This is a genomic window from Bacillus sp. MHSD_36, from assembly GCF_030757775.1.
Taxonomy (GTDB): Bacteria; Bacillota; Bacilli; order Bacillales; family Bacillaceae_G; genus Bacillus_A.
Map to the genome: position 1 here is coordinate 1 of NZ_JAVBIS010000001.1, position 56,123 is coordinate 56,123.

A 56,123-nucleotide genomic window follows, 5' to 3' on the forward strand; every position below is an offset into this window, starting at 1 on the left:
GGTAGCACCAGTAGCGCCCGTGTTACCTCGAGGTCCGGTAGCGCCAGTAGCGCCCGTGTTACCTCGAGGTCCAGTGGCACCGGTAGCGCCAGTAGCACCTGCTGGCCCAGTAGGTCCAGTAGGTCCTTGAATGAATGAAGCAGAATTAACTAGAGCAGTTTGTAATGCTGCTATTAATTTAAGAAGCTCTTGAAGTGTGCAAGGGTCGATTCGGAATAATTTTGTAATGTATAGTAAATAATTAATTAGATTTTGAAGCTCGATGAATACCGCGCTTGCTACGAAAGTTGGATTTTTTAATATAGTTATTAAGTTTTTAATAATAGCTAACCCTTGTGCTTTCAGGGAGGAAGTAGCGTCTAGTGAACAGATAAATTTACTTAGTAGGTTCAATGTATCAATTAGATCTTCAATATTTTGAGGAGATGGATTTGCGAAAAGTTTTGGAATGATTTTTGTTAAATCAATAATGATTGCACGGAATGTTCTAAGTTGTGCCTTAGTAACTGGGATTGATGGAGTGTTTGGGATTCGTCCAGCGCTACTTGGAAAGCATGGTTTGGAGAATTTGTTCTGACTGTCGTTAAAATGAGACATTAAATCTCTCCTTTCTCATGAGGATATGAACGAAACTCATCATAGTAGATGCAAAAATTAGTTAAATGGTCATAGTAAAATCGTTTGTTTAAAGAAAAAATAGAAAAAACGCCTTAGGATAAGGCGTTTTTTCTATTTTCTGCGTATTGATAATATCGTTTGAGTGAAACTTTGGATTTGAAACCAGCTAGTTTTATAATTTCTGACTCGGGGGTTTCTTTTTTTATTAAGTTTAAAATATAGGTGTTACGAAAATGTTGTCCTGAGATTCCTTTTCGTAAATTAGCTCTAGATACTTCAAGGCGAATCATTTTTTGGATAGCGATTTCTGTTAATCCCTTTGGTGCATCATTTTCGTATACCCATCTGTATGTTCCGCGATTAAAATCAAATGCAATAAATAATGGATCATTACTATGGTATTTTGGACGAACGGGCTCTGGGATGCTTTTGTAATAAGTATACAGTTGTTTTTTGTCTTCGTTAGTTAATGTAATTGTTCTTTCTACCCCTGCGGTTGCTGGGATAGATAATGTATTCGTTTCAAAGTGGACGTGATTCATAGTTAATGCTGTAAGTTCCTGTAAGGATAATCCGTAGTCAATTAGTAAATTTAAAATAGCGATATTACGATCCATCAATAAAGGGCGTACAGGACGTTGTTTTTCTGAAAGTCCTTCTAATGAAGTGACTATATGTTTTAATCTTTTTTCTTCATCAGATGAAATGAAATCTTCATTCCGGAGTGTGCGGTCTGGTTGAATAGAAATTTCCATGTTCTTTAATGGGTTAGGGATGTTTAGAAAGTGATGCATTCTATTTAATACAATAAATACACGGTGCATCGTTTTCTCTGAGTAATGTCGATTCTTTTTTAAGTCGGAAAAGTAATCTTCGTAGTCTTTTGTACAAAGTGTAGCCCATATATTACTGGAAGGGAGCTTTTTGTTTTTTTCTAACCAATGTCCGAAATCTTCAATGTCATAAACATAACGTTTAATGGTTGAAGGTTTTCGGCCTTTATTCAATAAAAAAATAGAAAAGGCTTGTATTGTATCATGGAATTCCGTTGTCTCCATAGTCCCACCACCTTCATTATTTCTTATATTATAGCAAACTTTTCTGAAAATAGTCATTTGCAAGGGAGACGAGAATAATAATATTTGGTGAGTGGATAAAATGAGGTGATTGTATGGAACAATCGATGCGAAAGAAAAATAATAATCAAATTAACATTGTGTTAAATCATCGAAAAAAAATTTCTTTACCGGCCGCAGAAAATAAAACAGAAATTTCAAGTGAAACTACTACGAAACATGAGATGCTGCAAAGAATTGAAGAAGAGATGGGAAAGCTCGTTGGGATGGATGATATAAAGAAGATAATAAAAGAAATATACGCTTGGATTTATGTGAATAAAAAAAGACAAGAAATAGGATTGAAGTCTGAGAAACAAGTACTTCATATGTTATTTAAAGGGAATCCAGGTACAGGGAAGACAACTGTTGCTAGAATGATAGGGAAACTGTTATTTGAGATGAATATTCTATCAAAAGGGCACTTAGTTGAAGCTGAACGTGCGGATCTTGTAGGAGAGTACATCGGTCATACAGCTCAAAAGACAAGAGATTTAATAAAAAAAGCGATGGGAGGGATTTTGTTTATTGATGAGGCATATTCATTAGCCCGAGGAGGAGAAAAAGATTTTGGAAAAGAAGCAATTGATACGCTCGTAAAACATATGGAAGATAAACAACACGGGTTTGTATTGATTTTAGCCGGTTATTCAAGAGAAATGAATCATTTTCTTTCATTGAATCCAGGACTGCAATCCCGTTTTCCATTTATAATTGAGTTTGCGGATTACTCAGTAAATCAACTGTTAGAAATAGGGAAGAGGATGTATGAAGAACGTGAATATCAGTTATCGAAAGAGGCTGAATGGAAATTTAGAGATCATCTACATGCTGTAAAGTATTCGTCGCAAATTACATCGTTTAGTAATGGACGATATGTCCGGAATATTGTTGAAAAATCGATTCGTACACAAGCCATGCGGTTGTTGCAAGAGGATGCGTACGATAAATATGATTTGATTGGAATATCAAGTAGTGATTTGATGCTTGAAGAGGAGACGCACAGTACGTAAACTGTGCGTCTGTTTTTTCTGTATAAGTGCTTTTATTATTTTTTTGCTTTTTCTTGATAAGATTTATGGAAACGTTCCATTTTAGCGCTTTTTTCGTGTGCAGAATTAGGATCATGTCCAATTTGACCTACTGAGCTTTTTTGAGCCCCTTTATTCACATGGTTTGTCATTTGTGTTCACCTCGCTTTGAGAATTAGTATAAACATTATGTAAAGAAAAACTCATTAGAAAAGAAAAACCTCTTTACAATCTGTAAAGAGGTTGGATTGCTATTTATGCATTGAACGTTCGTTTGTGTCGATGCGTCTATGCGGTAAATGCCATTTGTAATGAATAGAAATCATGCGGAAGCAAACAATTAAAATGAATAAGGTGTATAGAGCCCAATCGCTAACAATAATGTGAGCGCCAATTAAGAAACCTGCCAGAATCGTCCAAAAAGCATATACATCAGCTCGAAGAACGAGAGGTTTTCTACGGGCTAAAAGATCGCGGATAATACCGCCGCCAATACCAGTTAAAACGGCTGCTACGATTGTAGCGCTAATTGGTAAATTTAATTTTTGAGCGTATAATGCCCCTTGTACGGCAAATGCTGATAAGCCAATAGCATCAGTGATATTTTCCCACTTTTTCCAGTGTCTAATTAATTTATTTGGAAAAAGAAAAATAATTGTCATTGATAAAAGTGCGATTTGGAATAACATGTCTTGTTGCCAAAACGCGACAATCGGATAACCGATTAATAAATTACGAAGGGCACCTCCCCCAAATGCGGTTGCCATTCCTAAAATATATACCCCGAAAATATCATAATCCTCTTCCATTGCAACGATGGCTCCGCTTAATGCGAAAGCGATTGTGCCTATGATGCTAAAAATCTCCCATGCCATGAATTTTCTCCCCCGCTAACTAGATGAAATGTGCTTCCTCTGCTATTATATTAGAAGGTTTAAATTTCGAAAAGGATGAGTGAACATATTTGATGGAAGAAAAAGAAAAAGTCATATTAGTGGGCTGTCAATTGCCGCAAGATGATGATGAAAAGTTTATGCATTCCATGAAAGAGCTTGCATCACTAGCGAAGACTGCACGAGCAGAGTTGTTAGTGTCTACAACGCAAAAACGACCGAAGTTTCATCCAGCGACTTATATAGGTAAAGGTAAATTAGAAGAGCTTACAATGTTAACTGAAGAATTAGAACCGGATGTTATCGTATTTAATAACGAATTAACGCCGAGTCAAATTCGGAATTTATCCTCAGTGTTAGATGCGAGGGTAATTGATCGAACACAACTCATATTAGATATTTTTGCGCAACGTGCGAAGTCGAGAGAAGGGAAGCTTCAAGTAGAATTAGCTCAGTTGCAATATACAATGCCGCGTCTTATGGGGCAAGGATTGTCTTTATCACGTCTTGGTGGTGGTATTGGAACGAGAGGGCCGGGTGAAACGAAACTTGAGACGGATCGTCGTCATATTCGATCACGGATTGATGAAATAAAGAAACAACTTGCAGTTGTTGTGGAACATCGAAAAAGATATCGTGAGAGAAGAAAAGATAATAAAGTTTTTCAAGTTTCGTTAATAGGATATACAAATGCGGGAAAATCTACGCTGTTTAATAGATTAACGGAAGCTGATACCTTTGAAGAAAACTTGTTGTTTGCAACGCTAGACCCGACAACAAGGAAGATGCCGTTACCCTCTGGTTATACAGTATTACTAACTGATACAGTTGGTTTTATACAAGATTTACCTACGTCATTAATTGCTGCTTTTCGTTCGACATTAGAAGAAGCGGGTGAAGCGGATGTTATTTTACATGTTGTGGATGCTGCAGATCCTAATTATATAGGGCATGAGAAAACAGTAAAACAATTATTGTCAGAACTCGAAATCAATCATATTCCTATTATTACGTTATATAATAAAAAAGATGAATTGCATCAAAACTTTATTCCGTTTCCGAAAAATGACTTCTTAATGACTAGTGCTTTTGAAGAAAATGATCTATTACATATAAAAGAAGCGATAGAAACGAAAATGAAGGAAGAAATGAATCGGTATCAAGTGGAAATTCCTCCGAGTGAAGGTAAGTTATTAACTCTATTAAAGACGGAGACGCTATTAACAAAAATGGAGTTTTTGGAAGATAAATTTGTATATGATTGCGCGGGGTATATTTTTGCTCATTCATCGCTTAATGCACAATTAAAGAGATTTTTAGTGGAAGAAGGAGAAAATAAAAATGTTTGATCGTTTGAAAAATGGAGAAAAAATTGCTCCAATCGTAAAAGAAGTAGAGAGCCAAATTACAGAAGTACATAAACGTGCGGATGAAGTAATTGAAAGTAATCAGTTTCGTGTGTTAGAAAGTTTTCGTAAACATAAAATTAGCGATTCACATTTTATTCCGACGACAGGTTACGGTTATGACGATATTGGTCGTGATACGTTAGAGAAAGTGTATGCGGATGTATTTGGATCGGAAGCTGGTCTTGTTCGTCCGCAAATTATTTCAGGTACTCACGCAATTTCAACAGCGCTATTCGGTATTTTACGTCCAGGAGATGAGTTATTGTACATCACGGGTAAGCCGTATGATACGTTAGAGGAAATTGTTGGTGTACGCGGAAAAGGTGTAGGATCATTCAAAGAATATAATATTGGTTATAATGCAGTTCCGCTTACTGAAGAGGGGTTTGTTGATTTTGGAGCTGTTGCAGCTGCTATTCATAGTAATACGAAGATGATTGGTATTCAGCGCTCGAAAGGTTATGCTACTCGTCCATCATTTACTATTTCTCAAATTAAAGAGATGATAGAGTTTGTCAAAGAAATTAAACCGGATGTTGTTGTATTTGTAGATAACTGTTATGGCGAGTTTATTGAAGAGCAAGAGCCATGTCATGTTGGTGCAGATTTAATGGCAGGTTCGCTTATTAAAAATCCAGGTGGTGGAATTGTTAAAACAGGTGGTTACATTGTTGGTAAAGAACAGTATGTTGAGGCGTGTGCATATCGTTTGACATCTCCAGGAATTGGTGCGGAAGCAGGGGCATCTTTATACAGTCTACAAGAAATGTATCAAGGGTTCTTCTTAGCACCACATGTAGCGGGACAAGCGCTAAAGGGTGCGATTTTTACGGCTGCATTTTTAGAAAAGTTAGGAATGAATACATCACCAGCATGGAATGCGCCAAGAACAGATTTAATTCAGTCTGTTCAATTTGATGATAAAGATCGTATGATTGCATTCTGCCAAGCGATTCAATATGCATCTCCGATTAATTCTCACTTTACTCCATATGCCAACTATATGCCGGGGTATGAAGATGATGTAATTATGGCTGCGGGAACGTTTATTCAAGGTGCAAGTATTGAATTGTCAGCTGATGGTCCAATTCGTCCGCCTTATGTTGCTTACGTACAAGGTGGGCTAACTTATTCGCATGTGAAGATTGCGATTTGTTCTGCAATTGATGCATTAATTGAAAAAGAATTATTAACAATTTCTTAAGGGGAAGCTGTCGAGTTCGACAGCTTTTTTCGCATGGAAGTAATGATTTATTTCATTAGAAAAAAGAATGAAAAAATTTATAAAAAAATCATGTAAGAAAAGCTAACATCTATTGACACTAAACATAACATGGTATAAAATGAGAAGCAGTTAAGGCGAAGGAGGAACTGAAACAATGAAAGAAGATAGACGTTCTGCTCCGCTGTTTCCTATTAGTATTGTTATGGATTTAACACAATTATCTGCACGTCAAATTCGCTACTATGAAGAGCATAATCTTGTTTCTCCAACCCGTACAAAGGGGAATCGTAGGTTATTTTCATTTAACGATGTAGATAAGTTGTTAGAGATTAAAGATTTATTAGATCAAGGCTTGAATATGGCTGGTATTAAACAAGTGTTACTAATGAAAGAAAATCAAACAGAAGCAGTGAAAGTAAAAGAAGAAACGAAGGAAATTTCAAAAACTGAGCTTCGCAAAATACTTCGAGACGAACTACAACATACAGGTAGATTTAATCGAACTTCATTGCGACAAGGTGACATTTCAAGGTTTTTTCACTAAAGACAACTGATTCTGAAGGTGTTTAGAGGGACTAAGGAGGAATTTATAATGGCTAGATACACAAGAGAAGATATTTTCCGTTTGGCGAAAGAAGAGAATGTAAAGTATATCCGCTTACAATTTACGGATCTTTTAGGAGTAATTAAGAACGTAGAAATTCCAGTGAGCCAATTAACAAAGGCTCTTGATAACAAAATGATGTTTGATGGATCTTCTATTGAAGGTTTCGTACGTATTGAAGAATCTGATATGTACTTATATCCAGATTTAGATACTTGGGTTATCTTCCCTTGGACAGCTGAAAAAGGTAAAGTAGCTCGATTAATCTGTGATATTTACAATGCAGATGGCACTCCATTTGAAGGAGATCCACGTAACAACTTGAAACGTGTATTAAAAGAGATGGAAGCTTTAGGATTCTCAGATTTCAATCTTGGACCAGAGCCAGAATTCTTCCTATTCAAAGTAGATGAAAAAGGAAATCCGACATTAGAATTAAACGATAACGGTGGATACTTCGACCTTGCGCCGATGGATCTAGGGGAAAACTGTCGTCGTGATATCGTTCTTGAACTTGAAGAAATGGGCTTTGAAATTGAAGCGTCTCACCATGAGGTTGCTCCAGGGCAACACGAAATTGATTTCAAATATGCAAATGCAATTCGCTCATGTGATGACATTCAAACATTCAAACTTGTTGTAAAAACAATTGCTCGTAAACACGGTTTACATGCAACGTTTATGCCAAAACCATTATACGGTGTGAACGGATCAGGTATGCACTGTAACTTATCACTATTCAAAAATGGTGAGAACGTATTCTTCGATCAAAACGGTGATTTACAATTAAGTGATGATGCTCGTCACTTCATCGCAGGTATTTTAAAACACGCACCAGCATTTACAGCGGTAGCAAACCCAACTGTAAACTCTTACAAGCGTTTAGTACCTGGATATGAAGCTCCTTGTTACGTAGCATGGTCTGCACAAAACCGTAGCCCATTAGTACGTATCCCTGCATCTCGTGGTATTAGTACACGCGTAGAAGTACGTAGTGTTGACCCAGCTGCAAACCCATATTTAGTAATGGCTACATTATTAGCAGCAGGTCTTGATGGAATTAAAAACAAATTAACTCCACCAGCTGCAGTAGACCGTAACATCTACGTAATGACAAAAGAAGAGCGCGAAGAAGCAGGTATCGTTGATTTACCAGCAACATTAGCGCAAGCTTTAGTTACATTACAATCAAATGAAGTAGTATGTGGTGCACTAGGTGACCATTTACTTGAGCACTTCATCGAAGCGAAGGAAATTGAGTGGGATATCTTCCGTACACAAGTTCACCAATGGGAACGCGACCAATATATGTCTCTTTACTAAGAGGCTCAAACCCTTGACACACAACGTGTTGAGGGTTTTTTTATTTTGTGGGTAAAACACTTTTATTTGAAAGAAGAGTAATTCACCCACAAAACACCCACAAAAAAATTAAAGTTACCCCAATACATTATTCATATAAGCTTCAAACCCCGAAATAGAATCTTTATTAATTTTGTCGCTAATATGAGAGTAAACGTTAGAAGTAATTTCTATACTCTTATGACCTAGCCTATCTTGAATGTATTTCATACTGGCACCAGACTCTAATAAAAGAACCGCGTGGGTGTGTCGTAATGAATGTATTTCTAATCTAGGTAAATTTGCTTTCTTAAGTATGCGTGAGAATGCATTGAATAATGTTGACTTCGGTAAGAACTTTCCATCGACTCTTGAAAAGACTAAATCTAATTCATGCTCATACGCATCTTGTAAAACAAGCTTATTAGCATTTTGCCACTTTTTATGTGCCAGCAGTTCATCGACTAATGATTTAGGAATCATGATAGTACGTTTAGAAGTAAATGTTTTTGTATCCCCGAATAATTCTTCTTTTGTTTTAGCTGTAAAATCCAATGTTTTAGAAATAGTAATAGTATGTTCTTTTAAATTTATGTCTTTCCATTGTAAAGCAGCAGCTTCACCTTTACGCATACCTGTATTCAGAAGCGCTTTGAAAAAGATGTAATAAATATAGTTGTATTGATAAGAAGTCTTTAAGAAAAGGGGAATGTCTTCACTTCGCATATATTTTAGCCCTTCTCTTTCTTTATTGTTCTTATTTGAAATAACTACTTCTTCACAAGGATTGTTCTCGATTTTTTTTAAGCTAACAGCTTTTTTCATAGCGTTGTTCATTGTGCCATGGATAATTTGAACAGTTCGCTTACTGTAACCCTGATCAGTTAAGGAATTAATAAATTTTTGATACATCATTGGTTTGAGTTCTTTTATGTTCATGTTTTGAAAGTAGGGGATGATATGCTTTTCGATGTTACGTTCATGCAAGATAAAGGTGTTTTTTCTTACATTGTCTTGCTTAAATAATTTTAACCAGTCTCTAAGGTAATGTTTTAAAGAAGTAGGAGTAATCTCAACTTCTAAACCGTTTAATAATTTCTTTTCTTCTTCAGCAGCCGCAAGTTGTGCTTCTTTTTTTGTCTTGAATCCACGTTTTGATTTCTCTTTGTATTTTTGAGTATAAGGGTCTTTAAATCTTACTCGGAATTCCCAAACATCTCCGAATTTTCTGAAGCTAGCCATTATAACATTCCCTCTTTCCTTATAATTGTGAAGTGGCTAGATTACTCATCCAACCACTTCACAGGAGTCTCTTTATAACCAGAAACTTCATATATTATTTCACCATCAACAACATGGATTTTTTCAACGATAGGGACCTTTTTAAATTTTTCTTGTTTGATGGTGCGTTTCTTTCGTTTTTCTCGTTCAGCATTTAAATCAATAATCAAAATATCTTACCTCCTTTAGTAAGGCTTATAAAATTCTAACAGTTCAACTGGAATGTCATTTTTGTATGCTATACATGCTTTTGTATCACCAGGTTGAATGGTCTTTTTATCAATTAACAAAAGCGCAGCAAACGTATTTGCTTCTATCTCTAATTTATCAACTGAAAAGAATGTATTCTTACGCAGAAAAGGTGTGTTTGCATGAGTATGTAGGATTGCATGTCCTAATTCATGTGCACAAACAGTTCTTTGCATGGATGGAGACAAATGATTATTAATAACAATGAAACGATTTCTTTTTTCATATTTATAAAACCCGTTTATTTCTTCGTGTAAATCCCAAGTTAGTACATTTATTTTTAAGTAATCTGCAAGCTCATAGGGGTTTGTCGTGTTGTATTTTGTGCAAAGTTGTTGGACTAGATCTCTTATGACGAATTTCAATGTTTTCCCTCCTAAGCTCGCATCAGTTATCGTCAGTACTACGATATTTCTTAGGAACGTATTTTTTATTGATTACTTTAGTTTGTTTCACGATGTACTCCATTGCATCTAATAAAGATTCTACGGCTTCTTCGCTCATAGGCTCACCAGAGAACATTAATCCGTCTTCACCTTGAAGATCTCTTTTTATTTCTTCCATTCTTTTTTCGATATCTTTTTCATCTTTAGTGGTTAAATGCATTTGATTTGTTCTTCCAAGTAAGAAATCAGTAGTTACATTAAAGTGATCAGCTACTTTTTGGAGTCTATCGGCTGAGGGATATGCTTTATCCCATTTTCTTATGGTCCCATTGCCGAATTCTAAGTCCTTTTCTAATGCGGATATGGATGTATCATGGTTTTTACAAAGATTTTTAATTGTGTTCACTAAGCTCATTCTAATCACCTTCCGTACTTACAGACGAAACAAAATAGACTGTAGACTAAAAAACGATTGACAATTAGTTTGTAGACTATTATTATTAGGTTGTAAGCTAATTTGTTAGCTAAAAAGAGTATAAAAATTGATTTGAGTTTTAAAAACTAATACTGAGGAAACTGTTTAGTTTTGTATTTGTATACCTTTTTATAATTATAATTTAGCACACAGACTAATTACGGTCAATAAATCAGCGAAAATATTCGCATTTTGAAAGGTGTGAACATCTAGATGAAGTATTCGAGTTTTGGAATTGAGGTTAGAAAAGTATTGTTAGAAAGAGATTTAACACTAACTGTATTAGCTTCTGAGCTAAAAATATCAGTTTCATATTTATCCGACATTTTAAAAGGGTCTAGAAAAGGGAAAAAACAAAAGAAAGCGATTGTTGAATTATTAGGACTAGACATGTGTGAGGAGGATTTAAAGTGATAGAACAAATAATGGTAGTAGATGAAAAAGAAGAATCGTTTGTAAAAGGTGATCAAGAAAGTCTGGTTTTTATTAAAGATAATAAAGTCGTTACAGATAGCTTAACCGTAGCTGAAGTGTTAAAAAAACAACATAAACATGTCTTAAGAGACATTAAGGTTCAGATGGAAAAGTTGGAAAGTGCAGGAGAAGGGGAATTTACTGAGTCCAACTTTGGGCTTAGCTTTTATAAAGATGTTACAGGACGAACTTTACAAAAAATCGACATGACAGAAGATGCTTTCACAATATTAATGTTTTCTTATAACACGATTGAAACGATGAAAATTAAAGTGAGGTTTATTGAAGAATTTAAAAGAATGAGAGCATTCATTGAGAATCAGTCAATTCTCCCTACTGATACATTTAGTCAAATCGAACTACTAGCTACAGGAACTAGTAACTTAAATAAAAGAGTTTCTTCTTTAGAGCAGGTAGTTGAAAAGCAATTAACTGTAGACTACGGACAACAAAGAGTAATTGAAAAAACGAAAGCAAAACGAATCTATTTTTTATGGGAGAACGGTCATGTAGATAGTGAAGTACATGATTCTACTCGCAAGCTATTCGGATTACTAGGGCGTAATTTGAAAGATGCATTCAATGTGAATAGTTACCGCGACATTTTGAAGAAGGATTTTGAGGAAGCATTGAATTTTATAAATGGTTGGAGGCCGATGATTTAAAAGCTTTTAGAAAACGCAAAATTGCGTTCTCAGGATTTCTTTGTAGAAAATAATTGCACTTTATAAACGTCTCAGAATCAATGGTTAAAAAATAAGGAGGGAATAATTATGTTTAATGTTCAAGTTGATGAAAATGTTGTGAAGGAATTATGTGTGGAAGAAATTCAAAAGAAGGTTAAAGAATACGATGCTGAGTTAGCCTTTTGGGATACTAAGGAGCTAAAAAAACGTGTATGTATGTCATGGAATACAATTCAGGATCAGTTCTTCTTTGACCCACGGTTCCCAAAATTTAAAGTGGGTAAGAAATGGTATTTCCCAGCAAAACAAGTACAAGCATTTTTAGTGGAATGGGCAGAGGAAAGGATGGATTAATGATGTTTACAATTGATTACAACAATGTAAAAGTATCTGATTATCTTAGACTACTAGCACAATATAAATTGCCAAATAAAAAGCAGCGTCGATTAATAGAGAATAGGTTTGTATGTCTAAATGCTCTTTTTAAAAAGGCTGGTGAATCTAGTGGGAATTGAAAATTTAGTGTTACCAGAGGATGCGGAGTTAGCGAAATCTTTACGTAATAAGAAGGAGAACTACATAAAGAATCAATTTTTGTTAACTCGTATTGCAAGTAAGAAAAACGTAGAGGGTAAAACGAAAGAATTCTATGAGGCTTGTAAAGAGTATGAGGCATGTGGAGAAAAGGCAAAAGAGTGTGATAAGCAATTAAAGGAATTGATATTTAAAAAGAAAGAAAATGATAGAGTTCAGCACGTTGTAGAGCGTATGCGAGAGGTTGGCATTAAAGAGGATGTTATTCAAAAGGTTTTGTATAAATAAAAAGAAACCCATGGCAGTGGGTTCCATTAAAAAACAAATCCAAAGTCAGTATATCACATGGGGTGATTACGTGGAAGAGACAATAGAAAATCAATTACTACAAAAGCAGGTTGAAAAAGCTGTAAGTAGCTTGAAACTTATATCCGCAAAGGAAGCAGATATCTGTAGAAAGTTAGATATAGATTATGTGATTACCGTATTAACGAATAAACCGTATGGCAGTATGCCATTTTAGGAGGCTATAAAACTATGAAACTCTACGAATTAACAAGTAACTTCAATCAATTACAGCAAATGATTGAAGACGGGGTAGATCCAGAGGTAATTAACGATACACTTCAATCAATCAGTGAAGCAATTGAAGATAAAGTACAAGGTGCAGCGTTATTGATTCGTAATATAGAAGCACAAGTTGAAGTAATTAAAGGAGAAGAAAATCGCTTGGCTGAACGTCGTAAGTCTTTTGAGAACAGCTGTAAAAATATTAAGGATTATTTATATCATCAGATGATTGCTGTGGATAAAAGACGTATTAAAGGTGCATTGATAACAGTAGGTATTCAAAAGAATCCAGCAAGTTTAGATATTGCAGAGGATGCAATTATTCCACCAGAATACATGATTCCGCAGAATCCGAAGGTAGATAAAAAAGCGCTATTATTAGCGATTAAGAATGGTATGAAGTGGGATGGTATTTCATTAAAACAAGGTGAGAGTGTGAGAATTCGATGAATGAGACTAAAAATTACTTTGCAGAATTAGCAGTTATTGACGTCAGTAAACATGTTGAGAAGAAGGGACGTTTTAGTTATCTAAGTTGGTCATGGGCTGTAGATCAACTTCTAAAGAAGTATCCTGATGCCACATGGCAAGTTGTTAGATTTGATGGATTACCTTATATGAAAACAGAAGTTGGGTACTTTGTAGAAGTTGAAGTAACGGTAAATAACATCACACGTTCGCAAATTCATCCTGTATTGGATAACTATAATAAACCAATCGCAAAACCTACATCATTCCAAATAAACACCTCGATTCAAAGGTGTCTAGCAAAAGCCATTGCACTACACGGATTAGGTTTATATATCTATTCGGGTGAAGATATTCCACAAGATGATGAACCAAAACAAGCAGCTAAGCAATTAGATAACGTTCCATTACAGGAGAAAGCTGGACAATCAGAAGTTGCAAATGAACAAAGAATAAAAGCTATTCATGTGCAAATTAGGGAGTTATCAGAAGTGTATAACATGCCATTTGAAGAAACAAAAAATACTGTAAAACAGTCATTAGGAATTCAATCTTTCAAAGGAATGACAGTGCAACAAGCATCTCAGTTACAAAAAACAATAACATCGTGGTTAAACGAAGCGAAAGAAAAGCAACAGCAAGCACAATAGGTGGGTGACCGAAATGAAAACGATAGTAAGAGATGGTTCAATGCCAATAGCTCTAAATAGGAGTTTAGGTACTCGGTATTTACGTGATAAAAGGTTATCTGAATTACTTAAGCGCTGTCGTCGTTTAGAGAATGAAGGGTTTGATTATTTATTTCCTATTCGAAAGGTATTAGAAACAATTAAACATAGAAATGATGAAAATCCTCACCTGTTTAAAGGATGCTTGGTTATGGATCGTGACCGTGGATTTTACTATGAGGTTGTTATGAGGAAGGTGAAGAGATGAGTAATTTATTAATTCATGAGGAACCATTACTTGTTCTTCCAGGACTAGCAAGCAGAATTGGTTTAAATGAGGCGATTTTTCTACAACAGATACATTATTGGCTAAATAGATCTAAGCATTTTTATGATGAAAGAAACTGGGTATATAACAGTGTGGCAGAATGGGTTAAACAATTTCCGTTTTGGAGTGAGAATACCATTAGACGTATTGTAAAGAATTTAGAAGATGAACAGCTTCTTGTTATAGGTAATTATAATCGAGCTAAGTTTGATAAGACGAAATGGTATTCCATTAATTATGAAAAACTCCGTTTGTTAGAATCCACAAACGATGTACCCAACTTGGGTAGACGGTCTACCCAAAATGGGCAAATGGATGTACCCAATTTGGGTAAACCAATACCAGAGACTAACACAGAGACTACATCAGAGATTAAAGAATATATAGTCGAGATAGTAAACTATCTCAACGACGTGTGTGGTAGTAGTTACCGTTTAACATCTAAGAAAACACAAACATTGATTAAAACTAGATTAGTAGAAGGATTCACTGTGGATAACTTCAAAACTGTGATTGATACAAAAGCTAAAGAATGGCTAAGAACTGAACAAGCAAAGTATCTAAGACCAGAAACGTTATTTGGTACAAAGTTTGAAGGCTATTTACAACAAGGAAAGGTGGAAGGAAAACATGGCTCTAGTAAAGGTAACAGATATAGCAAAGACCCTTTCGAAGAAGATGATCTTCCTTTCTGATACATGTGAGGTTTGCAAAAAAGAACGTAAACGTACTGTTCGATTCATGAAGATAAATGATGAAGTGGTTTGCCCAGTATGTAAGTTGGCAGAAGATAATCAAAAGCTAGAAGCTGAAATGAATGTATTCCGAGATGAGAAGGAACAGAGAAAACGTAAAAGTATGTTTTACGATAAGAGCTTGATTAAAGATGAAACAATTAAACTTGCTAGGTTCTCAACTTTTAAATCTGATTGTGAAGAGGATGAGAAAAATTTCACTCTAGCAAAACGAGCATTTGAGGATTATTTAAATGATGTGAGGTTTAATTTAATTCTAGTTGGAAAAGTAGGTGCAGGTAAAAGTCATCTTGCCTATTCAATTGCTCATGAAATGAATGAGAATAGCGCAGGAACTGTTCTTTATGTTTCTGTATCAGAACTATTTGACTATATACGTTCTACGTTCAGTGGGCAATCTGAGGAATCTGAGCATAGCATTGTTAATTTATTAATTAGTGCAGATTTATTGGTTATCGATGACTTAGGTGCGGAACTAGGAGATATGGATGCTGCTGATCCAAAGGCAACTGCATTCGTGAATCGTGTACTGTTTAAAGTCTTTGATGGAAGACAAGGAAAGAAAACAATCATTACAACAAATCTAACAGGTGAAGCTGTGATGAAAGCTTACGATGAGCGTATTACATCTCGTATGTTCAACACATACAGACATATTGAGTTTAAGTATACAAGAGATAAGCGAAAAAGAAAGTTACCTTTTTAAAGGGGAGACAGATTGATATGACTATTACTGTAATTCGTCCTGATGTCCATATTTCAAGCGTTAGTAGTTGGGGAGTGGTATTTACACCATCTCCGACAAACAGCGCTGAATGGTCATGTGAAGACTATAAAAATACTACGGGAAAACGGATTGAAGAAATGCTAAAGAAAGCGAAGGAGAAAGAATGAAAACATATACAGGATTTGAAGCGATTGAAAGAATGAAAACGAATTGGATTAAAGAAAAGAATGATTATTTTGCACACACATTAAAAAAGGGTAAACATGAGGTTTTGGGAATTAGTAGTCAGCGTATTGTACCATCTGCGATCGGTATGAATTTCTTTTTTGAAAACGAGTTTGTAGATTATGAAAAGCCATTGAATTTAGAGTGCGGTGAAATGTTTGTAATGGAAAGCTTAAATGGGAAATGGTATGGGGTCTTAAGAGAGGAGACTAAGGACAAATATTACTTAATTATGGGATTAAAAGTTGGTGAGTATCGTTTCTATGAAGATGGATGCTCCTTTAAAAAATATCAGGGACGTACATTCCGAAAGGCAACAGATAAAGAGTTAGAAGAATTTGAGCGCTTCATAATGTTTTATAAGAAGGACCGTAAAATGGACGAGTTTAAATTAGGTGACATTTGTGAACGAGAAGATGTCCTATATAAAGTAGTTGTTCAGACTGAGGATAACAAATTTGAGGGTGTTTTAGGTTGTGTAGCAATTAATGAAAAAGATACTCCAGTAAAATACTTTCCAGTGAAAAGTATGGAATTACAATTTTGTGTCGAGGACATGGTGGGGTAGTTTTGCATCAACACATCATAGATCAACTGATTGATAGAGGTATTTATAAATCCAAGGACGGGCTTCGAGATTTGTTCGAATGCTCGTTTGAGGAGTTAGTGGAAATGTTGGAGGGAGAAGAGTGAGTTTTAAAAAGGAAATGGCAATCATTTTAGTCAGCTGGCTTTTAATCGGTGTGACTATATTCTTACTAAAATACAAACTTGGAGTGAACTTATAATGATTCAGTTACACACAATTACATCTGAAGAGAAGAAACAAAACTTTGATATTACGGAACTATTTGAAATGCAAAAAGAACTGGATAAACGAATTGGATATAAAGGAAATGACAAAATGGATATGTTGTTTCGTGCATTACTGGTGGAAATCGGCGAAGCATGGAATGAAACCCGAGCGTTTAAGATGTGGAGTACAGGATTTGGAGTTCCTAAGAATGGACTATTAGAAGAGTTAATTGATGGTCTCCACTTTCTCATGAACATTGTCATTGAACTAGATAAATGTACATGGAGACATGAACTTATTCCATCATTCAGCATGCAATCCATTATGAGAAAAGATACAAGCAATGTGAATATGCTGTTTGAATGGTATATGCAAGATGTGTTGACTGCAAAAAGGGCATGGTGTCAGTACAGAGATTTAACCACAGCAATGGGACATTTAAGACGAGCGTTTGGCATCTTCTTTCGTATTTGCTATTTGTACGGATTTACTTATGAGGATGTTATTAATTCGTATAAGGAGAAGAATGCGGAAAACTTTGAGAGACAGGATAACGGATATTAATCAAATTTGAATTTTGTAGAAAAAGAGCAGCTAGCAAAAGCTAACTGCTCGGAAGACCAAACGTAGAGATTTTAATATTTACACTCTCATAATGAGATATTGACTCTTATTTCTAATTAAACTGGATCAGGCGGGTATCTTACAGCAGAAAAACCACGATTTCCGATTTGAACTGATGTTACAGTTTCACTAAATCCACCTATATTCGCAACAATACGATAGGGAACCGGATTTACTGGTAATATCGGGTCTCCAGGGGCGTCTACCCAAGTAAATGTGGAGTTAAATGGATATAGAAAATCACCAGTACTGCCGGATTCATAGTTGCCGGATACAAATGCCTCTGTTAACAACATATTATCGCGGAATAACTGATAGGTAATGGTATCTAAGTTAAAGAAACTATCTTGATCTCCCCCAATAGAAACATTAATATTTGTACCGATTGTTGCATTTAACAGGACCCTATCACCAGTATTTTCTATGGGGACAAAGACCTCCATGATTAGAAAGTTATTTGTATTTGCCGGTAATTCTATAAATTCAGGTTCTGGTGCAAGGGGAGTGAAAGAGAGGCTTGGTCCGGTCGGCCCTGTAGGCCCTGTAGGTCCTGTAGGCCCAGTTATGCCGGTGGGTCCTGTAATACCAGTGGGTCCGGTGTTGCCAGGAGGTCCAGTGAATCCAGTCGGCCCTGTATTCCCGGTGGGACCAGTTACACCAGTAAATCCTGTTGAACCAGTGAATCCAGTACTTCCAGTAGGTCCTGTAGGTCCTGTAGGCCCTGTTGCTCCGGTGAGACCAGTACTTCCGGTAGGTCCGGTGTTACCCGTAGCCCCAGTTGAACCAGTGGGACCTGTAGGGAAATGAAAAGGTTGCATAGGTGGAAGTGTCGGTCCAATTGAATCCGGATTTAATGCAGCGGAGGATAAAAACTCGTCCAATATAAATCACCTCTGAAAAATTCGTATTACTAATAGTAAATGCAATGATAGAGCAAAGTGAAATGGACAAGCGGTTGTATTTTATAAATTAAACAAAAACGCTATTTTAAAACAAAGGGGAATAGGATATGAAAATTCTAGATCTATGTTCTGGAATTGCAGGAATAAGCATGGCAGCGGATTGGGCTGGAATTGAAACAGCAGCCTTTTGCGAAATAGAAGAGTTCAATCAAAAAGTACTCAGAAAGAACTATCCTAACATTCCTATTTTCCCGGATTTATATAAACTTACGAAACAATTATTAATAGATGGAGGTGTAGACGTTGATTCAATTGGAGTTGTTTCAGCAGGATATCCCTGTCAGGGGGAAAGTCTTGTTGGGAAGCGAAGAGGTGCAGAAGACGAAAGATGGTTATGGCCAGAAGTCTTCCGACTCATTAGAGAACTCGGACCCACTTGGTTTGTTGGAGAAAATGTTGCTGGACACATCACAATGGGTTTGGACACCGTGCTCTCCGACTTGGAAGAAGAAAACTACTCGACAAGGACGTTCGTATTTCCGGCTGTCAGTGTCGGCGCGCCACATCAAAGATACCGGACATTTATTGTTGGCCACTCCAACAACAAGTCAAAATTACAAACCGATCCGAGAGTTGTGCCCTTCAGAAGCAAATGGGAAACATGGGAAAACACTACCGGGATCAATCGGAGAACACTTTCCAGAACATATTGGGAAGAAAATAAACCCGCAGTTTGTGGAATGGATGATGGGACTGCCACAAGATTGGACGAAGATAGATTGAGATTCCTGGGTAATGCAGTGGTCCCGCAACAGATCTATCCTATATTTGAGGCGATAGCTAAAATTGAAGGTTTATTATGAAAAACTTGTCTAACAAGGTTACAAATTCATTAAGAAATGGAGAATTTAAATATGGATGTAAAGCTACTAGCACATACGCAATTATCTGAGAAGTTTGTAAACTATTTGTCCCTTGTATCTGGTATTGGAGAGAAAGGCTTTGATCCTACCCATGGGCAAGTGGTAGCTTTATCGGCAATCCGTACGTGCTACTCGCCCAATAAACCTAGTAGGATCGTAGATTTAGAGGGAGAGAAGTATTTCAAGGGAAAAGCAACTGATGGAAAAGGTGGAAAAGAAGTAGATCGGCTCATTAGACATATTGTGGGTTCGGGGCATACTTCCACACTGGAGCATCTAACATATACTTTCGCAGTAGAAGGAGTTAGTAGAGCATTACTTACACAGTTAACACGTCACCGTGTAGGATTCAGTTACTCAGTCCAGTCTCAAAGATATGTACGTATGGGAAGTGATGATAAGATAGGTGGGTTTGATTATATAGTGCCTGAAACTGTTAAAGCTAAAGGAGAACAAGTAGTTAAAGCTTACAATCAGATGATGTACAAACTACAAAGTGATTATGATCTGCTTAGAACATTAGGAATTCCTGCTGAGGATGCTCGTAGCGTACTTCCAAACGCAGCTACAACTAATCTAGTATTAACAGTCAATTTACGGGGGCTTTTAGATTTCTACAATAAGCGTCGAAAAGGGAAAGGTGCTCAAGCTGAAATCGCAGAGTTGGCAGAGCAATTAAGGCAAGAAGTTGTAAAAGTTGAAAAGTGGGTAGACGAGTTTTTCGGAAGTGGAAAGTAACAGAAGTCTAGAAAGATTACAAATAAAAGAGCAGCTAGCAAAAGCTAACTGCTCATCTCCAGGGGAATTGGAGACTGGTGTATCTATAGTATTGACGGAATATTTATTTTAAATCCAATTTATTTAAACTAAATATTCCAACAGCTACAATGGCTGCACCTACTGCAGAACCTAGCCAGTCTCTCCAGCCTAATGTATTTAAAGGTGTATCTGTTAGATCCATAATTAAGAAGATAGCAAACATTAATCCACCGAATGCTAAGCATCCCCAAAATGTTTGTAAAGATTTAATTATCTTCTTTCTGAACTTGTTCATATAAAATCACCCTTACCAATACTTTGTATTTTTATAAATAAATTATTGCATGTATGAAAATTGAAAGTACAGAATATGCAATATTGCATATTGGAACTTAATGAAATAATCCTTTTAAAGAAATGGAGATTTATAAATGGGAAAAAGTCAAAGAGATAAAGGAATGAGACGAGAAAGAGAATTTGCTAGTTTGATAGGCGGTGCTCGTGTACCGCTCTCTGGTGCGATGGACGGGTATTCAAATGATGTGAAGGGTTTAGGTCTTGAATGGGAAGTAAAAGCGAGGAAAGAAGGATTCAAGACGTTATATAACTGGTTGGAGGATGAACGTGAACAACCAGATGCATTAGCAATAAAAGCGGATAGAAAACCGTGGTTAGTAGTTATACCGCTGGATACATTTTTGAAAATGGTGAAGGAGTGAGAGTATGTTGGATATTGCCCTACCTGTTCTTAACAAAGAGCAGACAAAAAAGAATGTGCTTCAAGCTTTGAAAAAGTATCATCTATTTTTATCAAGTATAGATGAAAGAGATATAGAGCGTGTACAAGATGGTAAGGTGATCGGCATGAGTAAAACAGTTTTAGAACGAATTAACTATATTCAAGAAATAAGAAAAGGCGTAGAGAGGCTAGATGAACGGGAAAAACAACTTATTGAGTTAGCTTATCTAGGGAAAGAGAAGCCTAGTTGGGTAAAGATGTGTAGGGTGTTGAATATGTCGCAGCCAGATTATTATAGGAAGAGAAATAAGGCTTTGTTTGAGCTTGCTTATAAGCTGGGAATAGAGGTAGAAGGATGAGAACCGCTTGTTGTAGCGGTTTCTTTATTTAGAATAGAATTATCCAGTATTTTCATTTTGTTGTATAATTGAATGATAAAAGCTATGAGAAGATATGAAAAATAGGGTGGTGTGGTAAGGGCTTTAAAATAGTAGTTGGAGCCTGTGTGAATATAGATAAATATGAAGTTAGTGAAAAATAAAAGGTTCGGGACTTGCACCAATGTTAGGCATTTAAATCTAGAGAATAATTCTAATAATTTTATAGAAACTAAAGGAGAATTAAATATTATATATGGAAAACAAGTTTAATAAATTGCTAATTGTATTGGGAATTATATTATTATCAATGGGGATATGGGTACTTACTAGTGCTCCGTATAGTGATTTAAATTTATATAATGTTATTATGATTTGTGTAGGAGGAGGCTTTTTGTGTCCTTTTGGGGCAATATTAATTATTCAATCATTTTTGCATATTAAGATTTTGAATTATATTTTTAAGGCTTTAACCTTACCATTAATGTTATTTATATATATATCATATTTTTACCAATTGTTGTTTATAGTACTAGGTTGTATTTTTGTATTTTTATTACTTCCTACTATGTGTATTGATTTGTTTTATACAATAGGTAGTATTTCAAAAGATACAAAAATGGCTCTTATTTACTTATCTCTAGTGATAGGATTTTCTTTGTTTGCATATGTAGGACAAAGTATAATAAGTAAGTTGCTTGATAAATTGTTAAATGCAAAAGTAGGGCATAATATTATTTTGAAAGCTTTTCAACCTTATATAATGAGAGTTATTGCATATATTTTATTAATTTGTGTATACATTTTAGTGAATTTTGAAGCATTTATGAAAGTGGGTATAGTGAATTGGGGCATATGGAATGATTTAAAGGTGATATTTAAAGAAGTATTACTGACTTTTGTTTCAATTGATACTTTGGCGCAATTAATTATTTCTAGAAATAAAAAATGATAAAGTGGGAAGGAAAAAGAAGTAGAAGGATTGCGTGAGAAATTTCAACCCTATAATCAATCAGGGTAAGCCATCTATATAGATAGTTGGCTTCTTTTTTGTATAGTAACTGAAGGAATAGTTTTAAGGAGAGAATGAAATGATGGAACAAGTTGTTAGGGAATATTTTTCAGCAAGTAAACTATACAAAGTAGAAATAATAAAACGAAAAGATGGTTTGTATACAACGGAAGTTTATAGGTGGATGGAGGATTGTGGATATGAGTTTTGGAGTTCTATGTCTAGAGGAGTGTCTTTAATTGATAGTGAGAAACATGCACAAGGGATAGCTATTGAGCAATTGAGGGCGTATTCGGGTGAGTCGGTTTTTACAATCACATAGATACCACTTTTGATAGAATAATTTATGCAATTAAAGCTATATAGAATTTTAAATAAAGGGAGGCTAGAGTTAGAGAACTTGTATGAGATGCGGTGCTATTTATTTTGTGATATTATTTTTTATAGGAAAAAATGTATATATATGTTTTATATTTCTAGTTAAGGAAGGTAAAATGAAATGGGCGAAAGAAATTGGACGGATAAAGATTGGAAATGGCTAATGGGTATCTTAATAGGCATTATTATCCTTATACTTTCATTATGGTTTGCTGATTACAAAGGAATCGAAGCGAATTTTTCAATTATGTCTAGTGCAGTCTCAATAGCACTGGGTTTAGTAGCTATTTATATTGCTCTGAAACAAGATAGTGATGCTCAAAGGTTGAATCAACAAATGAAGGATACTCTTAATATAATGGAGAATAAGATTGATAAGGTAGATCAAAAAGTTAACAAGTTAGATACATTAGATATTGAAAAAACTGTTGAAGAAAATATGGAGTTGTTTGTTGAACAGATTGCGGCAACGGTAGAGAAAAAATCTTCGGAAATATCAAAGAAAGATATTCAGCAAGTGTTTGAGGATGCGGCTCCATATGTTGCAAGGAATATTAGTAAACAATTAAATAGTGAAATAGACTATTCGATAAAACATTCGGATGCAATTCAAATTTCTGAAAAACATATGGAGAGAATAAAAGAAGTAGCTGATTTAATATTCAAGGAATATGGGGGTACTTATAGTGCGTTGGATTTAAATCAAGTCTATCAAAATATTTTGTATAAATACTCCATACATTCTCCTGAACTGATAAAAAGTGCACTAGAATATCTTTGTGAAGAAGATAAGGCTATACGTATTATGAAACAAGGTAAGGTTATATACCGCATTAATTAAACCGAAAAATAGTACACAAGTGTAATTTAATGAGTTGAAATAGAGTTCAAACCATCTATGTAAATAGATGGTTTTCATTTTGATAAAAAATAGATAAAAAATATTATGAATATCCCTGTATTATAAAAGTGTCATAAGAACTGCCACGGAAATGGTACTGTATGTTGTTTCTTGATTTATCTAAATTTCTCGGGCTAGGGCAATTAATTATAGTTTACTCACGAATAAACGTAAGTAAGGGTCCGACCAACGGGGGAGAGGGTTACACCTCTCTTTGAGCCGAGGATGTTCCTTCCGAATGTCCAATTGCTAACCATACTTTCCTCGGTTCAAAGAGGCGTGGGGCACCTCAACACTTTATTTCTCTCTTGAACTTTACCAAACAATTTAGAAGCATCAGCTACACTTACTGATTTGTGTCTATGAGGAACGGTTTTCCGTTTCTCTGACTGTATAAGTGGAAGACACTTGTGTAGTGAGAGAAGCGTAGAAATTAAATATGAAAGTAATAAAAGAACACTGTTATGTAGAGAAGTACAGTCTATATACGGTGTTCTTTTTGTTTATAAGGAGGGGATATATTATGCAGGATTTAATTAAGCAATATAACACGACTTTAAGACAATTGAGAGAAGTACAAAAGGAAGCTAAAGAGGAAGATGTAAAGATTCTAACGGATATGATTAGCGACATTACTTTTTCCTTAGAATGGATGAAAAAGGCGAGGAGACCGGGAAATCGTAGAGGGGTTGAAAGGTTGGCTGCATATCAAAGAGAAAGAGCATGTGATCCGTTACTGATGCAAAGATATTTCCGTAGCATGGATGATAACTTATATGAGTGGGACGGTCATCAGCAAGAACATGCAATTGGTGAATGGGATAAAATTAGATTGGAAGATGCATTATCATTGTTAACGGATCGGGAGAAAGAGGTGTACTTAATGTCTCGAGGATATTGTTTAACGTATAGAGAGATTGCTAGATACCTAGACATTACATGTAGTACGGTGCAATCTATGATAGAACGTGCTGAAAAGAAAATAGCAAGGCAGGTAAATGAGAGCCTCTTCTGCAATTGCGGATGAGGCTTTTAAATTAGAAGCATGAAGTTTAATTAAAGCATTATATAATAAATAAACAGTAAGATAGAGCCTTACTGTTTATTTATGCTTTTCTTTTAAATGTGCTATACCGTTATTTAGTGCTGATTGAAAAGTTGATTCCTCTTGAGGGTATTTATTAATAAATGTTTTGCAAATGTTTTCTATATATTCAATCGCATTTTGGAAACAATGAAATTGAATACATCCTATTTGTTTTTGGGAGTACTCAATATTATTATTAAGTTCTTTTATAATTTCTTCAATTTCTTGAACTTGATAATTATAATTAGTAAATAAATTTTGTATGAAAATTCCACGTTCGAGTACTAAGGTAGCTATTTCATAGCAATAACAACACCATGCTAAGTCATGAAGTTTACATATCATTAAGTTCATGTCAATTAATCTTTTAACATCTGGTGTTAATACTTCTAACTTATTACTAATTTGTAAATAATCTAATAAAAATTCTTCGCATAGTTTAATACGCTCTGAAATATAATAATCTTTCATCTCATGCGAATCCAATTTGAAATCAACATGTCTGAAATTTTCATATTTCATTACAAATCTTGGTGCAGCGTATTTTATATTTAATCCAAGGTGATCTATAATTTCTTTAAAAAGCTTATCTGGCTTTTCTTTAAATCCTCTTACATTTTCAGCTTGTATATATTTAATAACTTTAAAAACGATTGGAGAGAATAAAGTTTGATAGCATTCCTTTTGATATTTCTTTTCTTCTCTGATTTTTGTAAGATAATGAGATGCTAATTGTACTATAACTCCTGATATAGCGGTGACAAAAAAGCCAACAACTATGGCCCAGTCTGTTCCTGTAATCATATTTTAATACCTCGTTTATAAATATTAAAATGTAAGCCTAGTGCGAATAAAGTCCAGGCTTCACTATTATATTTTTCAAGATCTTTACGGGAATTAAAATTCGATATACAGGGATAAAGTGTAGGGTCAATTTCTTTAGGCTTAGGCTTAGTGGTCAATTTAATTCTCCTCCATTTAAAATTACTAATTGTAATCATTAATTATAATATAATGGTGTATATTTCCAAAGTAAATAACTTTCGTATCAGTTCTGATATTCTTATATAAAAAGATTAATTAGTAAATGGAATAGGAGGAGTCTGTAAAATGCAACCTTTTTTCTATAAGAAAACTTATCAATGGGATTTAATAAAGTCATTTAATAATAGGTATAATTCATCTGTACTTAGCCATGGTTTACGTCTATGCAACATTCTGTGACAATTAGAACAAACCATTATAATATCCTCAATTTTGGTCTTTTCTCCTTCTTTTAGTTGAGATACAGGGATTGTATGATGTCCCTCGATAAAATCTTTTCCTAATTCACCATATGTTTTATGAAAGTCAAAACCACAAATTTCACAGAAGAGTTTCCCACCATGCTGTTGCTTAAAACGTTCTTTTGCTCGTCTAATTACTTTATTATTACGTTCATAGGATAAATGAGTTTTAAGTATTTGTTTCCCTTCAGAAAATTCCTCCTCAGGATCGATGAAATCCCAATCATTATTGATATCGAAGTTTCTTAATCCCCAACATCCATTTCCTTTACCATTTACAGCATAAAATAAGTCCCGCTCCCCTTTATAAATATCGCATTCACTAGAATGATAATAGATGGTCTTTCTAATTTGTGCACCTATTGATTGTTCATGCTGATATTTACTTAGGTCTATTCTATTACGTTCCATAACTTTGGTTTTAATTTGACTTAGTGTTCCAGCTCCACCTAACTCCGTTAATATTTCTATGATTTCATTTAACCAAGGGTTTTTATTTGCCATAGGTATTCCTCCGAGAAAACTATATTTATTGTTAGTCTATCTTTTTAAAATTAGTATATCTAAATTTTTGCAATGGAAGCAATTGGTTTTATATAATTGTAGAAGGATTTACCAATGGATAATAGCGGGAGGATTCAAAAATGAATCAAAATACAATAAAGGAAATTCTTAAGTTTCGAGACGATAGAGACTGGAAGCAATTTCATAACTCGAAGGATTTGGCAATTTCTCTTTCTTTAGAGGCTAGCGAGTTATTGGAGAATTTTCAGTGGAAAAGTAGTGAAGATGCAATAGAACAAAATCTTGAAAATATCAAGGATGAACTAGCTGATGTATTAATTTATTCAATTTTATTGGCTGACCAAATGAATTTGGATATAGAAGAAGTAGTTAAAAATAAGCTAGAAAAAAATCAGAAAAAATATCCAGTTGAAAAGTCATTTGGATCGAATAAAAAATATAACGAACTATAGAAAACTATAGAAAACTAAATAAAACAGAAGAGGTGTAAGTGTATGTACAACGTAATACTACAACCTACAGGGAATAAAGTAGCTAAATTTAATTTTCAATCCACAATGCGTAATGGCATTGAATTTGAGAAAATTAAGCCTTTCTTACAACAAGAGGATGCTGATAAGTTATCCGAAATTTATAAAGGAAACTTAATCCGAGTTTGGGGGATAACTCCAAGTCCACAGAAAATAAAGCAATGGGAAAAGATTCAAAGAGGAGATATAACTCTCTTTTCAGCGAATAAGCAAATTTTTGCATCTGCTACCATCGCATATAAGGTACATAATTTAGAATTAGCAAAGCATCTGTGGGGAGAAACAGATAGTGGTGAAAGCTGGGAGTATATTTACTTCTTAGATGAAATAAAGCATCAAGCCATCAGTTTAAGTGTCTTTAATAGATTATTAGATTATGAAGAGGGTAATCTAATACAAGGTTTTAGAGTATTAGACCAAGAGAAAAGTAACATAATAATGAGTGCTTTTGATTTGTATAGTTCTTCTTATGCTCCAATTAGTACAAAGGAAGAAACAAAGAAAAATATCAAAGACATTATAGGTGATTTAGAACAAAGTGCTTCATTAGATAGTGAAATAAAAGGTAAGGCGAGAAAAGAGCAAGGGATATTACGTGGCTATCTGTTTAATGATAAGAAAACGTGTAACTGTGGAATTTGTGGGAAAGAGTATCCTATAGATTTACTTGTAGCTGCACATATTAAGAAAAGAGCATTTTGTAGCATAGAAGAAAGATTGGATATTGAAAATATAGCCATACCTATGTGTAAATTTGGTTGTGATGATTTATTTGAGAAAGGGTATATTACTGTCTTGAATGGAGAAATTATTAGCTTGGTTAATACAGATAATTTACCAGAGTCAGTAAGGGATTATATTGAGAGTCTCCAAGGAAAAGAGTGCTTGACATGGAATAATGACAATGCTGAGTATTTTGAATGGCATCTAAATTACCATAAAAAATAAGGATATTATATAGTGTATTCTATTGAACAAAAGGCATCCGGATTGGGTGCTTTTTGTTTTGATTTTTGGTAGTAGATAAGCAAGATATCAAAAGAGAAACGCATATTTGATTAGAAATAAAATTGTTAAAAACATTAAAAAAACAATCAGAAAATGCATGATATCTGTTTACCTAGGTAAACAGATATGGTATAATAAATATAGAAAGAACGAAAGGGGGGAAACAAATTGGCAAAGTTAGCACTGATACTAGGAATGATACTTACAGCACTAACAATCATTGAAAAAGTCCTAGTCATCCACGAAAAAGTAAAAAAGCTCAAAACCAAACGAAAACGCCCAGCCAGACGTAAACGCAAATGATTTTGAGCGGAAGAGAGAAGCCCACCTTCTCTCTTCTATACACATTATAACAACTTGCCAATTTGTAAACAATATGAAGAAAACAAGTAATTCATCGAACATCTTAATTATCTTCGTTACACTGTTTTACTTTGCTTATTTTCGAGATTCGATCGAAGCGAGTATTTTTAAAACTGTTTTGGATATCGTGTTAATTATTCTTTTAGTTCTTTATATTATAAATACGTCATTACGACTTTATGGGATTTTTAAAGAAAAAAGAGGTGAATAAAGTGTACAAGTTTGAAAATAAAGAGAAACTGCTTTCTTTTTTACATGATGAGGTATTAACGACACCAGAGGTAATGGATGTTTTAGGGATTAGTAAAGCGAGAATTAGTAAACTGATTAAAGATGGTAAACTTGTACCATTTAAAAAAATGGAACGAGTGAGCTTATTTCTACGTGAAGATATTGAAGAGAAGAAGAAGGAATTGGAGATATTGCGGGAGAAATACCAGCCTTATAATAAATGAGAGTAAATCATCTGTATAAGTAGATAATTTGGGTGTAATTTGATAACTAAAAAGCATTTTCGTGAATAGTATGGTTATAAAAGGTGTCAATGAGATAAATTAATACCTTGTTTTAAAGAAGTTGTACTGTTTATAGAGTAGGATATGTTTAAACGGATTAATCAGTATTGTTGTTTTTGGGAGATACCATTTTTAAACAAATAAGTTTTAATTAATAAGATTATTTAAAAACAAATGAATGAGTGTGGGTGTTCATTGTACGTAATAAAAGTATATTACATTAATCGTAGGACAGACTAAGTAAAGATAATCAGAATTCTAATCATGCCATTAAAGTTTTTGTGTTATAATAATTTTATTAATTATATTTTAAAAGGAATATTGATATTGTTGTCGAATAACGTAATATAGGGGGGATAAATATGGCAAAGGCATTAGAGGTTGCTAAGTATCTCGTAAGTAAAAGTGTACCAGGAACAGAAGAAAGTATTACTAATTTAAAATTGCAAAAATTATTGTATTATGCTCAAGGATTCCATTTAGCAATTCAAGACAGCCCTTTATTTATGGAAAGAATTGAAGCATGGGTACATGGTCCAGTGGTTCCAGAAGTTTATTCTGAATATAAGCATTTTGCTTATAATGAGATAGATACACATTATGATATTGGAATGATTGATTTAACAGAGGAAGAAAAAAAACTATTAAATGATGTGTGGAGTATTTTCAAAAGTTACAGTGGAAAAGTATTAGAAGAAATGACTCACAATGAAGAGCCTTGGGTAAACGCAAGGAAGGGACTAGGCACATTTGATTATAGTAATGAACGTATTAAGAAAAAAGATATAAAACAATACTTTGCAAAAGAATATATAGTTCAGGCAATTTAAGTAGGGTGAATATTCACTCTGCTTTTTTATAGGGGGAACGTAGTTTTGGAGTTTTTTGTAGAATATTCTATTAACTTTATTAATTTTATGAATGGCATAATAAAGACTTTAATTCCATTAAGCTTTACTATTTTTATATTTGCGTATCGCGAACAAAAAGAGGTAGCATATTCGCTATTTAAAAGAAAAAAAGCATTACCCATAAAACTTTTTTTAGGTATAACGCTTTTATTGGTAATTTTTAATATGTTTTTAATACCTGATGTAACTGCGACTGGGAAATTATCCGATTTTGTAATAGTATGTTTAGCAATAATTTCTTTTGCCTGGATTGTAATTGCATATTTTGCTTATAAAAGTATATTAAGAAACATTAATGTTATAAGTGAGTTCGAATACAATATTAACCAAATTAAAAAGGGTTTTGAGAATATTGAAAAGGAGTTCGACTCTAAAGAAGAGTGGACTAAAAATAATCATGCATTTGTTGCAAAATTACAAAAAGAGTTAAAAGAAATTAATATAGCTGCTGAAATTTGTTTTCAAATTCTAACCGCTAAAGATAAATATAAATTAAGTAATGATTTTACACACTCTTATAAAAGTATAGATGAAGTATTAATAAAAAAGATCATTGATATTAATTTGAATGAAGAAAAATTCAGTAAAATCGTTCCGTTTTCGGGCACTTTATATTTTGATTTGTATATTAGTACTTTGAAATGTATGAATGATTTATTGGGTATTACGTTTAAAGGTGGAAAAGACACAGAAATAAATAGTATAATTGATAATTTGGGGAAAATCCAACCTTTGTCGTTTGTTTTACATAAGGATTTAAAGCGAGAATGGAAAGTATACAGACAGAAAAAAAGGTATTCCAATCATAAAGATTTAGAATCTCTTTTTAAAGATTTTTATGATGAGTATTATTGTATAATTTGTCAAGTCATCTTAACACTGTATCAGAATAATGATAACAGGACTTCTAGAATTTTTCGATCTTTGATTTTAAGGGAAAGCGAAAGACAAAATACAAATAAAAACGATTTCTTAACTTTAATAACATCCTTGTTTATAAAGGCGTTACACCAAAATAACATTAAATTATTAACTGATGTAACTAATACGTTTTTAGATTTATTAAACGAATTTAAATCTCCAAAAAATCCAACAAGTATGTCTATTATAGGGAATAGGATTAAGATGAAAAGGTTTGAAAGAAATTTAAAGAAACATTATGATGTGCAAGAAAAAATTTCAAGGGTTATGTTTTTAGGAATTGTAAAATCAATTGAACTAGGGCATTATCAATGTGCAGGTTTCTTAATTAAGAATTTTGTTAAAAATTTCAATTATAATGATATTACCTATCTAATAGAAGAAACATATAGAAATATTGAAAATAAACATCCTAATTTAGGATTAAGTAAAAATTTAACGGAATTACTTTCTACTAAAATAACTTTCAGCGCGACGTCATATAAATACTGTTTCCTTAAAGCAACATTATTGGTTTCAATTCAACAATATTATACGTGTGCGATAAAAAAAGTAAGGGTCGAACCAAACAAACTTGCATTTATAAGTTTGGATTATTTTTTCAAGGATGAAGACTATGAATATCTTAGCTATCTAAAGTCTAAAATTGAAGGATTAAATTCTTTATATGGACTGCTAGCTTTAGAAGAAAAAAACCTTAAGAAATTCTACAAAGCGAATGATTTATAAAATAAATATCACGTGTGTACGTTGTTAATATCTAGATAATAAACATAAAGAGCATCTGTAAAGATGCTCTTTATGTTTATCTTACATGTTCTTATGTTCATTAACACCTAAATGCTTTTTTAGTGCATCTTGTAACACTTGAGAGTAGTTTACATTATTAGCTTTTCCCATTTTATCAAGCCAATGAGGAATAGTTAATGTTTTCTTAACTGCTTTATTTTCAATTTCACTACGTAATGGTGGCATCCATACTTCCATTAAGCCAATAACTTGATTGTCTTTAGTTTGGATAGAAGTTGGATTAGATGCGGGCGGAATAGCACCTTTATTTTCTTCTATTTCATATAAATGAGTTGCTAATGTCTTTTTAGCTATTTCAAAAGCATCCTCATAGTTATTGCCATTAGCATGACAATCTGCTAAGTCAGGAAATGTAACAGTAACCTGCTCATTAGAAAAATCAAAAATAGATGGGTAGATGTAGCGATCTTGATAAGTGCTCATTAGCTTTTCCTCCTGTTAAATATAGCGTCATGGATTTACTTCTTAAATTTCTTGATAATCGAAATGGTAAAGACCAGAATCCATAAAATAATAACTATTAGGTAGATAGTGTCTAACATTTGTAAATTAGAAAAGTCGGTAACAATAAAGAAACGAATTGTTAAAAACAAACAAATAGTATTTAAAATCAATGAAGTTTTTGACATATAGATATGGGAGATGATAATATTTTTTTGAGAAACCCAACCAGTTGGTTGAGTTTCCCAATGGGTTACTTGCGTTTTCTTCGCTTAGGTTTTCTGCTTGGTCGGCTTGAACCTTTGCGTTGAGGACGCTTATTTTTTTCTTCTTTGCTTTCTTTGAGAAGTATGTATATCGCTAAGATGAAAGAAGAAATCCCGCTTACTTTGTCTAAAATATCTAGAATGTCCATCTCCCTTATTCCCTCCTTTCTATACTCTTATTATAACACGTATTATAATACGTGTAAAGGAAATTCAATTAATTAATCTTTATTTTTTTATAAAATAATATATGGATATTAAATATTGAAAGGGAAGTTGTTGAGAGTATTTGCATTCAATATAAGTCTGTCCAATGAGAGATAAAAGCTTTATTTTTGTCGTACAAAAGCCACCTAATAGTAGATAGGGATTAATAACAATTATGTTATATAAAACTTCATTTACCGTATTGGGTTTCGTATAACTTTATATAAAGGATAACCGTTCAACATTGAGCGGTTATTTGTTTTGAGGTGGATGCATGGCAAAGGAATATGCAAAGAGGTTTTATAAATCCACAGCATGGAAGAAGTGTAGGGATTCATATTTTAAATTTAGATATGGATTGTGTGAGCGATGTAAGGGGAGTGGGAAAATTGTTCACCACAAGGATTACATAACACCAGAGAATATAAATAACCCAGAGATTACATTGAGCTTTCATAACTTAGAACTTTTATGTCAGGATTGCCACAACCGTGAACATCATGAGAAGAATAGTCCAGTTGTTGAAGGAGTAATGTTTGATGAGAACGGGGATTTAATACAAAAAGAATAAAAATCAAAATAAAAAGTGAACGCTGATATTTCCAAAGAAATAAAAGCCCCCCCATTTCAAAATCTTTTTCGAGTTCTCGAAGGACCGATGAGGTACCTTCAAGTAATACACAGGTCATTTCGCGTGACCCCCCTACCCAAAATGCAGAAGAGATGAGGTGTTATTTATGGCGATAAAGAAAGAATTAACAAAAGAAGAACGGGTTAACAAAGAAATAAACAGACTTAAACGTATATATAAAGAAATGCCAAAAGATACCCTCTTGGTAGTAGAGGGGCTAATTGTTGAAGCGGCAGATTTACGTGTTCGACTAGAAGATGTACGTAAAGATCTTGATGAAAATGGTTACGATGAAATGTTCTCGCAATCAGAGAATCAAGAGCCTTATGAAAGAGAAAGACCAGCGGCAAGAAGATATATAGCTATGAATAAAAGTTATCAAACGATAATGAAGCAGTTGGGTGATTACATACCTAAAAAACCAGTTGAAAGTAAGGAGAAGGATGATGGGTTTGATGACTTTGTGATGAATAAATGAGGATACAATATCCTTTGTCTTATAACCCAATCATTGAATATTATAGCCTTATTGAATCGGGAAAAGAAATTGTTAGTGAAAAAGTTCGTAGAATATATAAGAAATTAGTAAGTGATATTGATGATAAAGAAAGTATATATGAATACGACTCAAAGAAAGCGAACCATGCCATTGAGTTCATCGAAAACTTTTGTAAGCACTCAAAGGGAAAATGGGGCGGAAAACCAATTGTTTTAGAAGTATGGCAAAAGGCATTTATTGCAGCAGCATTTGGGTTTGTACATGGAATAGATGGCACAAGAAAATACAGAGAAGTATTACTTGTAGTTGCTCGTAAAAACGGAAAATCTACTGTTGGTTCAGGTATTGGATTGTATTTGCAAATAGCAGATGGGGAACCAGGTTCAGAAGTTTATGCGGTAGCAACTAAGAAAGACCAGGCGAAATTAGTTTGGCTAGAATCAAAGCGAATGGTAAAGAAGTCACCAGCACTATTAAAGCGTATTAAACCTTTAGTATCTGAAATGGTCTCTGAATGGAACGACAGTACCTTTAAACCACTTGGCTCTGATAGTGAAACTTTAGATGGACTTAACGTACATGGTGCTATGATGGATGAAATCCATGCTTGGAAAGATAAAAACTTATATGACGTTATTGTAGATGGTACGTCTTCACGAGAACAGCCAATGATATTTATGATTACAACAGCCGGAACTGTCCGAGAGTCAGTGTATGATATGAAGTATGAAGAAGCAGAAATGTTGTTAAATGGTCTTGATGACCCGGATGGATATAAAGACGATCGTTTTTTACCTATAATCTATGAGTTGGATAAACGAGAAGAGTGGACAGACCCTTCAAAATGGGCAAAGGCAAATCCAGGGCTAGGAACGATAAAAAAGGTAGACCAACTTGAAACAAAGGTAAATAAGGCAAAAGCAAATTCTTTGCTAGTAAAAAACTTACTAACAAAAGATTTTAATATAAGAGAAACATCAACAGAGGCATGGCTGACTTTTGAACAACTAAATAATCCTGATACTTTCGATATAGAAAAGTTAAAGCCTTCCTATGGAATTGGTGGTTGCGATTTATCTTCAACTACTGATTTAACAGCAGCGAAGGTTATTTTTATGGTTCCAGAAGACCCGCATATTTATGTGAAGCAGATGTATTGGCTTCCGGAAGATTTATTGGAGCAGCGAAGTAAAGAAGATAAAATCCCATATAATTTATGGCACGAGCAAGGAATATTAAGAACAACACCGGGAAATTCCGTTCATTATAAATTTGTTACGAAATGGTTCTTAGAAATACGAGATGCATGTGGTATTTATCTACCTTGGATTGGCTATGATAGATGGTCAGCTAAGTATTGGGTTGAGGAGATGGAAGGATATTTTGGCAAAGAATCTATGATTCCTATCGCACAAGGTAAACAGACTCTTTCTAGCCCGATGAGACTTTTAGGAGCTGACTTGGAATCTAAGTTAGTCAACTATAACAACAACGCAATTGATAAGTGGTGTCTTTCCAACACAGCCATAGACGTTGATAAAAATTTAAATATACAACCAAATAAAACTAAGAACCAACGACGTCGTATTGATGGCACAGCAGCGCTTTTAAATGCATATGTAGTTCTTCAAGAAAAACGAAATGACTACCTCAATATGATTTAAGAAGGAGGTGAGAATTTGGGGTTATTTGATAAGATATTTGGAAAGAAACAGGCTCCTACTACAACTCGTTTTGAAATGATAAATGATAATGGTGGAGGTTTTTTTGCGTGGAATGGGGACATCTATCAAAGTGATATTATACGAGCTTGTATACGTCCTAAAGCAAAAGCAGTCGGTAAGCTGATAGCCAAGCATATACGAGATAACTCTACTGAATTTAAGGTGAATCCAGATTCCTATATGAGATTTTTACTGGAAGAGCCTAATCCATTGATGACAGGACAAATGTTTCAAGAGAAAATGGCTGTTCAATTAGAGTTGAATCATAATGCATTCGCTTATATTAAGCGTGATGATTTTGGTTATCCAACTGAGGTTTATCCTATTCCATGTACAACAGTTGAAGTTGTAGAAGGTGCACAGGGAGACATCTTTTTAAAGTTTTATTTTAAAAATGGTAAGCAGATGACGATTCCGTATACAGATATCATTCATTTGCGTAAAGACTTTAATGATAATGACTTTTTCGGAGAACATCCTGGTAATGCATTAGCTCAGTTAATGGAGATTGTTACAACTACTGATCAAGGTATTGTTAAAGCTATTAAAAATAGTGCAGTAGTAAAGTGGATTCTTAAGTTTAAGTCAGTATTAAAACAAGAAGATATTGATAGTCAGGTTAAAAACTTTGTGAATAACTATTTGAATATCTCAAATGATGGTGGAGCAGCTTCTTCTGATCCGAGGTATGATTTAGAACAAGTGAAACCTGAAGCGTTTGTACCGGATTCCAAGCAGATGCAAGAAACAGTACAACGTATTTATAATTTCTTTAATACAAACGAAAAGATTATCCAAAGTAAATACAACGAGGATGAATGGACAGCTTATTATGAATCAGAAATTGAGCCATTTGCAATGCAGCTTGCTGGAGAATATACCAGGAAGCTTTTTTCACGTCGGGAAAGGGGATTTGGTAACAAGATTATCTTTGAATCCTCTTCACTTCAATACGCTTCTTTAAGTACAAAGATGGACTTAGTTCAAATGGTTGATAGAGGAGCTATGACACCAAATGAATGGCGTTCAATTCTTTCACTTGGACCAATTGAAGGTGGATCTAAGCCGATTAGAAGATTAGATACAGCTTTAGTTAAAGAAGGAAATGTCACTGATGAAGGAGGTGATGACAATGAACAAGACGGAAAAGAGGGAATTACTGAGTAGTGCTCTTGAAATTAGGGAATTAGAAAATGGCCTTCGAACAATTTCTGGTTATGCAGTTAAATGGGAAATGAAATCTGTAACAATGGGCTATTGGCAACGATTTAAAGAGCAGTTTAAAAAAGGAGCTTTCACAGAGTCCTTGACTCAAGATGATCAATTAGCTTTATGGAGCCACGACACATCACAAGTGTTAGGAAGAACTAAGAATGGTACTCTTCGTTTATTTGAAGATGAGATTGGACTAAGGTTTGAACTAGACTTAGCCAATACAACACTCGGAAATGACACATACGAGACGATTAAACGCGGTGATGTAGACGGTGTTTCCTTTGGGTTCCAAATGGTCAAAGAAGAATGGGATGAATCAGATCCGGACAATGTAGTTCGTAGTGTAACACAAGCTAAGTTACTAGAGATTAGTCCAGTAGCTTTCCCGGCTTATCCTGATTCGCAAGTTTCAGCTAGAAGTCATGACCCATATAAGCAATTTGTGAAGGAACGCAATCAAAAAGAATTACGTAAAAAACTAATTTTAAAAACATATTTATAGGGGAGAGATTCATTTGAAAACATTACAAGAAATTTTAACTAGGAAGTCAGAAATTCGCTCAATGTTACAAAGCGATAAGGAAGTAGACTTAACAGCATTAGAAACAGAATTACGAGATCTGGAAGAAACACAAAAACAAGTTGAAACACGACAAAGATTATTAAAAGAAGCAGAGGAGATTAATAATAATCAAATGCCTGAAATGCGTACAGTTGAAACATTTAACAATGAACCTCAAAAACAAGACGTAGAATTAGAGACTTCTGAAAAGCGTGGACAGGCTCTAATGGAAAACCGTGCTGTTACAGTTGGAAGCGGTAATGTGGTTTTACCTAAACATAGTGCAACGGATATTCGTCCAACTTTCAATGAAGTGTCTACACTGATTGATCGTGTTTCTTCTAAAACGTTAAAAGGTGGAGAGAGTTACCAACAGCCGTATATTAAAAGTTATGGGGAAGGTGATTACACAACTGAAGGTAATGACTACAATACATCAGAAACAACGTTTGGATATGCAGATATCACAAAAGCCAAAGTCACAGCTTATTCAGAAGACACAGAAGAGCTTCAAAAATTACCAGCAGCTGATTACGATGCTGAAGTAATGAAGGGGATTACGGTAGCTACTCGTAAAAAGTTAACTCGTGAAATTTTAATTGGTACAGGTGCGACGAATCGACTTGCTGGTATTTTCTCGGCAGCAGCTACGGCAATTGATTCAGCAACAGATTTAGAAATTTCAGCAATTGATGCATCTACATTGGATGAAATTATTTATAGCTATGGTGGAGATGAAGACGTAGAAGATGCAGCGGTATTGATTTTAAATAAACTAGACTTAAAAGCATTTGCTAAGCTTCGTACATCTGATGGTAAAAAAGTATATAACGTAGTATCACAAGGTAATTCAGGAACAATTGATGGGGTACCATTCATTATTAATAGTGCTTGTAAGGCTGTTTCTGATGCTAAAACGACAGCAGGACAATACAACATGGCATATGGTCCTTTATCAAACTATCAACTTACTATTTTCTCAGATATGGATGTTCAACGATCTACAGACTTTAAATTCAAGCAAGGTATGATTGCTCATAGAGGTTCTGTTTTTGCAGGTGGTAACGTAATTTCTAAAAATGGATTCTTACGAGTGAAGAAAGCGGCTACTGTATAATAGTCGCTTTTCTTTATGGTATAAGGAGGTTTAACTGTGAGTGGGAAACCGTTGAATAAATATGTTGTAAAAAGAGCTTTTCGAGATAAATTCACTTTCATTCATTATAGTGTTGCAGATTCATATGAATCAAATGATGCAGAACGTGTAATGTATCTACAAGATGAAGGTTTCTTGAATAAGGAACTCATTATAGATAAACGAGAAGATTTAAAAGGACCGGTTCATGTTGGAGGAGGGTATTACGAACTTCCAAATGGTGAAAAGATTAAGGGCAAAGATGCCGCTCTGAAAGCTTTAAAACAGCTAGAGCAAGTTGGTGAATGAATATGATGATTGATGTTGTGAAGAAAGCGGTACGCATCTCACATAATGCTCTTGATGATGAACTTGAAGATTTAATTGCAGCATCTCGATATGATTTGAATTTATCGGGTGTTTCTCATCTCAAGGCAAATGATGACACTGATCCTCTAATTAAAAGAGCAATTATTACGTATGTAAAAGCTAATTTTATTTCAGACGCAAAAGAGGCAGAACGTTTTTTAGCATCTTATAACATGCTTAAGAATCATCTAACTTTAGCGGGTGACTATAAATGAATGATATTTTACTATTCCCAGTAATAACAATTACTAAAGATGAACTAGGACAAGTTGAGGAAGATGAAGTATTTAGTAGACAGGTATTTTGCAAGAGAAAATCAGTTCCTCAATCAGAATTCTTTCAAGCTGGACAAAGTAATATCAAGGCTAGTCATATATTAATTGTTCATGTCTGGGATTACCAAGATGAACGAAAAGTGAAGTATCGAGATAAAGAATATAGCATTTACCGCACGTATGAAAGAGACGATGAAAAGATCGAACTTTATTGTGAGGTGAAAGCCGGTGTCTAATATTGATACTCTTGCAAGTGATATTGCTAGGGAATTGCAAAGATACGCTAACCTAGTAGAAGAAGATATAGAAGATGCTAAAGAAAAGGTTGCGACCAATCTTGTGAATGAATTGAAACAAAAAAGTCCTAAGAAAACAGGGAAGTATGGTAAAGGCTGGCGGAAAAAAAAGGATGGCAGTGCAATTATTGTTTATAATGCATTGAAACCACAACTTACACATTTATTGGAAAAGGGACATGCTAAAGCAAATGGTGGCCGTGTAGCAGCTAAGGTTCACATTGCTCCGGCAGAAGAAAAAGCAATAAATGAACTAATTGAACGTGTCGAAAGGGCGATTCAACAATGACATTAGGTGAATTAAAGAAAATCCTTGATGCTACAGGTTATCCTGTGGCTTATTCACATTTCACAGCAACGCCAACCAATCCAGTTCCAGCGCCACCTTATATTTGTTTTCTGGTGGACGGATCAGCGAATTTAATGGCTGATAACAAGGTATATCACAAGATAAATAATTTAAGTATCGAGCTTTATACAAATAAAAAAGATTTAATTGCTGAAGAAAATCTTGAAAAACTCCTAGACAATTATGAGATTCCTTATGAGTCCTATGAGGTTTTTATTGAAACTGAAAATCTATTTCAAAAAAATTATGAAACGAGGTTGATATAAATGAGTGAGAACAAAGTAAGTTTTGGATTGAAAAATGTACATTATGCAACATATGAAACAAAAGATGGGATAGTTACATTTGGAACACCAATTCCATTGCCTGGTGCGGTTGAATTAACAAATGAACCACGTGGTGATTTAATTGAATTCTATGCCGATGACATGCTTTATTACTCAGCAGATAATAACCAAGGTTATGAAGGAACGTTAAATATTGCACTCCTTCCGGAGCAATTTGCAATTGATGCATTAGGTGAACAATTAGATGAAACAGATGGTGTATTAAATGAGTTAGCTGATGCAAAAGGGAAACCATTCGCGCTGTTATTTGAGTTTGATGGTGATGTGAAAGCAACCCGTCATGTTATGTATAACTGTTCAGCGAGTCGCCCTAATATTTCATCAAAATCAAAAACGAATTCAGCTGAACCGAATACAAACGAGCTTAAATTCGTCGCAAGCCCAATTATTCTAGCAACTGGTGGTAGACCGATGGTTAAGACAAAGACAACTTCTAAAACTACACCGGCAATCCATGATAATTGGTACAAAAAGGTCTATGTGAAAACACCAACAGCACCAAAAGGAGCGTAATTAGATGGAAAAAACAATTGTAATAGATGGTAAGCAAGTTCGACTGAAAAGTACAGCAGCAACTGTTAAGCGTTACAAAGCGCAATTCAGACGTGATTTGTTTGCTGATATGATGGCTTTAGGGGCTATTGGTACATTTACACCACAAGATGGTTCTCAGCCTTCTATTGACCTCTCAAATGTAGATTTAAAGAAAATAGATTTTGAAGTTATTTATGATTTAGTTTGGTTATATGCTAAAACCGCTGATCAAAATCTTCCGGATCCAATTACATGGTTAGACGGATTTGAAGAATTTCCTATTTATGAAATCATTCCAGAGATTAACGATATGATTCAAAGTACAATGGGAGCAAAAAAAAACTAAAGAAAAGTAATGGAGAGCAAGGGACTTTCAGTGACGGAGAATTCACCACTGATTTGTTCCTTGCTCTTTGTTATAAAGCGAAATTAACGAGTTGGGATTTAGAAGTAATGACAATCGGTGATTGCTTTGATTATATTGCTGAATTTGCAGAAATGGAGAACCCAGACAAAGAGAAAACCCGTAAAGCAAATCAAAAAGACTTCGATTCGTTCTAAGAAAGGGGTGAGATGATGGCAGGAGGAAGAATTAAAGGGATTACGATTGAAATTGGTGGTGAAACCACTGGACTTCAAAATGCGTTAAAAGATGTTAACAAGCGTAGTAATGATTTAACCAAAGAGCTTAAAGATGTTGAGCGATTATTAAAATTTGATCCAGGTAATATTGAAGCTTTAGCTCAAAAGCAACAGTTACTGACTCAGCAAATTGAAAACACCACACAAAAGTTAGATAAATTAAAGGCAGCTGAGCAACAAGTCCAAGCGCAATTTCAAAACGGAAAAATTTCCGAAGAACAATACCGCGCATTTAGGCGTGAAATTGAATTTACAGAAGGATCGCTTAATGGCCTAAAGAATAAGCTTGGGAACATGAAGGCTGAGCAAGATAGTGTAGCAAGTTCAACAAGACAATTAGAAACATTGTTTAGTGCTACTGGGAAAAGTGTTGATGATTTTGCGGGAGCATTAGGAAATCGTCTTGTGAATGCAATTAAAAGTGGTACGGCTACAAGTCGACAATTGGAACAAGCAATAGGAATTATCGGCCGGGAAGCATTAGGAGCAGAAACAGATATAGAGAAATTACAACGAGCTCTTCGATCGGTGGATGCTGGAAACTCAATACAACAAGTGCGAAATGAATTAAGAGATTTACAGCAAGAAGCCGGAAGAACGGAGAAGAAGTTTGAAGGGCTAAAGATAGGATTAGAAAACGTCATAGGTGGTATGGCGGCAGGTGGCGGTATTGCTAGTGCGGTTGAAAAAGCAATGGATATGTCAAAGTTGCAAACGAAAATTGATATAACTTTTGATGTTCCAGAATCCTCGAAGCAATCAGTAGAGGCGGCTGTAAGAGGGGTAACCGCTTATGGTGTGGATGCGGAGGCATCATTAGAAGGTGTACGTAGGCAGTGGGCTTTAAATAAGAATGTAAGTGATGAAGCGAATGCAGCTGTTGTTAAAGGAGCAGCGACAATCGCGCAATCCTATGAAGGAATAGATTTTACGGAATTAATTCAAGAAACGAATGAAATTGGAAACGAATTAGGGATTTCGCAAGATGGTGCACTTGGTTTAACAAACGCTTTGCTAAAAATGGGATTTCCACCTGAACAATTAGACATTATCGCTGAGTATGGAGGACAGTTAACAAGAGCTGGATATAGCGCTGAAGAAGTACAGGCCATTATGGAGGCTGGTGTTGAAACAGGTACTTGGAATATCGATAATTTATTGGATAAAGTATTGTCCCTATGAGTGGTGACATTCATAGAAAACTCCTTTAAAACGGTGGAACTCTCTGTTATAGAGACAATACCGTGCCAAGCATTTAATAAATCAAAGATGTTATTTACTTAGTATATTTAGACAGACATCCTTTTACAGATGATTTAACTATTTTAAATTGATGATTCATTTTTACTGTTGATACTACTTTTAATTATTCAAAAATCCTCTCTATTGCTGTAAGATATTGTATTAGGAGTGAGGGTATGGAAAGAAGATTTTATATTTACGAATGGATAAGGCTTGATACTAACGAGCCTTTTTATGTAGGAAAAGGTAGTGGTAATCGAGCGTATCAAATTGATAAAAGTAGAAATAGGTATTTTAAAAATATTTTAAACAAAACTGAGGTAGCTGTAGCTATCATATCTAATAATTTAACCGAAAAAGAGGCTTATGATGCTGAAGTTTGGTTTATTTATGAATATAAGCATGTTTTAAACTACAAACTTGTGAATTTAGATGATGGAGGGCTTGGTGCGGTAGAAGGAAAGTTTAACCACATGTACGGTCGGAAAGGATCGTTACATCCAAATTATGGCGTGGTTGTGTCAGAAGAAACTCGCAGAAAGCAAAGTCTAGCTCGTTCTGGAAAAAGAAATGGAATGTACGGCAAACGTGGGGATTCAAGTCCGATATACGGACGTAAGAAAACTGAACAAGAGCGTTTGAATATAAGCCAAGCGTTAAAAGGAAAAAAGAAATCAGAAGAACACAAAAGAAACTTAAAAATAGCTAGAGAGAAAATAGACGTAGGTGGAGCTAATAACCCGAACTACGGAAACGGCCAAGCTATTGCAGGAGGTAAAAATCCCGCCGCTGTAAAAGTTAAAGTTACTGACAATCTAGGTAATTTTACAATCTATGAAACGAAAGAAATAACAAGTAAACAGTTTAAAATAAGTTTATATTTATTAACAAAGTTATTAGGTAAGAAAATTTCTGTAGAAGATGATTTTAATAGGCAAAAAAGTAAATATCGTCATTTAGAAGGGTACAAATTTGATTTGTTAGATGAAGGTGTAACGACTAGTCGAGAGACGTACACTATAAGCGAATGATAGTGGAAATGGGGAGCATCTAGGATCTGTTTTGCTTAGATGATGATATAGTCTGGTCTTACTGGCGACAGTGAGCGGTCCTTTGGGGACGGGTAAAGTGTTGCGTACTTTACTGAACATAACGGGTTTAAAAGAAGGACGTATTAAAGCGGCTGAGTTCGGTCAAGGTGTCGATAAAGCGATGAAAGAAGCTCTTGAAGGCACTAATATTTCAGCGGAACAAGTTCAAAAATGGGGTCAAGCTGTAGCTAATGGCGGTAAAGAAGGTTCAGCGGCTATGACCGAGATTGCACAAGCCTTATCACAAGTTGATGATGAAACAAAGCGTAATGAATTAGGTGTTAAATTTTTCGGTAGATGATGAATTGTGCCGAAGTAAAATCGTTCAAAAACGGTGAAAGCTCAGCATGTAAAGATGGTGCTAACACCGTGGTAAAGCACATTCTAAAAGATGTGGCTCACCGTAACGCATAGGAGTTGAACCTGTATTACAGAATAAAATACTCCCACGAGTGAACGACAACCTAATAGGTTGAAAATATATGCTGAACCGAGGATGAGTTAACGTCCTATAATGCGGAGAAATCCCCGGAAGTAGAGGATAAAAAGCCTTTACGATAACAAAATGACAATGTATGAAGATCAAGGGCAAAATATTATTAATACTTTGCTGGGTGCGAAAGAAAAAACAGTTGATTTCCAAAAGAACCAAGAACAATTGAATGGTTCCATTAAAAAAATGGATGCAAATCCAGCAGTTAAATTTCAAAAAGCAATGCAAGATTTACAAATGGCCCTCAAACCCGTTCTTGGAGTTATAGCTGATGTTGTTGCTAAAATAGCCGATTGGATTTCTAATAATCCAAAACTAGCAGCCACTTTGGCAGCTATCGCAGTAGCTATTGGCGTAATTGCAGGAGCATTTATGGCTTTAGCACCAATAGTTGTCGTCATATCGGGTGTAGGGGCTGCAATGATGGGGTGGGTAGCGTTAATCGCTGTGGTTGTAGCCGCTGTAGTTGCCTTAGGCGTACTAATTTACCAAAATTGGGATTCTATAAAACAATGGACCATTGATGCTTGGAATGCAATTGGAGAGTTCTTAGTAGGAATATGGGATGGGATTGTGCAATGGGCAAGTGAAGCGTGGAATAGCATTAGTGAATCTACATCAGCAATTTGGAACTCAATTAAGGAATTTTTAATAGGTATATGGAATGGCATTGTAGAGTTTGTTGTAACCTGGGGAACCGCTATTCTAGAAACGTACGTTGGTATTTGGACATCCATTTTTAATTTCTGTATGGAAATTTGGAATGGGATAGTTGAATATTTAACTTCAGTTTTGCAGGGAATAGCGACTTTCTTTACAGAAATATGGACTTCTATTTCTACATTCTTTCAAGAGACTTGGAATGGATTAGTAGCTTTTATAACTCCTGTTTTACAAGGGATTGCTGATTTCTTCTCTATGATTTGGAATGGTATTTCTACAGTGATCCAAACTGTATGGAATTTCATTACTCAATACTTACAAGCAATTTGGACGGCTATTTTATACTTTGCTACTCCACTATTTGAAAGTATCAAGAATTTCATTTCTGAATGTTGGAATAAAATTAGTTCTACTACAAGCCTAGTATGGGAAACAATTAAGAATTTCTTGGTTTCTTGCTGGAATGGACTTGTGTCATTTGTAACGCCAATCTTTGAAAAAATCAAATCTTGGATTATTAGTGTGTGGGATACAATCAGTTCAGCCACGATGGCTGTCTGGAATGCGGTTAAGAATTTCTTGCAAGCATGCTGGAATGGATTAGTATCTATTGTAACACCAATTTTTGATGCAATAAAAAACTGGATTGTGAATGTCTGGAATACTATTAGTTCCACTACGAGTGCTGTATGGAACGCGATTAAAAGCTATCTTTCTAGCTTATGGAATTCAATTGTTTCCACAGCAAGCTCAATTTTTAATAGCATTAAATTAGCTATTTCAACTGTTTGGAATATGATTAGTAGTGCAAGTAGTAGCGTATGGAATGGTATTAAGTCTACACTTTCAAGTATCTGGAATGGTATTAAATCTACAGCATCTTCAGTGTGGAATGGTTTGAAAGATGCCATTATGACTCCTGTTCGTTGGGTAACAAGTGCTGTTAGTGGGGCATTTAATGGAATGAAATCAGCAGTATTAGGCGTGTGGGATGGAATTAAGAGTGGTATTCGTACAGCTATCAACGGAATCATACGTATTATTAATAAGTTCATAGATGGCTTTAATACACCGGCAGAATTGTTAAATAATATACCAGGAGTAAGTGCGCCAACTATTCCGCATGTACCAATGCTTGCTAAAGGTGGAAAGCCTGTAGGTGATGGTTCATTTATAACAGGAGAAGCCGGACCAGAGTTATTTACGAAGAAGGGTAATTCAATTACAGTTACACCTTTATCATCGAGAGAAAAATCACTTGGTATTACTGGGACTATGAATCAATTAATGGGTGATATGAGTCGGATGATGGCTAGTTCTATGAGTCAATTAGCAGAATTAAAGTCTGTTATGAGTGGTGTGTATGGAAGTATGTCAAATAGTAGACAAGCCATGGCTGGTAATATCGCAAATCAAATATTCAATTATTCATCAGGGCAAACTGGTGGTAATGAAGTAATTTCAGCACAAGGTGGCGATTTAGTAATTGAAGTACCAGTTATTTTAGATGGTAGAGACTTAGCACGCGGTACTTATCGATATACAAAAGAATACCAAGAAAGAGAAGAGCAAAGAAACTCAGCCTTTTAGGTTTGAGTTTCTTTTATTTTATAGGGAAATGGGGTGTCAAAATGAGCTCTTTTACATTTAACAACGAACGTAAAGAATTTGTCCAAATTGCAAAAGGCTTGAAAAGACCTACTTGGGCACCATTGAAAAGAAATTTATTAAGTATTCCGGGGTATCCTGGTGCAAGACTATTAAACACACAAACTGAAATTCGGGTTCTTTCTATTCCTGTGGGAATTATAGTTCCTGATGGATCTGATTTAGAAACGCTGAAAGAAGAAATTGCAGGGTGGTTAATAACAGATCAACCAGCAGAACTTATTTTTGATATAGAACCACATAGAACATATTTAGCAATTGTAGATGATAGCTTTGATCCAGATGAATTTGTAGCCCTTGGTACAGGAACAATTAAATTTATTTGTCCAATGCCTTATAAGTTAGGAGCTGTACAAGAGAAAATACTGGCTATTGAGAAGGGAGACTTAAAAGCTTCATTACGTAACAATGGTTCTGTAGAGTCTAATCCCATTATTGATATAACTGTGGGAGCACAGAGCCCTTTTCTTGATATCTGGAATGGTGACGAATACTTTAGGTTAGGTTATCCCACAGGGGTTAAAACTCGTGTTGTGAAACAAAATGAGCGGCTCATATGGGATGAAATGAAGAGTTTAACAACTTGGAATGCTGTAACTGGTCAAATAGGAATTTACAAAAGTTCAGGGGCTATGAAGGTTTGGCAAGGGTACGCCTTTACACCTGACTCATACGGAACGGGAACAGATACCGAGTGGCATGGTCCTTTTATGAAGAGAACTATTCCTAATACAGGCGGTGTTATCCAAGATTTTAGACTTGATGTGCAAATGAGTTTTCAGTCTGAACACTGGAACAGAATGGGGAAAACTGTAGTTATGCTCTTAGATGCTAATGATAACATAGTAGTGGAACTAGCGATGGCTGATGATTATATGAGCCATGAAATGACAACAGCACAAGCAATTATTGATTCAGGAGGGTCTAGAAAGTGGATCTCTGACGAAATGGGAATGTATTCTGATACATTTAACGACTTCAGAGGACATGTTGCAGTAGCTCGCAGGGGCAAAGAATGGAGTTTCTATTTTGCTAAATATCGAAAGAATACGGAGATAGATGATGCTAGTTTTGTCCGTACATGGAGAGATGAGTCTGACAGTAATCCTATGACAGCTAGACCAGTAGCCAAGATAGCTGTAGGATGTATTGTTTATGGTTCTAATCCACCAGTTGATATTGCATTTATTGAAGATGTTAAGTTTTGGAAGATAAATACCTTAACTATAGATGAGACTCCTTATATTTTTGATATAGGAGACAAAATACAAATAGATACAGAAAGATCATTAGTAACAATTAACGGAAAAAATGTAATTGGATTGAAAGACATATTCAGTTCGTTTCCTATTGTAAAAAGAGGACTGAATGAAATTATAGTACGTCCAGCCAATATAGGAATAGCAAAATTAAGTTATAGGGAGCGATTTAGATGAGAACACCAAGTGGAATCTTACATATTGTTGATTTTAAAACTAATCAAATCGTTTCAGCTATACAACCAAAAGATTATTGGGATGATAAACGCCATTGGGAAATCAAGAATAATATAGATACATTAGAGTTTAGGGTGTTTGATAATACAGAACATGCAACAACGCTTTTACAACAAAATTTAGTGTTAAAAGAAGTGCGTGATGGTCGAATTGTTCCATATGTAATTACTGAAGCGGAAAAAGACTCTAAAGATAGATCAGTGGTTGCTTATGCATCTGGTGAATGGATTCAGCTTGCTAAAGCAGGGATTATTAATCCGCAAAAAATTGAAGGTAAAACGTTGAATGAATGCATGAGAAGAGCTCTCGCAGGTACGAAGTGGAAAATAGGTAAAACGGAGCATAATGGATCACACTCTATGACGATTGATGAATTTACTGATCCACTGACATTTCTTAAACAGATTGCTTCTTCATTTGAATTAGAAATTCAATATCGTGCTGAAGTTGTAGGATCTCAAATCGTTGGCCGATATGTGGATATGGTTAAGAAGCGAGGACGAGATACAAAAAAAGAAGTAACTCTTGGTAAAGATTTAATGGGAATTAAGCGTATTGAGAACTCTCAAAATATTTGTACAGCCTTATTGGGCTTCGTTAAAAAAGAAGGCGGAGAATTTATTACTATTGCGGAAATAAATAACGGCATACCTTACCTTGTGGATGACGGTGCATTTCAGCGCTGGAATGAAAAAGGACAACATAAATTCGGCTTCTATAGCCCAGAGACAGAGAATCAAGATATGACTCCGGAACGACTTAAAACTCTTATGAAAACAGAAATAGAAAAACGTGTAAATACTTCTGTTTCTTACGAAGTTCAAGCACAAAGTATAGGGCAAGTATTTGGATTAGCACATGAATTAATTAATGAAGGCGATACAATCAGAATTATAGATAGAGGGTTCAAACCTAAGTTGTACCTTGAAGCACGTGCTATCGCTGGTGATGAATCTTTTAAAGACCCTACACAAGATAAATATGTGTTTGGTGATTATCGTGAAATTATTGACTCGAATGAAGAGTTACGCAGAATGTACCAAAAAATTTTAGCATCATTACAAGATAAAGTACCCCAAGGGTGGTTTGATGCTTTAAAGGACAAAGTAAAAGATCAAGGTCTAGACATTCAAGATGCTATCAACAAGTCAAAACAAGCTCAACAGGAAAGTAAAACGGCTAAAGACTTAGCAGAAGCAACCCAAGATTACATGGAGAAAAATCTTGTAGATATTATAGAAAGTGTTAAACCACCTACTACTGATCTCAAAGCAAATAAAACACTCTGGCGTGATATTAGTAATGGTAAGCCTGGTATTTTAAAAATATGGACAGGTACAGCATGGGAATCAGTTGTTCCAGATACGGCTCCATTACAACAAAGTATTAAGGATGTTAAGAAAGATATTGAAACAGCTAAAACGGAATTAAATCAAAAGGTTCTAAGTGTGGAAGGTAAAGCTCAAGAAATAGCTGGACAAATAGTCGGGGTTCAAAAGCAGGTTAATGACAAAGTTGATCAAACGTGGATTAATAATCAACTAAGAGATAAGGCTGATAAATCCGGCGTTTATACGAAAGATGAAATTAAAGATGGTTTTATAGGAAAACAAATCTATGAAACTGATAAGAATGGTAACGTTAAGAAGTTCCAAGATATTAATACATCTATTAGTCAAACAAATGAAGCTCTTAAACAAAAAGCAGAGAAGTCGGAGTTAACGAAAATTAATGATGGTTTGTCCCAGCTTGAAAGTAAAACGAACGAGATTATATCAACGGCAGATGGAACGAAGCAGACAATTTCTAATCTGAAAACTCAAGTTGATAATATTCAAGTTGGTGGGCGAAATTTATTACTAGAAACAGCTACTAAATCACATTCAGTGAAGACTGGGGAAAATAAGCAGCATACCTACTTTGATTTAGCAAAGGATGCAGCTAGTTTAATGCAGGGTAAGAATCTTGCTATGAGTTTCCTGTTTACAGGTAAAGTTACTGCATGGGGAACAACGAATAAATGGGCTGGTTTCGAAGTGAAGATTACTTTCACAGACAATACATTTCATTATCCGAGTTGTCGCGTAGAAAACCGCCTAACACTAGGTAAACAGTATAACCAGGAAAGGTTCACAGCGAGTGCTGTAGTAATGGATAAACCTATTAAAGAGATTTCAGTTTACGCTTTAGCACGTGACTTCACGGGGGACGTGTTAATTGAAAAGCTTAAATTAGAAATTGGCACAATATCAACTGCATGGACACCAGCACCAGAAGATCAAGTATCCACAACTGATTTCACTAAAAAAACAGTAGAAATTGAGACTACTATTAAAGGAATAAATACTTCTGTATCAAATGTACAAAACGAACAAGGAAAGCTTACAGAACGAGTTACTAAATCAGAACAAACTGCAGATAGGTTTAAACAATCCATTGAATCGTTAACAAAAAAAGATAGTGAAATTAGTAATAAATTAAATACGGTTGAATCAACTCTGGAGGGCACGAAAAAGACGATTTCGGATATACAATCTGATACAAAGTCACTCAAAAAAACGACAACTGAAATTAGAGAGGAAGCAGGTAAGATTACCGAAAAACTCTCTAATATAGAAAAACGAGAAGTAAGTGTTCGAAACTATGTAATTAACTCAGATTTTTCTAATGAAAAAAATTTATGGAATGGTATTACTAATTCAACAACTTTTAAATTTATTGACGTTAATATATCAGATGCATCAGGTATTAAGAAAGGATTACAAATAACAAGCAATGCAGCTTATATCTACCAAAACTTAAGCCCAGATCAGTTTATAAAGAAAAAGGGGATAGCATCCTGTTATGTTGATGTAAAGGCTGTAACATCAACAACAGAATATCCGCGCCTATATATGAGATTCACGTATGATCAGAACGGGAAAGATCAACATTATTATGCTATTATTCAGCAAAAAGTAGTAACAAATGGTTGGAATCGAATTTCTATTCCTTTCGATACAACGAATTACACAGGTAATTTAAAAGAAGTACGTGTAAATATCGCTACTGGTAATACAACTACTGTAGATGCAACATTTACAGGGATAATGGTTACCTTAGGAGACTTACTTGAATCTTGGAATCTTGCTCCTGAAGATGGAGTAACACAAGGAGCTTTTCAATCGAAAACAAACGAGATTGAAAAAAGTGTGGATGGTGTGAAAAGTACTATTACAGCTATCGAGGGTAAGGGCATAGTAGGGACAAATTTAGTTTACAACTCAAGCTTTCTACAAAGAGATACAGGATTACCTGTAGGTTGGGAATTTCCTCATCCTGATGTGACGAGCTTTCAAATGCCATGGGATGACGATAAGCGAGCAGGAGTAATTCGCTTCAATCGTACTAACCTAGTGGAAACAGCCCCTAATAGCATCATAAGTGGGTTCTCAACAAAATTTTCTGTAACATTAAACCAAGAGTATACGTTCAGTGCCTATATGAAAGTTCCTAACGTAGCTACTTTTAAGTTTAAATATGCTTACATCATAGAGTTTTTCAACGAGGCAGGTGTGCGAGTACAATTCCAAGATGTACAGCTTACAAATGCAGAGTTAGCAGACATCACAACCGGTAAGTGGACTCGTATAATCAGAACTATCAAGCCGAAGATAGCAGGTATCGTCTCAGGTGGATTCCGTTTAGCTTTATTCCATAATGGGGACATATACTATAGAATGCCTCAGGTGGAATTAGGAGACCGTGTTACAGGGTGGAACTTATCTACCAGTGACTTCTCTACTCAGCATGGACTTAATGATCTGACAGTGAAAACTAACGCGATTAAACAAACTGTGGATAGCAATCAAGCCACAATTGCTTCTCTTAGTACAACGCAAGGAAAGCATACTACACAAATTCAAAAGAATACGAGTGAGATTACGCAATTGAACAATCAGATCAGCTCTAAAGTCTCTGATACCCAAATGCAAGATTATGTAGGGGGGCTGGGAAGTACAAACTTATATATAAATTCCGCTTTTGAAGATAGGACAATCAACCCTAGCTCTGGTATTATTACTTCCAGAACCCCGAGTCTTAGCAAATGGAAAGTAGTAGCTACTGTAGCAGGATCAGCCGTTACGCCTACAACAGCAAGGCAACATGATGGATATAATTCGGCTCAGATTCAAGCAACGGGGCTAACTGTAAATGCTTGGACAGGTATTAGTCAATTATTCCCTGTTACATCTAGCTCAGGAAAACTAGTATTATCTGCATGGTTTTTTACATATAACAAGGACGGTTTAGATCAAGGTGGAGCTTTGGAGATTAAGTTCCTAAATGGTTCAACTACAGTTACAACTAGTAGTGTAGACCTAAAAGATAAGTTGAATAACGGTGCATGGACACTTGTTTCTGTTACTGCTGAGGTTCCTTCAAAAGCTGTTACTCATGTAGAGGCTTATATATGGATACGTAGAAACGGACTTATCTGGGTATCTCAACCACAATTCCAACAAGGTGCTACACCTTCGGCATTTATGGAAAACCCGAAAGACTATGCTAACTATGATCAACTTGTAGGAGAAATTGCTAAGAAAGTAGCTACCACAGACTTTAACTCTAAGGTATCAACCCTTGAGACAAGCATAAATCAGCAATCCAGCCGAATTGACTTAAAGGCAGAAAAAAAAGAGGTTTACTCAAAAACAGATTCCGATGGACGCTTTGGAAGTAAAACTATTGTAGATTCGCATACTTCTCAGTTATCTGTAATGAGTAATGAGATTAACTTGCGAGTCAAAAAAGGTGATCTTGCATCAACAATTAACCAAACAGCTCAATCCGTATTGATTCAAGCTAGTAAGATTATGCTTGACGGATACATTGAAGCGAAGCACTTGAAAGCTCAAGAACTAGTTGGAGTTACTATTAAAACTGCCCCTAACAGTGAACAGCGTTTCGTTAAACTCAATAAACAGTTCTTAGAGCTTTATGATAAAAATATTTCTAGAGCTGAATTGAAATTCTTTAACAGTCAAGATGGAACAGCTATAACGCCTGCTCTTGTGATGGGGCGTTCTAAATCAGGTGGTATTGAAGGGGCAACAGCGCTCTACCATAGAACTCCCATTGATGGGAATGGAAACGATAACTTTCGAGAATCTTATTCAACTCTAGGAGTAGTAGAATCCTATAATAGTAATTCCAATTTATTCCTATATGGTTCAGGATTAGAACAGACTTGGGGAGGGAAAGTCCATTTATATGGTAAGGACACTGTAACTATCTCAGCTTCTCGTCAAGGTGATATAGTAATCAAGACTGATACGGTAGCTCAAAATACTTCTATTAAAATTCAGCCGTCGCTAGATTTTGAAGTTATAGCAGGTAATAACATTTACCTGCAAGGTAACGGATACCACCTATCAACTGTAAGGACAAATCATACTTTTAGAAATGGGAATGGTAACTTCTACTTTGAAAATAAGAACAAAACTTCAGGTAACAATATGCTTTTACAAGATGACAACAACAATGCTGATCTACGCCTAGCATATATACGTATCAGAGGCTCGCACGTTTCAGGATACCAGAGCGCATTACAGCTTATCCCAGTAGGTGAAAATACACCAACAGCAGGATTACAAGCAGGGAATATAAGTTACACAAGTCTTACAAACCGTTCATCTCGTAAGATTAAGTCCAATATTCGTGATTTAGAGATTAATGCCTTAGAAAAAATTATGAGCTTGAAAGTAAAGCAATATAATTTCAAAAGTGATGTAGAGAAACTCTACAAAATGAGACAGGAAGCTGAGGGAACAGGAAAGCTACACACTACAAGAGATATTCCTCTACAGTATGGTCTTATCCTAGAGGATACAGATGAAACTTTCCATGCTGATTTGGGGGATGGAATCAACCTGTACACTCTTGTAACCCTCCATTTAGATGCTACTCAAAAGATTAAGTTTATACAAGATGTTCATGAGAAAGAACTAAGTAATCTTAAATCGAAAGTTGCTAGTCAGGATAATGAAATTGAATATCTAAAATCACAAGTAGCCAGTCAAGAGGACAGAATTGCACGTCTAGAAGAATTATTACTTCAACAATTAATTGATAAGAAACCAGAGCAGCCATAAGCTGGTCTTTTTTTATTGTCTAAAAAGGGGTGATCAAAGTGGAAGGATTACAAGAAGTAAGAAGTGATGTTCAAGAAATAAAGCAAGATATTAAGGACATTCGCTTAGAGATTAAAAGTTTAGAAATGCGGACAACAGGTAACGAGAAAGACATTATCAATATCAATAAGCAATTAGATAAGATTAGCGCTAATACAACTTGGATCTTACGCCTTATTGTTGGTGGGCTTATTGGAGCGGCTCTGACCTTCTTTTTGAAAGGAGGTGGTATGTAATGTTTGAAATTACGGTAATGATTGGTGTTGTTGTAGGATTATCACAAATTGCAAAAACAGTTGGGATGCAAACAAAATATGTTCCGTTACTAAATTTAACGCTTGGCATAATGCTAGGCGTTTTATTTTTGTCTCAAGATATCAAAATAAATATATTTCAAGGAATCATTATTGGGTTGTCAGCAAGTGGATTATTTGACCATACAAAAATTATAAAAAAGGATGCCGATGTAAAATGAAAAAGAAGTGGAAACATATTTCATCTATAGTTGTCGCTATGATTTTAGTATTATCAATTGGAACAAACGTATTTGCTGATAGGGTCTTGATTATTACTGATTTACCAAAACAACCATACCGTAATGGTGTTGGCGCTTATGAAGGTGTTGTAGCACATTCTACAGCTACCCCAGAAGCTCCAGCTATTAATATTCAAAAATATGAGTCTCGTACATGGCGTTCGGCATTTGTTCACTACGCAGTTGACTGGGATGAAAAGATTCAAATTGCATCTACTAAATATCGTGCATGGGGTGCAGGTCCAGCAGCTAATGCTAGATTTGTTCACGTTGAATTGTGTGAAACAAGTGATCCGATGAAGTTCAAACGTTCTTACGAACGATATGTAGAGTTGATAGGGGAAATCTTACGGGAACGAAATATTCATCCTTCTAAAGGATTATGGACACATAAGGATATTACTTATAAATTAGGTGGTACAGATCATGAAGACCCACTTGATTATCTTCGTAGTCATGGTGTATCAGAGGCTAAATTCCGAGCAGACGTGTTAAAGGCTTATAACGGGAACTCTGTTACGGTAGATGCAAAACCACAGAAACCAAATGAAATACCTGGCACAGTACAGGTGAATGGTGTTGCGTATATTGAGGGATACAATGTAAATCTTCGTTCTGGACCATCAACAGATAATAGTGTTATTCGTAAACTACAAAAAGGAGAGGCTTATAAAGTATGGGGTAAATTAGGAAACTGGTTAAACCTTGGTGGTAACCAATGGATTTATTGTGACTCCTCATATATCCGTTACAATGGGACAGATGCTTCTACCATGACTGGTAAAAGGGTCATTTCTAAAGTGGACAATTTACGTTTCTATGAATCTCCATCTTGGCAGGATAAAGATGTCGTAGGTACCGTTGATGCAGGATTAGGATTTACAATTATTGATAAAGTATCAGTGGATGGTTCACCGCAATATAAAGTGAAAAACTCAAAAAGCAGTGTCTTCTATATTACAGCTAGTTCAACATATGTAGAAGTATCATAGAATCAAAAAGCCGATTCCAATTAAGGATTCGGCTTTTTTTATTGTTAAGATATTTAAAATTTACTTTTAGATAATGCCTTTAATATTGGATTTATGATTTTACTTAATAAACGAAACCCTCTAAATATAGATTGAACAACCTTCAAACTATCTCCCTCCTTTAAATTAAGCTAATTATACCAAATTCTATTACTGCAAATTCAAATAATGTAGACGTATTAAAAAGTAAGTAATAAAAAAGTCCTTCTCGAATGAGAGGACTGTGCTATTTTATAGGATAAAATTAGATTTATAGGAAAAATATTATTTAGTTAAGTTGACTTAAGTCAACGTTTGGTGTATAATAAGAGTATAAAGAACAGGAGGTGAACAAAGTGGATTGGATAATAATCTTAGGTGCTATAGCTACAACAGCAACGGTTTTCTCTCAAGTAACCGCAGGTGTTAAAAACATCGTAGATACATACTACAAGGTGAAAGAAGAAAAACAAAAGAGTCGCCCCGACCAAGGAAACGACTCAGAATAAGCACACAGGGGAGGGAAACCTCTCCTGCATTTAAGATTATATCACATTCCATATTATTATGAAAAAATTTATCTGGACGAATCTACCTGTAGTCATTGTTTTAGGGTTTATTTTATCAATCCTTGATTATGATAATTTAAACACTTGGGGTTATATCTGTATCGTTGGTACAATACTAGCGATAATCCTAATGGTAATCAACATGGTTATTTTGTATATAAAGGAGAAGAAAAATGTATAACTTTGAATCTAAGGAAGAACTAATAAAATTCGTAAATGATGAAATTGTGAATACTTCAGAGGCATTGGAGATTTTGGAATG

Annotated in this window: 71 protein-coding genes and 1 pseudogene (1 of these 72 running past the window's edge); 58 read left to right on the forward strand and 14 right to left on the reverse strand. The window is 34.9% G+C overall.

Annotation, left to right across the window (positions count from 1 at the left end; translation table 11 throughout):
* The coding region (locus Q9B79_RS00005; protein ID WP_306182113.1) for a collagen-like repeat preface domain-containing protein at positions 1-597 on the reverse strand (597 nt) is incomplete at its 3' end.
* Positions 598-710: 113 nt separating this feature from the next.
* Complete coding sequence (locus tag Q9B79_RS00010) at positions 711-1,676, reverse strand: tyrosine-type recombinase/integrase (protein WP_001978463.1); 966 nt, start codon at positions 1,674-1,676, stop codon at positions 711-713.
* A gap of 113 nt (positions 1,677-1,789) precedes the next feature.
* Here Q9B79_RS00010 and spoVK point away from each other — a divergent pair, with 113 nt between their 5' ends.
* The gene (gene spoVK / locus Q9B79_RS00015; RefSeq protein ID WP_061658077.1) at positions 1,790-2,746 is read left to right on the forward strand and encodes a stage V sporulation protein K; all 957 of its coding nucleotides are present in this window, start codon (positions 1,790-1,792) and stop codon (positions 2,744-2,746) included.
* 35 nt (positions 2,747-2,781) lie between these two features.
* On the opposite strand, the gene Q9B79_RS00020 is transcribed toward spoVK, so the two are convergent.
* Both Q9B79_RS00020 and Q9B79_RS00025 read right to left on the reverse strand, forming a co-directional pair.
* A complete protein-coding gene (locus Q9B79_RS00020; protein ID WP_000181496.1) occupies positions 2,782-2,916 on the reverse strand; it encodes a hypothetical protein in 135 nt (44 codons plus the stop codon).
* 99 nt (positions 2,917-3,015) lie between these two features.
* A complete protein-coding gene (locus tag Q9B79_RS00025; RefSeq protein ID WP_061658078.1) occupies positions 3,016-3,639 on the reverse strand; it encodes a trimeric intracellular cation channel family protein in 624 nt (207 codons plus the stop codon).
* 92 nt (positions 3,640-3,731) lie between these two features.
* Between Q9B79_RS00025 and hflX the strand changes: the two genes are divergently transcribed.
* From hflX to glnA, 4 genes are all read left to right on the forward strand, one after another.
* Entirely contained in the window at positions 3,732-5,006 is a 1,275-nt protein-coding gene (gene hflX / locus Q9B79_RS00030; RefSeq protein ID WP_306183298.1) for a GTPase HflX, read from the forward strand.
* Positions 4,999-6,270, forward strand: a complete 1,272-nt coding sequence (locus Q9B79_RS00035) for a methionine gamma-lyase family protein (RefSeq protein WP_306182115.1) — start codon at positions 4,999-5,001, stop codon at positions 6,268-6,270. Before hflX ends, Q9B79_RS00035 begins: the two co-directional genes overlap by 8 nt.
* A gap of 175 nt (positions 6,271-6,445) precedes the next feature.
* Positions 6,446-6,835 carry a transcriptional repressor GlnR gene (gene glnR / locus Q9B79_RS00040; RefSeq protein ID WP_001978453.1) on the forward strand — a complete coding sequence of 130 codons (390 nt, stop codon included), beginning with the start codon at positions 6,446-6,448 and terminating at the stop codon, positions 6,833-6,835.
* A gap of 48 nt (positions 6,836-6,883) precedes the next feature.
* Positions 6,884-8,218 (forward strand): type I glutamate--ammonia ligase, encoded by a 1,335-nt coding sequence (gene glnA / locus Q9B79_RS00045; protein ID WP_000135340.1) that lies wholly within the window; start codon positions 6,884-6,886, stop codon positions 8,216-8,218.
* A 114-nt stretch (positions 8,219-8,332) separates the two neighbouring features.
* Here glnA and Q9B79_RS00050 read toward each other — a convergent pair whose 3' ends face one another.
* The 4 genes from Q9B79_RS00050 to Q9B79_RS00065 are packed head-to-tail and all read right to left on the reverse strand — an operon-like array spanning position 8,333 to position 10,567.
* Positions 8,333-9,478 carry a tyrosine-type recombinase/integrase gene (locus Q9B79_RS00050; RefSeq protein ID WP_000135915.1) on the reverse strand — a complete coding sequence of 382 codons (1,146 nt, stop codon included), beginning with the start codon at positions 9,476-9,478 and terminating at the stop codon, positions 8,333-8,335.
* A gap of 41 nt (positions 9,479-9,519) precedes the next feature.
* A complete protein-coding gene (locus tag Q9B79_RS00055) occupies positions 9,520-9,687 on the reverse strand; it encodes a hypothetical protein (protein ID WP_306182116.1) in 168 nt (55 codons plus the stop codon).
* A 15-nt stretch (positions 9,688-9,702) separates the two neighbouring features.
* Positions 9,703-10,131 carry an ImmA/IrrE family metallo-endopeptidase gene (locus Q9B79_RS00060; RefSeq protein WP_000673782.1) on the reverse strand — a complete coding sequence of 143 codons (429 nt, stop codon included), beginning with the start codon at positions 10,129-10,131 and terminating at the stop codon, positions 9,703-9,705.
* Between the two features lie 22 nt (positions 10,132-10,153).
* Complete coding sequence (locus tag Q9B79_RS00065; protein ID WP_000060654.1) at positions 10,154-10,567, reverse strand: helix-turn-helix domain-containing protein; 414 nt, start codon at positions 10,565-10,567, stop codon at positions 10,154-10,156.
* Between the two features lie 273 nt (positions 10,568-10,840).
* Between Q9B79_RS00065 and Q9B79_RS00070 the strand changes: the two genes are divergently transcribed.
* From Q9B79_RS00070 to Q9B79_RS00135, 14 genes are all read left to right on the forward strand, one after another.
* Complete coding sequence (locus Q9B79_RS00070; RefSeq protein ID WP_000877760.1) at positions 10,841-11,041, forward strand: helix-turn-helix domain-containing protein; 201 nt, start codon at positions 10,841-10,843, stop codon at positions 11,039-11,041.
* Positions 11,038-11,766, forward strand: coding sequence for a Rha family transcriptional regulator (locus Q9B79_RS00075; RefSeq protein ID WP_000572505.1), 729 nt, complete (start codon positions 11,038-11,040; stop codon positions 11,764-11,766). The genes Q9B79_RS00070 and Q9B79_RS00075 overlap by 4 nt, the downstream gene beginning before the upstream one ends.
* A 108-nt stretch (positions 11,767-11,874) precedes the next feature.
* Positions 11,875-12,141, forward strand: coding sequence for a hypothetical protein (locus Q9B79_RS00080; protein ID WP_000483549.1), 267 nt, complete (start codon positions 11,875-11,877; stop codon positions 12,139-12,141).
* Positions 12,142-12,291: 150 nt separating this feature from the next.
* Complete coding sequence (locus tag Q9B79_RS00085; protein WP_000510717.1) at positions 12,292-12,609, forward strand: hypothetical protein; 318 nt, start codon at positions 12,292-12,294, stop codon at positions 12,607-12,609.
* A 70-nt stretch (positions 12,610-12,679) separates the two neighbouring features.
* A complete protein-coding gene (locus tag Q9B79_RS00090; RefSeq protein WP_003159518.1) occupies positions 12,680-12,844 on the forward strand; it encodes a hypothetical protein in 165 nt (54 codons plus the stop codon).
* Positions 12,845-12,858: 14 nt separating this feature from the next.
* Positions 12,859-13,341 (forward strand): siphovirus Gp157 family protein, encoded by a 483-nt coding sequence (locus Q9B79_RS00095; protein ID WP_306182121.1) that lies wholly within the window; start codon positions 12,859-12,861, stop codon positions 13,339-13,341.
* Positions 13,338-14,009 (forward strand): DUF1071 domain-containing protein, encoded by a 672-nt coding sequence (locus Q9B79_RS00100; protein WP_306182123.1) that lies wholly within the window; start codon positions 13,338-13,340, stop codon positions 14,007-14,009. Before Q9B79_RS00095 ends, Q9B79_RS00100 begins: the two co-directional genes overlap by 4 nt.
* Before the next feature lie 13 nt (positions 14,010-14,022).
* Positions 14,023-14,295 carry a hypothetical protein gene (locus Q9B79_RS00105; RefSeq protein ID WP_000849734.1) on the forward strand — a complete coding sequence of 91 codons (273 nt, stop codon included), beginning with the start codon at positions 14,023-14,025 and terminating at the stop codon, positions 14,293-14,295.
* Positions 14,292-15,050, forward strand: a complete 759-nt coding sequence (locus tag Q9B79_RS00110) for a conserved phage C-terminal domain-containing protein (RefSeq protein WP_000067428.1) — start codon at positions 14,292-14,294, stop codon at positions 15,048-15,050. The genes Q9B79_RS00105 and Q9B79_RS00110 overlap by 4 nt, the downstream gene beginning before the upstream one ends.
* A complete protein-coding gene (locus Q9B79_RS00115; protein WP_306182128.1) occupies positions 14,986-15,816 on the forward strand; it encodes an ATP-binding protein in 831 nt (276 codons plus the stop codon). Before Q9B79_RS00110 ends, Q9B79_RS00115 begins: the two co-directional genes overlap by 65 nt.
* Positions 15,817-15,833: 17 nt before the next feature.
* A complete protein-coding gene (locus Q9B79_RS00120) occupies positions 15,834-16,004 on the forward strand; it encodes a hypothetical protein (protein WP_306182129.1) in 171 nt (56 codons plus the stop codon).
* Positions 16,001-16,630 (forward strand): hypothetical protein, encoded by a 630-nt coding sequence (locus Q9B79_RS00125; protein WP_306182131.1) that lies wholly within the window; start codon positions 16,001-16,003, stop codon positions 16,628-16,630. Before Q9B79_RS00120 ends, Q9B79_RS00125 begins: the two co-directional genes overlap by 4 nt.
* 2 nt (positions 16,631-16,632) lie before the next feature.
* On the forward strand, positions 16,633-16,755 hold the full coding sequence (gene fbpA / locus Q9B79_RS00130; RefSeq protein WP_000553935.1) for a Fur-regulated basic protein FbpA: 123 nt from the start codon (positions 16,633-16,635) through the stop codon (positions 16,753-16,755).
* 94 nt (positions 16,756-16,849) lie between these two features.
* Complete coding sequence (locus tag Q9B79_RS00135; RefSeq protein WP_306182133.1) at positions 16,850-17,422, forward strand: dUTP diphosphatase; 573 nt, start codon at positions 16,850-16,852, stop codon at positions 17,420-17,422.
* 116 nt (positions 17,423-17,538) lie between these two features.
* Here the strand turns inward: Q9B79_RS00135 and Q9B79_RS00140 are convergent, their stop codons facing one another.
* Positions 17,539-18,363, reverse strand: coding sequence for an exosporium leader peptide-containing protein (locus Q9B79_RS00140; RefSeq protein WP_306182134.1), 825 nt, complete (start codon positions 18,361-18,363; stop codon positions 17,539-17,541).
* A gap of 128 nt (positions 18,364-18,491) precedes the next feature.
* Between Q9B79_RS00140 and Q9B79_RS00145 the strand changes: the two genes are divergently transcribed.
* Both Q9B79_RS00145 and thyX read left to right on the forward strand, forming a co-directional pair.
* Positions 18,492-19,247, forward strand: coding sequence for a DNA cytosine methyltransferase (locus Q9B79_RS00145; protein WP_306182136.1), 756 nt, complete (start codon positions 18,492-18,494; stop codon positions 19,245-19,247).
* A 51-nt stretch (positions 19,248-19,298) separates the two neighbouring features.
* Positions 19,299-20,045: an FAD-dependent thymidylate synthase gene (gene thyX, locus Q9B79_RS00150; RefSeq protein WP_306182138.1), complete on the forward strand. Its 747-nt coding sequence runs from the start codon at positions 19,299-19,301 to the stop codon at positions 20,043-20,045.
* Positions 20,046-20,148: 103 nt separating this feature from the next.
* Here thyX and Q9B79_RS00155 read toward each other — a convergent pair whose 3' ends face one another.
* Entirely contained in the window at positions 20,149-20,361 is a 213-nt protein-coding gene (locus Q9B79_RS00155) for a hypothetical protein (protein WP_001032092.1), read from the reverse strand.
* Positions 20,362-20,497: 136 nt separating this feature from the next.
* Between Q9B79_RS00155 and Q9B79_RS00160 the strand changes: the two genes are divergently transcribed.
* The 6 genes from Q9B79_RS00160 to Q9B79_RS00185 all read left to right on the forward strand — a co-directional run bounded on the left by Q9B79_RS00160 (position 20,498) and on the right by Q9B79_RS00185 (position 24,500).
* Positions 20,498-20,785, forward strand: coding sequence for a hypothetical protein (locus tag Q9B79_RS00160; RefSeq protein WP_000520471.1), 288 nt, complete (start codon positions 20,498-20,500; stop codon positions 20,783-20,785).
* Between the two features lie 4 nt (positions 20,786-20,789).
* Positions 20,790-21,164: an ArpU family phage packaging/lysis transcriptional regulator gene (locus Q9B79_RS00165; protein WP_306182140.1), complete on the forward strand. Its 375-nt coding sequence runs from the start codon at positions 20,790-20,792 to the stop codon at positions 21,162-21,164.
* A 274-nt stretch (positions 21,165-21,438) separates the two neighbouring features.
* On the forward strand, positions 21,439-22,134 hold the full coding sequence (locus tag Q9B79_RS00170; RefSeq protein WP_306182141.1) for a hypothetical protein: 696 nt from the start codon (positions 21,439-21,441) through the stop codon (positions 22,132-22,134).
* Positions 22,135-22,276: 142 nt separating this feature from the next.
* Positions 22,277-22,516 (forward strand): hypothetical protein, encoded by a 240-nt coding sequence (locus tag Q9B79_RS00175; protein WP_306183299.1) that lies wholly within the window; start codon positions 22,277-22,279, stop codon positions 22,514-22,516.
* A gap of 177 nt (positions 22,517-22,693) precedes the next feature.
* Positions 22,694-23,413, forward strand: coding sequence for a hypothetical protein (locus Q9B79_RS00180; RefSeq protein ID WP_306182142.1), 720 nt, complete (start codon positions 22,694-22,696; stop codon positions 23,411-23,413).
* Positions 23,414-23,912: 499 nt separating this feature from the next.
* Positions 23,913-24,500: a sigma-70 family RNA polymerase sigma factor gene (locus tag Q9B79_RS00185; RefSeq protein ID WP_306182143.1), complete on the forward strand. Its 588-nt coding sequence runs from the start codon at positions 23,913-23,915 to the stop codon at positions 24,498-24,500.
* Between the two features lie 75 nt (positions 24,501-24,575).
* Here Q9B79_RS00185 and Q9B79_RS00190 read toward each other — a convergent pair whose 3' ends face one another.
* Together Q9B79_RS00190 and Q9B79_RS00195 are read right to left on the reverse strand one after the other, a co-directional pair.
* The gene (locus Q9B79_RS00190; RefSeq protein WP_306182144.1) at positions 24,576-25,364 is read right to left on the reverse strand and encodes a hypothetical protein; all 789 of its coding nucleotides are present in this window, start codon (positions 25,362-25,364) and stop codon (positions 24,576-24,578) included.
* 335 nt (positions 25,365-25,699) lie between these two features.
* The gene (locus Q9B79_RS00195; protein ID WP_306182145.1) at positions 25,700-26,350 is read right to left on the reverse strand and encodes an HNH endonuclease; all 651 of its coding nucleotides are present in this window, start codon (positions 26,348-26,350) and stop codon (positions 25,700-25,702) included.
* Positions 26,351-26,490: 140 nt separating this feature from the next.
* Here Q9B79_RS00195 and Q9B79_RS00200 point away from each other — a divergent pair, with 140 nt between their 5' ends.
* From Q9B79_RS00200 to Q9B79_RS00225, 6 genes are all read left to right on the forward strand, one after another.
* Positions 26,491-26,823, forward strand: a complete 333-nt coding sequence (locus tag Q9B79_RS00200) for a nucleotide pyrophosphohydrolase (RefSeq protein ID WP_098284286.1) — start codon at positions 26,491-26,493, stop codon at positions 26,821-26,823.
* Positions 26,824-26,865: 42 nt separating this feature from the next.
* Entirely contained in the window at positions 26,866-27,849 is a 984-nt protein-coding gene (locus tag Q9B79_RS00205; RefSeq protein WP_306182146.1) for an HNH endonuclease, read from the forward strand.
* 228 nt (positions 27,850-28,077) lie between these two features.
* Positions 28,078-28,212, forward strand: a complete 135-nt coding sequence (locus tag Q9B79_RS00210) for a hypothetical protein (protein WP_001086026.1) — start codon at positions 28,078-28,080, stop codon at positions 28,210-28,212.
* A 239-nt stretch (positions 28,213-28,451) separates the two neighbouring features.
* The gene (locus tag Q9B79_RS00215) at positions 28,452-28,727 is read left to right on the forward strand and encodes a helix-turn-helix transcriptional regulator (protein ID WP_306182147.1); all 276 of its coding nucleotides are present in this window, start codon (positions 28,452-28,454) and stop codon (positions 28,725-28,727) included.
* A 422-nt stretch (positions 28,728-29,149) separates the two neighbouring features.
* Entirely contained in the window at positions 29,150-29,617 is a 468-nt protein-coding gene (locus tag Q9B79_RS00220; RefSeq protein ID WP_306182149.1) for a Panacea domain-containing protein, read from the forward strand.
* A 45-nt stretch (positions 29,618-29,662) separates the two neighbouring features.
* The gene (locus Q9B79_RS00225) at positions 29,663-31,348 is read left to right on the forward strand and encodes a hypothetical protein (RefSeq protein WP_306182151.1); all 1,686 of its coding nucleotides are present in this window, start codon (positions 29,663-29,665) and stop codon (positions 31,346-31,348) included.
* A gap of 81 nt (positions 31,349-31,429) precedes the next feature.
* Here Q9B79_RS00225 and Q9B79_RS00230 read toward each other — a convergent pair whose 3' ends face one another.
* Together Q9B79_RS00230 and Q9B79_RS00235 are read right to left on the reverse strand one after the other, a co-directional pair.
* A complete protein-coding gene (locus Q9B79_RS00230; protein ID WP_306182153.1) occupies positions 31,430-31,852 on the reverse strand; it encodes a type II toxin-antitoxin system HicB family antitoxin in 423 nt (140 codons plus the stop codon).
* Positions 31,853-32,123: 271 nt separating this feature from the next.
* A complete protein-coding gene (locus Q9B79_RS00235; RefSeq protein WP_000352022.1) occupies positions 32,124-32,285 on the reverse strand; it encodes a hypothetical protein in 162 nt (53 codons plus the stop codon).
* A gap of 332 nt (positions 32,286-32,617) precedes the next feature.
* Between Q9B79_RS00235 and Q9B79_RS00240 the strand changes: the two genes are divergently transcribed.
* From Q9B79_RS00240 to Q9B79_RS00360, 25 genes and pseudogenes are all read left to right on the forward strand, one after another.
* On the forward strand, positions 32,618-32,914 hold the full coding sequence (locus tag Q9B79_RS00240) for an HNH endonuclease (protein WP_044793474.1): 297 nt from the start codon (positions 32,618-32,620) through the stop codon (positions 32,912-32,914).
* A 166-nt stretch (positions 32,915-33,080) separates the two neighbouring features.
* Positions 33,081-33,452: a hypothetical protein gene (locus tag Q9B79_RS00245; protein WP_016091266.1), complete on the forward strand. Its 372-nt coding sequence runs from the start codon at positions 33,081-33,083 to the stop codon at positions 33,450-33,452.
* On the forward strand, positions 33,449-35,137 hold the full coding sequence (locus tag Q9B79_RS00250; RefSeq protein WP_306182156.1) for a terminase large subunit: 1,689 nt from the start codon (positions 33,449-33,451) through the stop codon (positions 35,135-35,137). Before Q9B79_RS00245 ends, Q9B79_RS00250 begins: the two co-directional genes overlap by 4 nt.
* A 15-nt stretch (positions 35,138-35,152) precedes the next feature.
* Entirely contained in the window at positions 35,153-36,364 is a 1,212-nt protein-coding gene (locus tag Q9B79_RS00255; RefSeq protein WP_242296724.1) for a phage portal protein, read from the forward strand.
* Positions 36,330-36,914: an HK97 family phage prohead protease gene (locus tag Q9B79_RS00260; RefSeq protein ID WP_001043898.1), complete on the forward strand. Its 585-nt coding sequence runs from the start codon at positions 36,330-36,332 to the stop codon at positions 36,912-36,914. The genes Q9B79_RS00255 and Q9B79_RS00260 overlap by 35 nt, the downstream gene beginning before the upstream one ends.
* 13 nt (positions 36,915-36,927) lie before the next feature.
* Positions 36,928-38,091 (forward strand): phage major capsid protein, encoded by a 1,164-nt coding sequence (locus Q9B79_RS00265; RefSeq protein ID WP_306182160.1) that lies wholly within the window; start codon positions 36,928-36,930, stop codon positions 38,089-38,091.
* A 36-nt stretch (positions 38,092-38,127) separates the two neighbouring features.
* Complete coding sequence (locus tag Q9B79_RS00270) at positions 38,128-38,418, forward strand: hypothetical protein (RefSeq protein ID WP_078421077.1); 291 nt, start codon at positions 38,128-38,130, stop codon at positions 38,416-38,418.
* Between the two features lie 2 nt (positions 38,419-38,420).
* Entirely contained in the window at positions 38,421-38,693 is a 273-nt protein-coding gene (locus Q9B79_RS00275) for a head-tail connector protein (RefSeq protein WP_142332320.1), read from the forward strand.
* Positions 38,690-38,989, forward strand: a complete 300-nt coding sequence (locus Q9B79_RS00280; RefSeq protein ID WP_000997895.1) for a phage head closure protein — start codon at positions 38,690-38,692, stop codon at positions 38,987-38,989. The genes Q9B79_RS00275 and Q9B79_RS00280 overlap by 4 nt, the downstream gene beginning before the upstream one ends.
* On the forward strand, positions 38,982-39,338 hold the full coding sequence (locus Q9B79_RS00285) for an HK97 gp10 family phage protein (RefSeq protein WP_000065124.1): 357 nt from the start codon (positions 38,982-38,984) through the stop codon (positions 39,336-39,338). The genes Q9B79_RS00280 and Q9B79_RS00285 overlap by 8 nt, the downstream gene beginning before the upstream one ends.
* Entirely contained in the window at positions 39,335-39,664 is a 330-nt protein-coding gene (locus Q9B79_RS00290) for a hypothetical protein (protein ID WP_098619936.1), read from the forward strand. The genes Q9B79_RS00285 and Q9B79_RS00290 overlap by 4 nt, the downstream gene beginning before the upstream one ends.
* Entirely contained in the window at positions 39,665-40,258 is a 594-nt protein-coding gene (locus Q9B79_RS00295; RefSeq protein WP_001293689.1) for a major tail protein, read from the forward strand.
* A 4-nt stretch (positions 40,259-40,262) separates the two neighbouring features.
* Positions 40,263-40,625 carry a hypothetical protein gene (locus Q9B79_RS00300; RefSeq protein WP_000415946.1) on the forward strand — a complete coding sequence of 121 codons (363 nt, stop codon included), beginning with the start codon at positions 40,263-40,265 and terminating at the stop codon, positions 40,623-40,625.
* 53 nt (positions 40,626-40,678) lie between these two features.
* Entirely contained in the window at positions 40,679-40,840 is a 162-nt protein-coding gene (locus Q9B79_RS00305; protein WP_000477711.1) for a hypothetical protein, read from the forward strand.
* A 12-nt stretch (positions 40,841-40,852) separates the two neighbouring features.
* Positions 40,853-42,085, forward strand: a pseudogene (locus Q9B79_RS00310) (hypothetical protein); the annotation flags it as partial.
* Positions 42,086-42,339: 254 nt separating this feature from the next.
* A complete protein-coding gene (locus Q9B79_RS00315) occupies positions 42,340-43,194 on the forward strand; it encodes an NUMOD3 domain-containing DNA-binding protein (RefSeq protein WP_242304841.1) in 855 nt (284 codons plus the stop codon).
* Positions 43,195-43,291: 97 nt separating this feature from the next.
* Positions 43,292-43,555, forward strand: coding sequence for a hypothetical protein (locus tag Q9B79_RS00320; RefSeq protein WP_098672324.1), 264 nt, complete (start codon positions 43,292-43,294; stop codon positions 43,553-43,555).
* Between the two features lie 264 nt (positions 43,556-43,819).
* On the forward strand, positions 43,820-46,000 hold the full coding sequence (locus tag Q9B79_RS00325; RefSeq protein ID WP_306182167.1) for a phage tail protein: 2,181 nt from the start codon (positions 43,820-43,822) through the stop codon (positions 45,998-46,000).
* 41 nt (positions 46,001-46,041) lie between these two features.
* Positions 46,042-47,514 (forward strand): distal tail protein Dit, encoded by a 1,473-nt coding sequence (locus Q9B79_RS00330; protein ID WP_242304842.1) that lies wholly within the window; start codon positions 46,042-46,044, stop codon positions 47,512-47,514.
* Complete coding sequence (locus tag Q9B79_RS00335; RefSeq protein WP_306182168.1) at positions 47,511-53,708, forward strand: phage tail spike protein; 6,198 nt, start codon at positions 47,511-47,513, stop codon at positions 53,706-53,708. Before Q9B79_RS00330 ends, Q9B79_RS00335 begins: the two co-directional genes overlap by 4 nt.
* 38 nt (positions 53,709-53,746) lie before the next feature.
* Positions 53,747-53,983, forward strand: coding sequence for a hemolysin XhlA family protein (locus Q9B79_RS00340; RefSeq protein WP_000398741.1), 237 nt, complete (start codon positions 53,747-53,749; stop codon positions 53,981-53,983).
* Positions 53,983-54,222, forward strand: a complete 240-nt coding sequence (locus Q9B79_RS00345) for a holin (RefSeq protein WP_242304843.1) — start codon at positions 53,983-53,985, stop codon at positions 54,220-54,222. The genes Q9B79_RS00340 and Q9B79_RS00345 overlap by 1 nt, the downstream gene beginning before the upstream one ends.
* On the forward strand, positions 54,219-55,274 hold the full coding sequence (locus tag Q9B79_RS00350; protein ID WP_242304844.1) for an N-acetylmuramoyl-L-alanine amidase: 1,056 nt from the start codon (positions 54,219-54,221) through the stop codon (positions 55,272-55,274). The genes Q9B79_RS00345 and Q9B79_RS00350 overlap by 4 nt, the downstream gene beginning before the upstream one ends.
* A 374-nt stretch (positions 55,275-55,648) precedes the next feature.
* On the forward strand, positions 55,649-55,801 hold the full coding sequence (locus Q9B79_RS00355; RefSeq protein ID WP_000383803.1) for a hypothetical protein: 153 nt from the start codon (positions 55,649-55,651) through the stop codon (positions 55,799-55,801).
* Between the two features lie 233 nt (positions 55,802-56,034).
* Positions 56,035-56,123: the 5' end (the start) of a helix-turn-helix domain-containing protein gene (locus Q9B79_RS00360; RefSeq protein ID WP_242304359.1), read on the forward strand. 124 nt of this gene lie beyond the right edge of the window; the window shows 89 of its 213 coding nt (coding positions 1-89); its start codon is at positions 56,035-56,037; its stop codon lies beyond the right edge, outside the window.

Excerpts from the sequence above, each read along its gene's own strand:
- Q9B79_RS00240 (WP_044793474.1), top strand. The coding sequence starts at position 32,618 with ATGGCAAAGGAATATGCAAAGAGGTTTTATAAATCCACAGCATGGAAG.
- Q9B79_RS00350 (WP_242304844.1), top strand. The coding sequence starts at position 54,219 with ATGAAAAAGAAGTGGAAACATATTTCATCTATAGTTGTCGCTATGATT.
- Q9B79_RS00155 (WP_001032092.1), bottom strand. The coding sequence starts at position 20,361 with ATGAACAAGTTCAGAAAGAAGATAATTAAATCTTTACAAACATTTTGG.
- Q9B79_RS00170 (WP_306182141.1), top strand. The coding sequence starts at position 21,439 with ATGGAAAACAAGTTTAATAAATTGCTAATTGTATTGGGAATTATATTA.
- Q9B79_RS00280 (WP_000997895.1), top strand. The coding sequence starts at position 38,690 with ATGAATGATATTTTACTATTCCCAGTAATAACAATTACTAAAGATGAA.
- Q9B79_RS00325 (WP_306182167.1), top strand. The coding sequence starts at position 43,820 with ATGACAATGTATGAAGATCAAGGGCAAAATATTATTAATACTTTGCTG.
- Q9B79_RS00175 (WP_306183299.1), top strand. The coding sequence starts at position 22,277 with ATGGAACAAGTTGTTAGGGAATATTTTTCAGCAAGTAAACTATACAAA.
- Q9B79_RS00300 (WP_000415946.1), top strand. The coding sequence starts at position 40,263 with ATGGAAAAAACAATTGTAATAGATGGTAAGCAAGTTCGACTGAAAAGT.
- Q9B79_RS00195 (WP_306182145.1), bottom strand. The coding sequence starts at position 26,350 with ATGGCAAATAAAAACCCTTGGTTAAATGAAATCATAGAAATATTAACG.
- Q9B79_RS00235 (WP_000352022.1), bottom strand. The coding sequence starts at position 32,285 with ATGGACATTCTAGATATTTTAGACAAAGTAAGCGGGATTTCTTCTTTC.
- Q9B79_RS00180 (WP_306182142.1), top strand. The coding sequence starts at position 22,694 with ATGGGCGAAAGAAATTGGACGGATAAAGATTGGAAATGGCTAATGGGT.
- Q9B79_RS00050 (WP_000135915.1), bottom strand. The coding sequence starts at position 9,478 with ATGGCTAGCTTCAGAAAATTCGGAGATGTTTGGGAATTCCGAGTAAGA.
- Q9B79_RS00315 (WP_242304841.1), top strand. The coding sequence starts at position 42,340 with ATGGAAAGAAGATTTTATATTTACGAATGGATAAGGCTTGATACTAAC.
- Q9B79_RS00010 (WP_001978463.1), bottom strand. The coding sequence starts at position 1,676 with ATGGAGACAACGGAATTCCATGATACAATACAAGCCTTTTCTATTTTT.
- hflX (WP_306183298.1), top strand. The coding sequence starts at position 3,732 with ATGGAAGAAAAAGAAAAAGTCATATTAGTGGGCTGTCAATTGCCGCAA.
- Q9B79_RS00335 (WP_306182168.1), top strand. The coding sequence starts at position 47,511 with ATGAGAACACCAAGTGGAATCTTACATATTGTTGATTTTAAAACTAAT.
- Q9B79_RS00080 (WP_000483549.1), top strand. The coding sequence starts at position 11,875 with ATGTTTAATGTTCAAGTTGATGAAAATGTTGTGAAGGAATTATGTGTG.
- Q9B79_RS00260 (WP_001043898.1), top strand. The coding sequence starts at position 36,330 with ATGAACAAGACGGAAAAGAGGGAATTACTGAGTAGTGCTCTTGAAATT.
- Q9B79_RS00330 (WP_242304842.1), top strand. The coding sequence starts at position 46,042 with ATGAGCTCTTTTACATTTAACAACGAACGTAAAGAATTTGTCCAAATT.
- Q9B79_RS00020 (WP_000181496.1), bottom strand. The coding sequence starts at position 2,916 with ATGACAAACCATGTGAATAAAGGGGCTCAAAAAAGCTCAGTAGGTCAA.
- Q9B79_RS00275 (WP_142332320.1), top strand. The coding sequence starts at position 38,421 with ATGATGATTGATGTTGTGAAGAAAGCGGTACGCATCTCACATAATGCT.
- Q9B79_RS00095 (WP_306182121.1), top strand. The coding sequence starts at position 12,859 with ATGAAACTCTACGAATTAACAAGTAACTTCAATCAATTACAGCAAATG.
- Q9B79_RS00295 (WP_001293689.1), top strand. The coding sequence starts at position 39,665 with ATGAGTGAGAACAAAGTAAGTTTTGGATTGAAAAATGTACATTATGCA.
- Q9B79_RS00025 (WP_061658078.1), bottom strand. The coding sequence starts at position 3,639 with ATGGCATGGGAGATTTTTAGCATCATAGGCACAATCGCTTTCGCATTA.
- Q9B79_RS00215 (WP_306182147.1), top strand. The coding sequence starts at position 28,452 with ATGGGATTTTTAAAGAAAAAAGAGGTGAATAAAGTGTACAAGTTTGAA.
- Q9B79_RS00220 (WP_306182149.1), top strand. The coding sequence starts at position 29,150 with ATGGCAAAGGCATTAGAGGTTGCTAAGTATCTCGTAAGTAAAAGTGTA.
- Q9B79_RS00190 (WP_306182144.1), bottom strand. The coding sequence starts at position 25,364 with ATGATTACAGGAACAGACTGGGCCATAGTTGTTGGCTTTTTTGTCACC.
- Q9B79_RS00135 (WP_306182133.1), top strand. The coding sequence starts at position 16,850 with ATGATTCAGTTACACACAATTACATCTGAAGAGAAGAAACAAAACTTT.
- Q9B79_RS00125 (WP_306182131.1), top strand. The coding sequence starts at position 16,001 with ATGAAAACATATACAGGATTTGAAGCGATTGAAAGAATGAAAACGAAT.
- Q9B79_RS00110 (WP_000067428.1), top strand. The coding sequence starts at position 14,292 with ATGAGTAATTTATTAATTCATGAGGAACCATTACTTGTTCTTCCAGGA.
- Q9B79_RS00165 (WP_306182140.1), top strand. The coding sequence starts at position 20,790 with ATGTTGGATATTGCCCTACCTGTTCTTAACAAAGAGCAGACAAAAAAG.
- Q9B79_RS00205 (WP_306182146.1), top strand. The coding sequence starts at position 26,866 with ATGTACAACGTAATACTACAACCTACAGGGAATAAAGTAGCTAAATTT.
- Q9B79_RS00145 (WP_306182136.1), top strand. The coding sequence starts at position 18,492 with ATGAAAATTCTAGATCTATGTTCTGGAATTGCAGGAATAAGCATGGCA.
- glnR (WP_001978453.1), top strand. The coding sequence starts at position 6,446 with ATGAAAGAAGATAGACGTTCTGCTCCGCTGTTTCCTATTAGTATTGTT.
- thyX (WP_306182138.1), top strand. The coding sequence starts at position 19,299 with ATGGATGTAAAGCTACTAGCACATACGCAATTATCTGAGAAGTTTGTA.
- Q9B79_RS00250 (WP_306182156.1), top strand. The coding sequence starts at position 33,449 with ATGAGGATACAATATCCTTTGTCTTATAACCCAATCATTGAATATTAT.
- Q9B79_RS00115 (WP_306182128.1), top strand. The coding sequence starts at position 14,986 with ATGGCTCTAGTAAAGGTAACAGATATAGCAAAGACCCTTTCGAAGAAG.
- Q9B79_RS00065 (WP_000060654.1), bottom strand. The coding sequence starts at position 10,567 with ATGAGCTTAGTGAACACAATTAAAAATCTTTGTAAAAACCATGATACA.
- Q9B79_RS00345 (WP_242304843.1), top strand. The coding sequence starts at position 53,983 with ATGTTTGAAATTACGGTAATGATTGGTGTTGTTGTAGGATTATCACAA.
- Q9B79_RS00290 (WP_098619936.1), top strand. The coding sequence starts at position 39,335 with ATGACATTAGGTGAATTAAAGAAAATCCTTGATGCTACAGGTTATCCT.
- spoVK (WP_061658077.1), top strand. The coding sequence starts at position 1,790 with ATGGAACAATCGATGCGAAAGAAAAATAATAATCAAATTAACATTGTG.
- Q9B79_RS00230 (WP_306182153.1), bottom strand. The coding sequence starts at position 31,852 with ATGAGCACTTATCAAGATCGCTACATCTACCCATCTATTTTTGATTTT.
- Q9B79_RS00070 (WP_000877760.1), top strand. The coding sequence starts at position 10,841 with ATGAAGTATTCGAGTTTTGGAATTGAGGTTAGAAAAGTATTGTTAGAA.
- Q9B79_RS00105 (WP_000849734.1), top strand. The coding sequence starts at position 14,023 with ATGAAAACGATAGTAAGAGATGGTTCAATGCCAATAGCTCTAAATAGG.
- Q9B79_RS00120 (WP_306182129.1), top strand. The coding sequence starts at position 15,834 with ATGACTATTACTGTAATTCGTCCTGATGTCCATATTTCAAGCGTTAGT.
- Q9B79_RS00200 (WP_098284286.1), top strand. The coding sequence starts at position 26,491 with ATGAATCAAAATACAATAAAGGAAATTCTTAAGTTTCGAGACGATAGA.
- Q9B79_RS00160 (WP_000520471.1), top strand. The coding sequence starts at position 20,498 with ATGGGAAAAAGTCAAAGAGATAAAGGAATGAGACGAGAAAGAGAATTT.
- glnA (WP_000135340.1), top strand. The coding sequence starts at position 6,884 with ATGGCTAGATACACAAGAGAAGATATTTTCCGTTTGGCGAAAGAAGAG.
- Q9B79_RS00245 (WP_016091266.1), top strand. The coding sequence starts at position 33,081 with ATGGCGATAAAGAAAGAATTAACAAAAGAAGAACGGGTTAACAAAGAA.
- Q9B79_RS00035 (WP_306182115.1), top strand. The coding sequence starts at position 4,999 with ATGTTTGATCGTTTGAAAAATGGAGAAAAAATTGCTCCAATCGTAAAA.
- Q9B79_RS00185 (WP_306182143.1), top strand. The coding sequence starts at position 23,913 with ATGAAAGTAATAAAAGAACACTGTTATGTAGAGAAGTACAGTCTATAT.
- Q9B79_RS00100 (WP_306182123.1), top strand. The coding sequence starts at position 13,338 with ATGAATGAGACTAAAAATTACTTTGCAGAATTAGCAGTTATTGACGTC.